The sequence below is a fragment of the Streptomyces sp. MS191 genome, assembly GCF_008042125.1.
Taxonomy (GTDB): domain Bacteria; phylum Actinomycetota; class Actinomycetes; order Streptomycetales; family Streptomycetaceae; genus Streptomyces.
Map to the genome: position 1 here is coordinate 166,523 of NZ_RDBI01000065.1, position 49,106 is coordinate 215,628.

The following is a 49,106-nucleotide window of genomic DNA, read 5'->3' on the forward strand; positions in this document are numbered from 1 at the left end:
CGCCCGCCCCGGGCCACGCCCACCGTCACCAGCCGAAGGAGTCCCGTCCATGCCAGCCCTCGGGGAAGTCGCCAGCTCACGCGAGGCCGCGCTCTACGTGGTCAAGCTGGGCAGCGCCACACTGCTGCACAGCCAGGTCTTCGACGAACTGCTCGAACTCAGCCGGCGCGGCGCGCGGCTGCTCGTGATCGCCGGAGGAGCGGCCGGCATCGCCGAGCACTACCGGCGCATCGGCCGCGACATCCGCACCCTGGTCTCCCGCAACGGCGACGAGATCCGCTACTGCCCCCCGGAGGAGATGCGGCACATCGTCGCCGCGTACGAGGAGGTCACCCTGCCCCTGGTGGAGGAGGAGCTCACCCGCCGCGGACTGTCCGTGTTCGCCGCGGTCGCCCGCACCGGCGCCCTCGTCAAGGCGACCGTCAACGGCCCGATGCGGGTCCAGGAGGACGGCCGCACCCGGCTGGTCCGGGACCACCGCGCCGGCACCGTCAGCTCCGTGGACGTCCCCCGGCTCACCGGCCTGCTGGCCACCTTCGACGTCGTCTGCCTCTCCCCGCCGGTCGCCGACGCCGAGGGCGGCACCGCGCTCAACGTGGACGCCGACGTGCTCGCCGCCGAGGCCGCCCTCGCCCTGGACGCCGACCACCTGCGCCTCGTCACCGGCACCGCCGGACTGCTCACCGACCCGGCCGACCCCGCCAGCAGCCTGCGCCACCTCACCGAGGGGGAGGGCCGGCGCTACGCCAAGGGCCGCATGCGCCAGAAGGTCCGCGCGGCCGAGATCGCCCTCAAGGGCACCTCCGACACGGCGATCACCGGCCCCCACACACTGTCCGCCGCGGGTGCCACCTGGTTCTGGCGGGCCCCGGCGCCCGCCGCCGACCTCGACCTGCTCGCCCGCACGGTGGAGCTGTCCTCCGTCTCCCGCGACGAGCGGGAGATCGCCGAGTTCCTCGCCGAGTGGTGCGCCGAGCACGGGATCAAGGCCGAGATCGACGCCGCGAACAACCTGGTCGCCACCAAGGGCGCGGGCCCCCGCCGACTGCTGATGCTCGGCCACCTGGACACCGTCCCGCACCGCTGGCCGGTCCGCTGGGACGGCGAGGTCCTCTCCGGGCGCGGCTCCGTCGACGCCAAGGGCAGCCTGGTGACCTACCTCCAGACGCTCGCCGAGTTCGACCCGCCCGAGGGCGTGGAACTGCGCGTGGTCGGCGCGGTGGAGGAGGAGATCACCGGCGCCGGAGCCTTCCACGTCCGGGACGCCTACCCCGCCGACGCGGTGATCGTGGGCGAGCCCAGCGGCGCGGAGGCGCTCACCCTCGGCTACTACGGCCTGGTCAAGGTCCGCTTCAGCGTGCGGGAACCCACCGGTCACACGGCCGGCGAGGGCGTCCGTACCGCGGGCGACCGCATGGTCGAGGTGCTCGCCGGGGTCCCCGCGGCCGTCGCCGCCCTCCACCCCGACGCGCTGACCGCCGTCCTCGGCGTACGGGCCCTCAACCAGGGCGACGCGCAGGCCGGCGAGGCCGTCGTCGACGTCCGCGTCCCGCCGGGCCTGGACGTGGACGAGACGGTGGCCGCCCTGCGGGCGCTGGCCGTCGAACCCGTCCGCTTCGACGTCCTGCGGGCCACCCCCGGAGTGACCACGCGGCGCACCAGCCCGCTCGTCAAGGCGTTCCAACGCGCTTTCGCCGCGGCCGAGGTGACGCCCCGTTACCTCATGAAGAAGGGCAGCAGCGACATGAACACGCTGGCCACCACCTGGCGCGGCGTCCCCATGGTCGCCTACGGCCCCGGTGACGCCAAGCTCGACCACACCCCCGACGAACACCTCCACGCGGACGAGTTCCGGCGCGCCCAGCGCCTGCTGACCGCCGCGGTCCGAGAATGGAGCTTGATGTGACCGTCCTGACGGCCGCCCCCGGGCACGACCTCGCGGCCCCCGCCGTCCACTGCACCTGCTACCCCGGATCGACGCTCTGGCTCACCGGCCTGCCCAGCGCCGGCAAGACCACGATCGCGAACGCCGCGGCCGACCTGCTGCGCGCCCGCGGCCGCCGCGTCGAGGTCCTCGACGGCGACGAGCTGCGCCAGACCTTCTCGGCCGGCCTCGGCTACACCCGCGCCGACCGGCACAGCAACGTCGAACGCATCGGCCGCGTCGCCCAGGTCCTCGCCCGCAACGGCATCACGGTCCTCGTACCGGTCATCGCCCCGTACGCCGAATCCCGCGACCTGGTGCGCTCCTGGCACCGCGACAGCGGCACCGACTTCCTGGAGGTGCACGTCGCCACCCCGCTGTCGGTGTGCTCCCGGCGCGACGTGAAGGGCCTGTACGCCCGCCAGGCGGCCGGCGAGATCAGCGGCCTGACCGGCGTCGACGACCCGTACGAGGAGCCCGCCGCACCCGACCTGAGGATCCACTCCCAGACCCAGTCCGTCACCGATTCCGCGCAGGAGCTGCTCGCCCTGCTGTCCGCCCGGGGGCTGCTGTGAGCGAGACAGCCCCGGCCACCGCAAACGAAAGGAGCGCGGCATGACCGCCACGACGGTCACCCCGTTCGCAGCCCCGTCGCTGCCCGCCGTCCACACCGGGGAGGCCTACGGGCTCTCCCACCTCGACGCCGTCGAGTCCGAGGCGGTGCACATCTTCCGTGAGGTCGCGGGCGAGTTCGAGCGGCCGGTGATCCTCTTCTCCGGCGGCAAGGACTCCATCGTCATGCTGCACCTGGCGCTGAAGGCCTTCGCCCCCGCCCCGCTGCCCTTCTCCCTGCTGCACGTGGACACCGGGCACAACTTCCCCGAGGTCCTCGCCTACCGCGACCGCGTGGTCGCCGCACACGGCCTGCGCCTGCACGTCGCCTCCGTACAGGACTTCATCGACGACGGCCGGCTGCGCGAACGCCCCGACGGCACCCGCAACCCGCTCCAGACCGTCCCCCTCCTCGACGCGATCACCACCGGCCGTTACGACGCCGTCTTCGGCGGCGGCCGGCGCGACGAGGAGAAGGCCCGCGCCAAGGAACGCGTCTTCTCGCTGCGCGACGAGTTCGGCGCCTGGGACCCCCGCCGCCAGCGCCCCGAACTGTGGTCCCTCTACAACGGCCGGCACGCCCCCGGCGAGCACGTCCGCGTCTTCCCCCTGTCCAACTGGACCGAACTCGACGTCTGGCAGTACATCCAGCGCGAGGACATCGCCCTGCCCGAGATCTACTACGCCCACGACCGCGAGGTCTTCTCCCGCCACGGCATGTGGCTCGCCCCCGGCGACTGGGGCGGCCCGCGCGAGGGCGAACGACTGGAGACCCGCCGGGTCCGCTACCGCACCGTCGGCGACATGTCCTGCACCGGCGCCGTCGAGTCCACCGCCGCCACCGTCGAGTCCGTGATCGACGAGATCGCCGCCTCCCGGCTCACCGAGCGGGGCGCCACCCGCGCCGACGACAAGATGTCCGAGGCGGCCATGGAAGACCGCAAACGCGAAGGGTACTTCTAGCCGTGAACATCACCGAAGCGCCGAACGGCGCTGCCCGCGCCGCTGGTCCGCGCACCGCCGTGGACACCCTCCGGTTCGCCACCGCCGGCTCCGTCGACGACGGCAAGTCCACCCTGGTGGGCCGGCTGCTGCACGACTCCAAGTCCGTCCTCGCCGACCAGCTGGAGGCCGTCGAGCACGCCTCCCGCTCCCGCGGCCAGGAGGCACCCGACCTGGCCCTGCTCACCGACGGCCTGCGCGCCGAACGCGAACAGGGCATCACCATCGACGTCGCCTACCGCTACTTCGCCACCACCCACCGCCGGTTCATCCTCGCCGACACCCCCGGCCACGTGCAGTACACCCGGAACATGGTCACCGGCGCCTCCACCGCCGACCTCGCCCTCGTCCTGGTCGACGCCCGCAACGGCGTCGTCGAGCAGACCCGCCGCCACCTGGCCGTCGCCGCCCTGCTGCGCATCCGCCACGTCACCCTCGTGGTGAACAAGATGGACCTGGTGGACTGCTCGGAGGAGGTGTTCGCCCGCACCGCCGCGGCCTTCTCCGCGTGCGCCGCCGCGCTCGGCGTCGAGCGGGTGACCGCCATCCCGATCTCGGCCCTCGCCGGCGACAACGTCGTACGCCCCTCCGAGCGCATGGACTGGTACGCCGGACCCACCGTCCTGGAGCACCTGGAGTCGGTGCCCGTCGGCGCCGACCCCCGCACCGAGACCGCCCGCCTGCCGGTCCAGTACGTCATCCGCCCCGGCACCGCGGCCCACCCCGACTACCGGGGCTACGCCGGCCAGATCACCTCCGGCGTGCTGCGGGTCGGCGACCGGATCACCGCCCTGCCGTCCGGCGGCGTCAGCACCGTCGCCGCCATCGACACCCTGGACGGCACCACCACCGACACCGCCTGGGCCCCGCAGTCCGTGACCGTACGGCTCACCGACGACCTCGACATCTCCCGCGGCGACCTGATCGCCCCCGCCGCCTCCGCGCCCCACGCCGTCCGGCGCCTCACCGCGACCGTCTGCCACCTCGGCGAACAGCCGCTGTACGCCGGCCGGCAGGTGCTGCTCCGGCACACCACCCGCACCGTGCGGGCCGTCGTCGTCGAGATCTCCTCACGGCTCGACCTGGAGGACCTGTCCGAGCGCCCCGGCACCGACACGCTCGGCGTCAACGACATCGGCCGGATCGTCCTGCGCACCGCCGAACCGATCGCCCTGGACGGCTACGCCGACTTCCGGCGCACGGGATCGTTCCTGCTCGTCGACCCCGTCGACGGCGCCACCCTGACCGCCGGAATGGCGGACGTCCCGACCGCCGCGGAAGGGGTGTGACGCCCTCGCGAGATGACCATGAGAACTTCACGTCGGCCCGGTGACACAGGCACTGTCGGCCCTTCCGGCGGACCAGCAGACTCTTCCCCGTCAGCAGGACACACCACCGGAAGGGCCGACATGAACCTCAACATCACCACCGCCGCCACCGCCGCCCCCGTCGTCGAGGACCTGGTCATCGAGGACTTCGGCGGAGCGGTCGTCGAGCAGTACCAGCCCGGCACCTGCATCTGCTGGACGGGCGACCTGCTCGCCGAGTAACCCGCTCCACCCCGCACGACACGGCAACCGCGACACCGACCGTCCACAGGCCGCACACCAGACAGGGGGAAACACGGTGGCACATCGCCAGGGCACCACGAACGGACTCGGGTTCAAGCCTCATCTGAAGGCCGAAGTCGTCCCCGGAGAGGGCGTGTTCCTCATCTCCGAGCGCGGAGTCACCGCGCTGCGTGGATCCTGCGTCACCACTCTCGCCCCGCTCCTGGACGGCACCCGCACCCTCGACCGGCTGATCGCCGACGCCGCCGGCACCCTCCCCGCGGACCAGGTACGCCAGGTCGTCACCCGGCTCCTCGGAACCGGCCTCCTCACCCACCGGGCACCGGACACCACCACCGCCGGCTCGGGCGAGGCCTTCTGGGAACTGGCCGGAGTGGACGGCGACGAGGCCGCACGCCGCACCGGCAGCGCCACCGTCGTGGGCATCGGCACCGGCTCCGAAGCCGGCACCGGAACCGAGGAACTCCGCGCCGCCCTCGCCGCCGCCGGCCTGCGCATCCACCGCACCGGCACCGACACCGAGGCACCCGGCCTGTCCGTCGTCCTGTGCGACAGCTACCTCGACCCCGCGCTGGCCGACCTGGACACCGCGTACCGCGCCGCCGGCACCCCCTGGCTCCCCGTCCGCCTCACCGGCGAACAGCCCTGGATCGGGCCCGTGTTCCAGCCCGACGAAGGTCCCTGCTGGCAGTGCCTCGCCGAGCCGCTGCGCCGCAACCGCCCCGCGGAGACCTACCTCGGCCGGGCACTCGGCCGCCCCGTCAGCGTGCCCCCCTCCGGCCTGGCCGCCGGCCGCGCCGTCGGACTGCACCTCGCCTGCCTCGAAGCCGTCAAGTGGATGGCCGGACACCGCCACTCCGGCCAGAGCTCCCTGTGGACCATGGACACCCTCACCCTCGCGGGCCGCCACCACCCCGTGCGAAGACGCCCGCAGTGCCCCACCTGCGGAGACCCCGAGGTGACCGCACGCCGCATCTGGGCCCCCGTCCGCCCGGTCAGCCGCCCCAAGTCCGGCACCGGCACCGGGGAGCGCTCCCTCACCCCCGAGGAGATGCTCGAACGGTACGGACACCTCGTCGACGAACTGACCGGCGTGGTGAAGGAGGTCCGCCGCGACCGGCGCGACCCCGGCTTCCTCAACTGCTTCCACTCCGGACACAACCCGGCCACCTCGCCCACCGGCCTCGCGGCCGTGCGCGCCGGCCTGCGCAGCCACAGCTCCGGCAAGGGCACCACCCCGCTGCAGGCCCAGGTCAGCGCCCTGTGCGAGGCCGTCGAGCGCCACAGCGGCTACCGCCAGGGCGACGAACCCACCCTGCGGGCCTCCTACCGCGAGGTCGCCGAGCGGGCCGTCCACCCCGACTCCGTCCAGCTCTTCGACCCCCGTCAGTACCCCGACCGGGCCACCTGGAACGCCGAACACGCCCCGGCCCACCGGGTCTGCGCCCCCTTCGACGAGGACACCCCCGTCGACTGGACGCCGGTCTGGTCCCTGACCGCGGACCGCCACCGGCTGCTGCCCACCTCGATGCTCTACTACGACACCCCCTGCCCCTCCGGCTTCTTCTCCGCGCACTCCAACGGCACCGCCGCGGGCAGCTCCCGCGAGGACGCCATCGTGCAGGGGTTCCTGGAACTCGTCGAACGCGACGCCGTCGCCCTGTGGTGGTACAACCGCACCCGGCAGCCCGGCGTCGACCTCGCCTCCTTCGGGGACTCCTGGATCGAGGCGACCCGGGCCGCGCACACCGAACTGGACCGCGAACTCTGGGTCCTCGACCTCACCAGCGACCTCGGCGTCCCGGTCTTCGCCGCGCTCTCCCGCCGCACCGACAAGCCCGCCGAGGACATCACCCTGGGATTCGGCGCCCACTTCGACCCCCGGATCGCCCTGCGGCGCGCCGTCGCCGAGGTCAACCAGATGCTGCCGCCCGTCGTGAACGTCACCGCCGACGGCGCCGGCTACACCTGCGACGACCCGGTGCCGCTGCACTGGTGGCGCACCGCCACGACCGCGAACCAGCCCTACCTGCTCTCCGCCGGCCCCGACCGCACCCCCGCCGACTTCCCGTACACCCCGCGCACCGACCTGGCCGACGACGTGGCCGCCGCCGAGGCGCTCGCCCGGGGACTCGGCAGCGAGCTGCTGGTCCTGGACCAGACCCGGGCCGACATCGGGCTCCCCGTCGTCAAGGTGATCGTGCCGGGACTGCGCACCTTCTGGACCCGTTTCGCCCCCGGCCGGCTCTTCGACGTACCGGTCCGGCTGGGCCGCCTCGCCACCCCGACCCGCTACGAGGACCTCAACCCGGTCCCGCTCTTCCTGTGACACCGTCGCGCCACCCGTGAGGTCCCGGTCATGAAGTCTTCCGCTCCGCCCGCACCGCGGGACACCCGGCTCATCGAACTCTGGTCGCTCCGTGAGGACACCACGGTGGAGACGGTGGCGGACGATCCCGGGACGGGCCTGGTCAGCACCCGCTGGGACGAGATCCGGCTCCCCATGGCCGACCCGGTGGTCTCCCGGGCCCTCGAACGCATGACGTACGGCCCGGTGTCGCTCGACAACGTGCTGCCCGGGTTCAGCGACACCCGCTCGCTGCCGGGAGACCCGCGCCGCGCCGCACTGCGCTCCACCCTGGAGGCGGTGCGGCACGCCGTGATCCGTACGCTCGCGCTGGCCGACGGCACCGAGCAGATGTCCGTCGTGCCGATCGTGCGCGAGGCCCGCTTCGCCCCGCGGTCGCCCGCCCCGGACGGCGTCCACCGGCTCTCCCGGTTCGCCACCCTGCGCGTCGGATCCCACGACATGGTGCTCGAGTCGCCGCTCAGCTCGCACCGGGTGCTGCTGCACACCGCGCAGGCCATGTGGCTGGTCAGCTGTTACGTCCGCCCCGCCTCGGTCCGCGAGACGGCCCGGCTGCTCGACGTGCCGCTCGACGTGGTGCGTACGGCGGTCGGCTATCTGGAGGCGGCGGGCATGCTCGTGCCGGCCGTCCGCCTCACCCGTACGGACCCCGCCGGCGCCGAGGGCCCCGACTCCGCGCGCGCGGCGGCCCCCGGCGCGGGCCGGGACACCGTCACGGGGCCGGGGGCCGGCACCGCGGGCGGTCCGTGGGACCCGGAGTCCCACCCCCACCCCCTCGCCTTCGCCGAGGACCGGGACCCCGCGCTGGAGCACTGGTCGCCGCGCGAGCTGATGCTGCACAACCGCAGCAGGCCCGGCCTGCACGACGAGCCGCTCGGACTGGCCGGCGGGACGGCCGAGGCGCCGAAGGACGCCCGGGAGCACCCGGACTCCGACGCGGTGCCCCTGGTCCTCCCGGTGCCCGACCTCGACCTGGTCCTCGCCCGCGACCCACGGCTCACCACCGTCCTCGAGTCCCGCCGGTCGGTCCGCGCGGACGGCGGACTCCCGCTGTCCCTGGCCCAGTTGGGCGAGCTGCTGTACCGCACGGCCCGCGCCCGGCCCGCGGCCGGCCGCCCCTACCCGAGCGCCGGCTCCGTCTACCCGCTGGAGCTGTACGTCACCGTCGCCGGATCCGGCGAACTCCCGCGCGGCGCCTACCACTACGATCCGGCCGCCCACACCCTCTTCCCGCTGCGCACGGATCCGGCCTTGGTCGACGCGCTGCTGGAGGAGGCGGGCGCGAACGCCGGACTGAGCGCGGAACCGCCCGTTCTGATCAGCATGACCGCCCGCTTCCGGCGGTTGAACGTCGCCTTCCCCGGCATCGCCTACAGCGTCCTGCTCAAGGAGGTCGGAGCGCTCCAGCAGACGCTCTACCTGGTCTCCACCGCCATGGGCATCGGCCCGTGCGCCCTGGCGTTCGGCGACACCGCGACCTCCGCCCGCGCCTTCGGACTCGACTGGCGAGCCGAGTCCGGCGTCGGCGAGTTCGTCCTGGCCGCCGTGCCGACCGGAGCGGCTTCGGCCGAGTCCGGCGGAGCCCCCACGAGACGCCCTTGACCGGAGATACCGTCCCTGTACGTCACCTACTCCGCCTATGCTGCACTTCCCGTGCGAAAACGCAGTCGAGTAGGGAGCCCCTGTGCGATGGTCACGCCCCGCCGATTCAGACGCATTTCTCACTCATCGGGTCACCGAGGGGGGTGAGTTGGCGCCGCGCGTCGCCGGGACCATCACCGTCGTCGTCATCCTCTGCTTCTTCGCCGTCGCCCTGACCTACGCGGTGGGCGGCGGATTCGGGGCCGGCGAACTCGTCCTCTGCGGTGTCCTGATGCTGATGCTGCTCTCCGTCCAGCTCAGCCACTCGTTCCCCGACTGGATACCGCGGGCGGCCCGTTACCGGCCGGCCACCCTGGCCGTCCAGGCCGTCCTCACCTTCGCCCCGTTCGCCCTGTTCGGCGCCGCCTGGCTGGGCATGCCGGGATTCCTGGCCGCGTCCTCCCTGCTCGTGCTCAGATCGGCCGTCGGCTGGGCGGCCTTCGCCGCGGTCATCGTCGCCACCGGAGTCGTGCAGTTCGCCGTCGGGTACGGGGTCGGCCAGCTCGCCTACAACACGGTCGCCACCATGCTCACCGGCCTGGTGGTCTACGGCCTCAGCCGGCTGTCCGGCCTGATCCGCGAAGTGCAGGCGGCACGTGAGGAACTGGTCCGGCTGGCCGTCACGCAGGAACGTCTCCGCTTCGCACGCGACCTGCACGACCTGCTCGGATTCAGCCTCTCCACCATCACGCTCAAGTGCGAACTCGCGCACCGTCTCGTACGGGTGGCGCCCGAGCGCGCCGAGATGGAGATCACCGAGATCGTCCAGACCGCCCGGCAGGCCCTCACCGACGTCCGCTCGGTGGCCAGCAGCTACGTCCAGATGAACCTCAACCGCGAGGTGGAGTCGGCCGGTTCGCTGCTCCGCGCGGTGGGCATCCGCACCGACATCCGCGTCACCCAGGAACCGCTGAACGCCTCCGTCGACACGGTCCTCGCGACCGTGCTGCGCGAGGGCGTGACGAACCTGCTGCGGCACAGCAAGGCGCAGCACTGCGTCATCGAGGCGCGGGCCGAGGGCGGGATCGTCCGGCTGTGCATCTCCAACGACGGCCTGCGCGACCGCGACGCGTCCCACTGCCCCGAGGGCGAGGGCGTCACCGGCGGCGTGGGACTGCGCAGCCTCGCCATCCGCGCCGAGGCGCTGGGCGGGCAACTCTCCTGCCGCGTCCGCCCGGACGGCTGGTTCGAACTCGCGGTGGACCTCCCGGCCCAGGCCGCCACCGGAGCGGCCCCGGCGGAGGACGCCCCGGCCCCCGCCGCCCCCGCCGAGGACGCCGGACCGGACCTCGCGCCGGCGGAGGGCTAGGGCGTGTCCTGCCGATCCTGCCGATCCTGCCGATCCTCCCGGGCCCCCGACGCCCTGAGCTTCGTCAGAGCCAGCCGGCGTCCCGGGCGATGCGGACCGCGTCCATGCGGTTGCGGGCGTTGAGCTTCGTCACCACCGTGGTCAGGTAGTTGCGCACGGTCCCCGCGGACAGGAAGAGCTTCCGGGCGATCTCCGGCGCGTCCAGGCCCTGGGCCGCGAGCCGCAGCACCTCGCTCTCCCGCGCGCTCAGCGGACTGCCACCGGTCTGCAGCGTGGCCAGCGCGAGCTGCGGGTCCACCACCTGCTCCCCGGCGACCACCTGGTGGATCGCGGCGGCGAGCCGGGTCGGGTCGGCGTCCTTGAGCAGGAAACCGGACACCTTGGCCTCCAGCGCCCGACGCAGGTTCCCCGGCCTGCCGAGGCTGGTCAGGATGATCGTCCTGCAGGCCGGCAGCTCCCGGCTGAGCAGCTCCGCGGCCCGGATGCCGTCGATGCCGGGCATGTCGATGTCCAGGACCGCCACATCGGGCCGGGTCTCCAACGCGACCGGGAGCACCCGGTCCCCGTTGTCCGCCTCACCGACCACCTCGATGCCGTCCTCCAGCTCCAGCAGCGATACCAGGGCCCGCCGCAGCATCAGCATGTCGTCCGCGAGCAGCACTCGGATCACAGTAAGTCCCCCCTCACGGACCCCCCGTGAGGCCCGTTCGCGAGGTGAATGCTACTGGGGGAAGGGCGAATTGGCGGATAATCGACCTTTGTTGGCGGTGTTCTCCCAGGTCAGCGCGTCGGTACGGACACGGCCGTCGCCGCGGAACCTCTCGCTCCTGACCACATCGCTCACCGCGGGGCCGGTCCGGCCGTACTCGACGGCGACACGAACGGGGGCGGCGACGGGGACAGCGACGGCGACGGCGACGGGGGAGGGGCCGCGGAATGCGGCGGGAGGACGGGCCGCCGTGTCCGGCGGGCGTGCGGCCGGCCGCACCCGTGGGGTCAGCCCGGCTTCCGGGGCCCGTGCGGCGGGTCGCCCGCCGCGAGCCGTTCGACGTACCCGGCGATCCGCCGCGCCCGGGTCTCCGGCCGTACGGCCTTCTCCACCTGGAGCAGGATCCGGTAGCGGTTGCTCCGGCTCAGCGCCTCGAAGGCGGCCGCCGCACCCGGCGCCGCGTCCAGCGCGGCCCGCAGGTCCGACGGGACCTCCGCAGTGCTCTGGGGCGCGTACGCGGCGGCCCAGCGTCCGTCTGCCTTCGCCAGCTCGACCTGGGCCAGGCCCGCCGGCCGCATCCGGCCGGCGGACTCCAGCTTCCCCACCTTGGCGCAGTTGATCCGCGACCAGGGACTGCGGCGCTTGCGCGGCGAGAAGCGCTGCGCCCACCAGCCGTCCGGCACGTTCCCCGAGAAGGCCTTGCCGTCGATCCAGCCGTAGCAGAGCGCTACGTCCAGGGCCTCGGACCGGGTGACCGAGGGCACCGGCGTGCCCTTCTTCGGCAGTGCGAGCCACACCTCCTGCGCCGTCGCGTGGTGCGCCTCCATCCAGGCGGTGAACTCCTCGACCGAGGCGCAGCGCAGGTTGTCGTCCGTCGTCATGCGGCCGTGTCCACCTCCACGCTCCGCTCCGCGGGCGTCGTGGCCGACGTGGACCGCTCCGCGTCCGGCACGGCGTTGAGCGGCCGGCCCTGCGCCTCCGCCTCGGCCTTGACGCGCTCCAGCGTCCTGCGCATGCCCTCGCGCAGCTCCTCGGTGTGGTTCTCGTAGCCGCCCAGCATCATCTCGGCGAAGGACGCCGTGCGCTTGCGCTGGCCCGCGTTCTGCCCGGAGACGTCCCACACCTCGGTGAGCAGCGTGCCGCCCCGCCCGTCCCGCTCCAGCCGGTAGCCCCAGCGCACCCCGTTGGTGGTCGTGTGGAACGCGAAGGACTTGCCGCGCTCCGACCGCTCGACCGTGTTGGAGGTGATCCAGAAGACCCGGCCACGGCGGTTGATCCCGATGAAGCGCGCGCCGACCCCGCGCTTCGAGCCGCGCCAGTAGCAGCGACGGCACTCCGGGCTCCACTGCCCCATCCGCGTCACGTCGCTGATCAGGTCCCACACCACCTCGGGAGCGGCGTCGATCCGGATCGACACCTCCTCGGGGCGGTAGTCGACGAGCGACGGCTCCACGGCCGCGCCGCGGCCCTTCTTCGCCAGCCGGGCACCGCGGCGGCGCACCCCGCGCAGCTCGGCCAGGTACGGGTAGTGGTCCACCTGCATGGTGTGGCGCTTGGAGGTGATGTAGCGCTTGGCGAGCTTCTCCTTGTACCGGGTGATCTCGCGGCGCATCTTCTCCACCGACGGCAGGGCCGCCCGGCCCTGGAGCAGGTCCGCCACCCACTGCGACTGGGCCTCGGCGAGCACCGTGGTCGCGCCCAGCGGCTGGAAGAGACCGACGAAGTACAGACCGGAGTGCTGCGGGTCTACCACCCGGTGGAAGAGGGAGACGTCGTTGTCCGTCGGGGCCATGACGGACTCGTCCAGGAACGGGAAGCTGACCTTGTAGCCGGTGCTGTAGATGACCGCGTCGATCACCTCGCTGGTGCCGTCGGTGAAGTGCACGGTGTCGCCGTCGAAGTGGGAGACGTTCGGCTTGACGGACAGGCCGCCGTGGCCGAGGCGGGGGAGCAGCGACTCCGAGACGGTCGGGTGCGAGTTGAAGAGCTTGTGGCCCGGCTCGGGCAGGCCGAAGTCGGTGACCTTGCCGATCGTCATGCGCAGCAGCGCGGCCATCACCCAGCGCTGCGTCTCGCGGGGCATCACCCGGGTGATGAAGGGGCTGATCATGTCGTCGCCCGGCTTGCCGAACATGAACTTCGGGAAGACGTAGCCGCCGGTCCGGATGGACAGGAACGTGCGCTCCGAGACGGTGGAGGTCTCCACCGCGATGTCCGAGGCCGAGTTGCCGAAGCCGAGGACGAGCACCCGCTTGCCGGCGTACTCGTCCGGGACCTTGTAGTAGTGCGAGTGGATCTGCGTGCCGGTGAAGCCGTCCGCGCCGGGGAACGCGGGCTCGGGGTCGCGCGGGTCCCAGTGGTGGCCGTTGGCCACGATCACCGAGCCGTAGTGGCGCACGGTCTCCTCGCCGGTGTCGCGGTGGCGCGCGGTGACGGTCCAGCCGCCGCCCTCGGCGGGCTCCACGTGGGTGACCAGGGTGCGGAAGGCGATCGCCTCGCGGAAGCCGAAGTGGTCGACGTAGTCGTCCAGGTAGCGGGCGATCTGGACGTGGTCCGGGTAGTGCGGGTAGTCCTTCGGCATCGGGTAACTGCGGTACTCCGACAGCTTCTTCGACGTGTTGATGTGCAGGGAGCGGTAGCCCGAGGACATCCCGTTGTCGTTGAGGTAGCGCCAGTTGCCGCCGACCTGGGAGCCGGCTTCGTACGCGTCGAAGGGGATCCCGCGTTCGTGCAGGACCTGGCAGGCGGCGAGTCCCGACCAGCCCGCTCCGATGATGCAGACGTTCTCCATGGTGTGTGCTTCTCCTTGTGGGCCGAGACCGGTCGGTGCTGCCGACCGGAGTGGTCAGGACTGCCGGAGGTGCTCGGTGGGGTCGCCGAGGTAGTAGTGGCCGTCGGTGACCCGCACGGGACCGCCGGCGACGGCGCTGACGACCTGGTGGGCGCTGCGGACCAGGACGTGCCCGACGGCCGAGTCGATCGCGCCGGCGAGATGGGGCACGCTCGTGCGGTAGCTGATCTCGAAGGCGACCTCGCTGCCGCCGCCGGGGACGTCGGTGCTCGTCCACGAGCCCTTCAGCTCCTGGAAGTCCCCGCTGACCTGCTCGAAGGCGATCCGGTGCGGACCCTCGCCCGCCGGGCCGGTCCGCCGTACGTCCTGGACCCAGCCGGCCGTACCGCCGCGGAAGGCGAGCACCCAGGCCTGCCGCCCGTCCCCGCCCCCGCTTCCGTCCTCCGCACCGGCCGCGTCCCCGTCGGCGGAGACGGACAGGATGTCCTCGGCGTACGAGGGGAACGCCGTCTGGTCGGCGAGGCGCTCGATCACCTCGGCGGCCGTGGCCGGCACCGTGACCTTCAGTACGCGGGTCGTCATGACGCATGCTCCTTGTCGGATGCCGGGCGCAGGATGCTCACGCCCTGCAGCCGTGTGGTGCGCAGCATCGGGTGGCTCGCCTCTCCGAAGGCCCCGCCGGTGAGGCCCGGGCCGCCCTGGTTGGGCAGGAAGGGGACGAAGCCGCTGTGCGAGTCGTTGATCTTCAGGTTTCCGGCGTTGGTGACGCCGTCCAGGAAGCGCCCGACCATCTCCGGGTCGCGGGACCAGACGGAGTTGCGCAGGCCGTACGCGTTCGAGTTGACGAACTCGAGCACCTCCGCCAGGAGCTCCTCGTCCGAGGATCCGGCCTCCGGAACGATGATCGGCAGCAGCGGGAAGAAGGTCTCGTCGCGTACGACGGAGAGGGACCGGGCCCCCCGCATCCCGTCGACCCGGACGACGGTCGGCTCGACGAAGAACCCCGTGCTCGACGGCGTCCCGTCCACCTCGAGCCGGCGTCCGCCGTGCACGAGCTTCGCGCCCTTGGCGAGCGCCTCGCCGAGGCAGCCGTAGAACCAGTCGACGCCGAGCACCGGGGTGAGCACCACGCCGGGCTCGTCGGGGAAGCCGGGCCTGATCTCGGCCGTGGCCTCGACCACCCGGGCGATCAGCTCGTCGGCGATCGCCGGGTGCGCGACGACCTGGTTGGGCACGTTGCAGATCTGGCCGGAGTTCAGGAAGAACTGCGTGATGGACTCCACCGCCGCGTCGAGGTCGGCGTCGTGCCACACCACGCAGCAGTCGTTGCCCGCGAGCTCCAGGATCGGCTTCTTGCCCGCGGCGATGGCGTCGGCCTCGAACTCCAGGCCCTTCTTGCTGCCGCCGAAGTAGAGGACGTCGTCGACGTGTTCGCTGGCCAGCCAGGTCTCCAGCATGGGCGCCCCGCAGAACGCGTTGACCGTACCGGCCGGCGCGCCCATCTCCTCCAGCACGGGTGCCACGACCTCGCGCATCGCGTACATGCAGCTGAGCGCGACGCCGCGCGGCGCCCGCACCACCACGGTGTTGCCGGCGAGCAGGGCGGTGAGGCCGTTCAGCGCGTTCACGGTCGCCGCGTTCTGCGGCGGGTTGATGCACACGACGCCGTCGGGAAGGCGTCGCAGAATCATCTCCCGCTCGCCGTCACGGCGCCGGAACTCCAGTTGCTCCGCACACCATTCGAGCGTCTCCTTGCTCCAGCTGGTGAACGGAATTCCGGTGATCATTCCCTCGGCCGCGTCCCGGGGAGTCCCTTCCGCGACCAGAATCTCGACGAGCGGCGCACGGTGCTCCAGCAGCCGCTCACCGATACGCCGCCCGACCTCGAGCCGCCGCTCCAGCGGCACCAGCCGCCACTCGGCCGCCGCACGTGCGGCCGACTCCAGCGCCTGCCGCGCCATGCTGTCGTCGGCCACCACACAGGCTCCGACGACCTGTTCCCCGGCCGTATCCGGACTGACGATCCCCAGATCGAGATCGCGCTTGAGACGCAGACTGGGGAAGGTGTCCTCGATCAGGGCCCGGGCCGTCACGGTGTGCACGAACTGCGGATTGTCGCCGGTGATGTCCTGGCCACCGATGTAGGCCGGATATACCCCGAACTTCATTTCGCCTCCTTCGGTCAGTCCGAATACGGCTGACGTTTCCGTTCACGCTAGGGCGGTGGGGAGGGGGCAACAATGCGCTCCGGATCAGGCCTCCTTATCGAACCGATGGAGCCACCGCCGACGGCGCGCCGGGTGTCGCGACGCCGCGAACTGCTCCCTGCTACACGACAGTTGACTAAGATCGGCGATCGATGCGATCGATGCGATCGATGCGATCAGGCGCCCCACGCGTGCGGTCGGACCTCGGGGGAGGGAACGGCATGGAGACGGCACGGGTCTTCTTCGGCCTCGCGGCGCCGCTGGTGGTCTCGTGGGAACGCGACTGGTTCAGGGACCGCCCCTGGCCGGCGATCCTGCTCACGCTCGCGTACGGCGGCTACGCCATCGCCCCGTACCGGCACGAGACGAAACCCTGGGTCGCCCTCGCGGCGGCCGGACTCCTGGCCCTGGGCTCGGCGATCCTGCTCCACCGCCCGGGCAGCCTGTCCCTCGGCTTCTCCGTCACCACCCCGGTGACCCTCGGACCGTTGAGCAACGCGAGGAAGAGCGGCGCGTTCGTCATCGGGCTCGCGGCGCTCACCGGACTGTGGGCGGCCGCCCCGACGACCGTGGACCTCGGCAACCGGCTGCTCCTGAGCGACCGGGCGACCGTGATGGTCTCCGCCATGCTGCTGGCGGTGTTCGGCGGAGGATCACTCGTGAAGGCCGCCACGGACCCGGTGGAACGCGAGATCCACGCCCTGGACGCCGGGCCCGCGAAGACGATGGCCCTCCAACTCATCGACAGCGGCGGCCGGAACATCGGCCTCTTCGAACGCGGGATCCTGTTCGTCTTCCTCGCGGCCGGCCAGCCGGAGGCGGCGGCACTCGTCCTGGCGGCCAAGGCACTCGCGCGCGCCCCGGTCGACCACGTCAATCACGCGTCGAAGTACTTCCTCGTCGGTACGCTGGTCAGCGTCCTCGCTGCGGCGGCCATGAGCATGGCCGCACGCACAGCGGTCGGGCTGTCCGCCCTGTAGGAGGTTCCGTGGTTCCGTTGGAGCTCAGGCGGCACCCACTCGTCCACCGGCTGCTCTCGCTCGACCTGCCCCCCACCGACTACGTGGTGGCGGGAAGCGGGCCGCTGCTCGCCCACGGCCTCCGGGACGAGGTCAGCGACCTCGACGTCGTGGCGCGGGGCGACGCCTGGAAGATCGCCCTGACCCTCGCCGCGGCGACCCCGGCCGCCTCCGGCCACGGCCTCGTGGTGCCGCTCTTCGACGGCACCGTCGAGGTCTTCGACCACTGGCTCCCCGGCGGCCCCGACACCGACGCGCTGATCGACGGCGCCGAGATGATCCAGGGCATCCCCTTCTGCCCCCTGCCGGAGGTCCTCGCCTGGAAACTCCGCTCGGGCCGGACGAAGGACCTGGCGGACATCAGAGCGATGAGGAAGCACCTGGGGCTCTGAGCCCCCGGCCCCGGACGGCACGCCGGACACCGACTGCCGCTCGGCCGACGGGAACGTGAACCGACCGAAAGGGCACGGAGATGCCGCTCGAATTCGGACTGTGGCGGGTGGACGACACCCCCGTACGCGTCGCCACCCGGGCCATGCCCCTGGAATCCCGCCTGGAGCAGCTCATAGAAGCCGACCCGGGCATCCTCGGGTCCCCGCTCCTGCTGATCGGCCGGCAGGTGACCACCCGGTACGGCAAGGTCGTCGACCTGCTCGGGATGGACGCCGAAGGCGGCCTGCACGTCCTCGAACTCAAGCGGGACCGTACGCCGCGCGAGGTGGTGGCCCAGGTCCTCGACTACGGCTCCTGGGTCCAGGACCTCACCAACGAGCAGATCCGCGACATCTACGCCTCGTACGCCCGCGGGCGGGGTCTCCCCGCCGAGCTGGACGAGGCGTTCGCGCTCCGGTTCGGCGGCAGCCCGCCCGAGGTGCTGAACGCGACCCACGCGCTGACCGTCGTCGCGAGCGAGATCGACCCGGCGACCGAACGCATCGTCACCTACCTGGCGTCCGGCTTCCAGGTGCCGGTCAACGTGCTCTTCTTCCGCTACTTCGAGGACGAGGGCCGCTCGTACCTGGCGCGCACCTGGCTCATCGACGAGACGGAGGCCGCAGCCCCACCGGCCGGCGGCAAGCGGCGCGGCAAGCAGGAGCCCTGGAACGGGACGGACTGGTACGTCTCCTTCGGCGACGACCCCGCGGGGAGGGACTGGGACGACGCCCTGCGCCACGGGTTCGTCTCGGCCGGCGGCGGCGACTGGTTCTCCCGCACACTCCGCTCCCTGCCCCTCGGGGCCCGGGTGTTCACCCACATCCCCAGGACGGGCTACGTGGGCGTCGGCACGGTCTCCGAGGAACCGCAGCCGTTCGCCGACGCCCTCCTCGACGCCGACGGCGAGCCCCGCCGGATGGCGGACCTCCCGCTGAAGGGCACCTACCGGCGGGCCGGCGACGAGGCGGACGGCACGGACGAGGACCGCCGCGAGTGGATCGTCCCCGTCACCTGGGAACGCGCCGTCCCCCGCGACCAGGCACTCTGGCGCCCGGGCTTCTTCGCCAACCAGAACTCGGCCTGCAAGCTCCGGGCCCGCTTCACGATCGACGAGGTCTCCCGCCACTTCGGCCTCACGGAGCAGCCCTGAGGGGGCCGCCGAACCGCCCTCCGCGCCACGGCCTTCGGCAGACCTGTCCCGCCGGGGCACCCGCCGGAGCACGGGCGCCGGCGGTGCGGGCCGGGACTGCCACCGCGAGCCGCCGCGGCCGAACAGGCGTGACTCCGCACCCGTCGCCGGGTGCGGAGTCATGGTCGCCTTCACGCGGGCCCGCATCCCGCCGGATGCCGGTCGCTACGCTCCGGGACGTCTCGCTCCCACCGTGCCACTACGCGTAGTTGAAGACCCACTGCTGCTCGGTGGGGTAGTCGCTCGCGCAGCGCCACAGGGTGAGGTAGGTGCCGTTGGCGTGGCTGCCGCCCTTGTTCGTCAGGCAGCGGTAGTTCGGACCCGAGTAGGCGGTCCAGGTCCAGGCCTGGTCGTAGTCGAACAGCTGCGGGTGGTTCGTGCCCGAGTTGTCACAGGTCCACAGCGCGAGGACCGCACCGTCGGTCTGGTAACCGTTGGCGTACGGGGTGAGGCACTTGCCGCTCGCCCTGTTCACGATCTGGTAGCCCGAGCCGCCCACCCGGATCTCCCAGTGCTGGAGCGGCGAACCGGTGCAGTCCCACAGGGTGATGATGGTTCCGTTGGAGGTGCCGTTGCCCTTCGGCGTGGCGCACTTCCCCGAGTACTTGTTCTTCAGCTCATGCCACGCCAGGGCGCTCGCATCAGGGGCGGCCGAGACGTTCATGGCGAACACGGCCAGCAGAGCCGCGAGCACGGCTATTACAGACTTACGCATGGTCAACTTTCTCCGACGAAGCGCACGAGCGCGCTCCCTGTCCAACTGGCGCGCGATGCCGCCAGCACGACGGCCTGCGGCCGCCTTCCACCAAGACACCGGGCCGGCCCGAAGGCCGACCTCAAGGTGATTCCCCCCGTCACAGCAGACGCCGACCGGGTCCCCCCGCGACCGGGTCGCACATGACGCTCCGGCGCACCCGTACCGCTCATCGGCCTGCTGCTCCCCGTGAATCTAGGCGCTCGGCTGGTGGCTCGATGTGCGGTACGTGCAGCGAATCTCCACATTGCGTGTGGACGACGTGCCACCACCACAGGGACAGGCTCCACACTCGAGCCGACGGCACGCGCCCCAGCCAGTACGGCCCTCCGCACTGGGAGCGCCGGTCCCGCGCGCGCCGCCACGGACCACGGGGGAGCGCCCGGTCCGGGGGGCATGGCCATCGTGCAACCCTGCTGCCCACGGCGAGGTCAATGCCCCGTCCCGGAGACGCGAATCTCCCGCTCCCCGCGACGCCGAGACCGTCTCGACCGGCTGTACCGGAGCAGCGGCCCCCCGGACGCCGGGCGCCCGCGCCGCCGCCTTTGCCTTCCCTGCACTGACCCGCGCCTGAACTCGACGGCCCAAGGGGCGGCCCAGGTATGCGCCTTCACAAGCAACAAGACCCCGCCTGCAGCATTGCCGCAGGCGGGGTCTTCAGGCACTTCCTGCGAAGTGCCCCCGGCAGGATACGAACCTGCCCACGTGGCTCCGGAAGTCCCGCGCGCCTGAAGCGTTCGCGCAGGTCAGGGCCGTCCTAGCGGGCTGACTAGGTCTGTTGGTTCATGAATAGGCTGCAGCCCACAGACGGCCGGCTATGTGTCGACGCCTGAGTCAGGGACTCCAAGGGCGCCCGCTAGTCAAAGCCTCCATGGCCGAAGTCACCTCGCGAGAACGATCAAGAATGAACTCCGGGTAGTCATTCTTCCGGAGGGGCCCCTCTGGGATGGCGTGTGTCTTAAGCCTGAAGACAGTCTCGTCATCACCCAGGCTATTAGCCTCGGCTCGATCCCTCATGTAGACGAGAGGCTCCTTATCCCTGATAGTTCGATTGGTTTTCCAGGTAATTAGTGCGCAGTTGAGAGCCAAGTTGGCTGAAATTTCGGACTGGCAGTTCTTCAAGTATCCATCCGGGAAGATGTGGTGGTACTCCCGCTGGCTGACATTAAGAACGTTGATGGGCCCACCGTCCGCCAGGTCAGTCGCACCGCCCTGCAGACTAACCAGAAGGATGGCGCGAGCGAGCCGATCCTTCTTCTTCGGCCAGCCGGCCTCGCAGAGGTCCTCCTGACTGGGAAGGTCGTAGCCAAAGATCGGCGGCGTCGAGTTCGAGTCTCCGTCCCGAATTGACTTTGTCAGCTCGCGCACATCCTGGATCACCGCAGTGTGCGCACTGCTCTCGTAGCGCTCCGTAAAGAACCCGCGCCACATGAACTTACGCAATAGCGTTCGGGCTTCCCCCAGGCGGTCCGGGCTTAGTCCAGAGCTGTAGGACCACAAGGTGATCAGTGCGGGAACCACGGTGAAGATCGGGAGGCGTGAGCCATCAAGAACCTTCTCTGCTTCCAGGAACTCGACAGCCCTCTCGGCGCCACCGACTAGCTCTGGCCACTTGGCCACTACCTCATCCCAGTCCAGGCTCAAGATGCTGGGGCGATCTGGCGTCTTATCCTGCATCAGAGCCGCAGTTCTGAGCACGATATCTTGCACATCTCCGTAACGCGCGAGACCGGGTACCCGTCCGTTCAGACTCTCCAGTAGATCATGCAAGGACTCGCCGACGGCCTGCTCAATGTCGGCCGTGATGATATCGAAAATAGAGAGGGGTGTGGAGCCCGTATTGATTCTTGTGAACACTTCAAGAACCTGGGCGGGGCTGGTGCTCTTAGGGAGCGAGAGAAATGGGATATTAAACGAGGAGACCTTGCGCGCCATTCTTGAATCTTCATCAAGTACGTTACAACGTCTGCCTGCTGTTCCCCGCATGCGGCCTGGATCCATTCCAGAGCCTTGGTGTTTGCTTCTTCCCCGGGAAGTAGGAGCGTTACTGGAACGAGGCCGCGTTCGAGTAGTTTCACTGGATCGTTTAGCCAGAGCGGGTACCGCCTATCACCCCTGACGCTCACCTTGATTGAATGAACTGCTATACCCTCGTAATCCGTCTTTTCGTTGAAACTTACAAAGAATTCCCTTTCGGGGTATCCTCCCTGAAGGCTCTTCCAGAGTGCCGTTATTCTCTGTTGCCCATCGAGGAGGAGCTCGCTCACCTTTCCGCCGGCCGGGGCGCTATTGATGGGTCGAGGGTGGAATGGCGGATTCCCCTCCACTTCAAGGACGAACATCGCACCAATTGGGAGGTCGTTCAATACGCTTTCGAGAAGGCTTTGGACTTGGGAGTAGCTCCATGCTTCAAACCTTTGAAATCGGGGAAGCTTGGCCTGACCCGACCTGACGGCCGTCAACCAGTCGTTCAGATTTCGATTCCTTGCTTCCATGGCCCCTCCGCGCATTCTTCAGACACGTCTCACAGCGATGATCAAAGTACCTCCTACTTCTGGGGTCTGTCTGGACCTTCGCGGTTCGGCACGATCGAAGCTGGGTTACGCACGGAGACCCCTGGACGTGAACGCGTGCGGCCTACGAGGAGAGAACCCCTAGGGGTGTCCGGAAAGTCACGGAAGTCGGAGCCGGAGGCAGGCAAGGGTGGCCATGGCTTGGTCGTGAGGACGAGCTGATGACCGTCCCGCAGATCCTTGCCGAGCTGGGTGGCGTCTCGCGGCGGACCTTCCACCGCTGGCGCGAGCTGGGGCTGGGGCCGGCCGCCTTCAAGCTGCCCAACGGTGAGCTGCGGGTATGGCGCTCGGACTTCTCCGCCTGGCTGCGGGGTCTCGAAGGGGCGGCCGCGCGAAGTCGACGAGTGATTGTCCCCCGACCACCAGACCTTCACGTCCGTGGGACTGGCCGTGTGAACCCCAATGCGATGCCGAAGTAGCGCCCCTGCATGATCGTGCAGGGGCGTGACTCGTCCCTCGTCCGGAAGTGGTCGGACGGGACATGGAAGGACTGAGAGTGGCCCGACGTAGCTTCCTGCCGCAGCAGTCGAAGAAGAGACGCCGCCGATCGTTCATGATCTGGGAGTCCATGTGCGTGCTGTCCGCGAACGGAGGGGAGTGCGTCTACTGGTGCGGCAGGCCGGCCGAGACCATGGACCACGCCATACCGTTCGCTAGTGGAGGGTCGGACGACCTAGACAACCTTCTTCCCGCTTGCTCCCGGTGCAACAACGGAAAGAACCAGCGAGACCCTGTCCACTGGTACATCGCATCGAACATGCGAGATGACCGGTGGCGGGACGGGACGCTCACCACTGGGGCACCAATTGGGACGGGCAGCCTGCGAGAGCGCTACCTCATGTGGCACGAGGAAGCCCTGGAAGTGCTCGGACACTGCGAAGAAGTTTCTGCCGAAGTCCGGAACCGAGATCGGCAGTTGTGGTTCCTGAATCGGTTTTTCCACCTGGGGTACTACCGCGGTTGGGCCACCTTCGGTGACGCCGCCTTCTGGCTGATTCAGAACAAGGACGAGATCGACAAGGCCCGAGAGGCCGGATTCCCCAAGGCCCCTCGTTAAGGGCTGTCCCGTAGTCCTGGTGGATCAGCGCACGGCGGCAGATGCGGTGCATCGCGAGGCGGAGGAGCGTCGTGGACCCGTATCAGGGCGTTCCGACTACGCGGCGAGGTGCCGTGGCTGCCGCCGCGCGCCCGCCGGGGATCACGGGACAGTCTGTAGCGACGGATCCCCTCGGCTTGGATGTCGACGGCCCGGGCCGACGGTGCCGGAAAACGAGGGCGGAACGCTAGCGGACGTCCGTTCTGCAGGTGTTGTGATCGTCGAAGGTCTCGGAGTGCCGGCCGTGGGCCCACATGCCACTCACACGGGGGTAGTGCGTAGCAACGACAAAGGCCCGGACTCAGTGGGACTGAGTTCGGGCCTTCATGCTTGGCACTTCAGCTGGTCAGCGACGTGATCGCGCTGTCTCGGCTGGAGTGCCCCCGGCAGGATTCGAACCTGCGCACACGGCTCCGGAGGCCGTTGCTCTATCCCCTGAGCTACGGGGGCGTTGCCGCGTTCGGCGGCGACGGGTAGAACCCTACCAGCATCGGAGCGGTGCCCGTGAACAGGTATTTCCGTCGCGTCACCGGGGCTTCGTTCCCCCTCACGGGTCGGAAGTGGGCAAAACGCGGACGCGGCCCCGCGCGGCGACCTACTCTCGTCGTGTGTCAGGCGTGTCCGGGCGGGTCCTCGTTGTCGATGACAACCGGGTGATCCGGCAGTTGATCAGGGTCAATCTCGAGCTCGAGGGCTTCGAGGTGGTGACCGCGGCCGATGGTGCCGAGTGTCTGGATGTCGTTCATCAGGTTTGTCCTGATGTCGTCACCCTGGACGTCGTCATGCCTCGTTTGGACGGCCTGCGCACCGCCGAGCGGCTGCGGTCCGATCCGCGGACCAGCCACGTGCCGGTCGCGATCGTCAGTGCCTGCACCCAGTACGAGACCGAGAGCGGCTTCGCCGTAGGCGTCGACGCCTTCCTCGCCAAGCCCTTCGAACCCTCCGAGCTCGTCCGCGTCGTGCGGCAGCTCATGCACCGGGACCGGCGTGAGCGCCGCGACGGTCAGGAGGGGCCGTCTGGTCTCGACGGCCGACACGGGGTCGGCCGCGCGGAGAGCCGGAACCTTCCCGGGCAGCACATCTAGACGGGTCGAGACCAGGCGTACGGATCCCTGTTCGGAGACCCCGTAGGGCCGGGTGCCCGCATGGCGAAACCGGTTCGCTTTTGGCCCCCCCTTCTCCCCTACGCTGGTCCCGTGACCCCCGCGGACCTCTCCCTCACCGTGCTGCACGCCGTGCGCCGTGCGGTCGACGACGGTGCGCTGCGGGTCGACGCGGGCGATCTGCCCAAGCGCGTCAAGGTCGAGCGGCCCCGGCCCGGAGGGCGCGGCGACTACGCCAGCAACATCGCCCTCACCCTGGCCCGCCCCGCCGGGCGCCGACCCCTGGACGTCGCCGGGATCCTCAAGGAACGCCTCGAACGCGACCCCGAGCTCGCGGCCGTCGACATCACCGGCGCCGGTTTCCTGAACTTCACCCTGCGGCAGGACGCGCAGCAGGCCCTCGTGCGCGAGATCCTGCGGGACGGTCAGCGCTACGGGTGGCGCGCGCCCCACGGCGAGACCGCGCGCCTGGTCCACCGCGCCGACCTGCGGGCCGCCGTCGTCGCCGACGCCGCGAGCCGGATCCTCGTCTCCCAGGGGTACCGGGTGGAGGTCGGTTGCGAGGGTCCCGCCGACCCCGCGTGGGTGCTGCTCGGCGCACGGCCCGAGGACGGCACCCCGGCCGGCGGGCCGGGCGAGGCGCCGGGCGCGGGGGAGCGGCACGCGGTCGCCGACGTGGTCCCGCTGCCCGTCCCGTACACCGCCCGCGAGCTGCTGGACCGGTTCGGTGCGGACGCCGCCCGGTGGGGGATCCTCTCCGCCGCCGCTCACGACACCGCCCGCCTCGGCGACGAACTCCTCCGGCAGCAGGAGGAGAACCCCCTCTTCCGGGTCCGGTACGCGCACGCCCGGGTCCGCGCCCTCCTTCGCAACGCGCGGCAGCTCGGGTTCGCCCGCGACGGGGGAGAAGGGCCGGGCTCCGTCGCGGAAGACGCGCAGGGCGGCCAGGACCCGGTCGTGGAAGACGCGCAGGGTCGGAGCGAGCGTGCCGCCGAGGACGCGCAGGGCGGCCAGGACCCGGTCGTGGAAGACGCGCATGGCCGGAGCGAGCGCGCCGCCGAGGACGCGCACGGCAGCCAAGACCCCGCCGCCGGTGACGTCACCCCCCGTCCCGACCCCGACGCCCCCGCCGTCCTGTCCGGCGGTCAGCGCCGGCTGTGGTTCTTCGACCAACTGCGCCCCGGCAGCCCGGTGTACAACATCGGCTGCGGGGTCTGGCTGCGCGGCCCCTTCGACACGGCGGCCCTGGAGCGGTCGCTCGGTACGATCGTCCGCCGCCACGAGGCGCTGCGCACCGTGTTCCCGCCGGGTCCCGACGGGTCCGTGGAGCAGCTGGTGCTGCCCGCGGCGGACACGCCCATCCCGCTGGTCGCCGTCACCGAGGCCGGCGAGGACGCCGCCGTGGCGCTCGCCGGACGCATCGCGGCCGAGCCCTTCGACCTGACGGAGGGGCCGCTGCTGCGCTGCCGGCTGCTGCGCGGCACCGGCGGAGAGCACCTGCTCGTACTGGCGATGCACCACGCGGTGTCCGACGGCTGGTCGCTCCAGGTCCTCGTAGGGGAACTGGTGGAGCTGTACGGGGCGTACACGACGGGGACGGAGCCGCGCCTGCCGGAACTCCCCGTGCAGTACGCCGACCACGCGGCGTGGCAGTCCCGGTGGCTGGAGTCCCCCGCGGCCGCCGGTCAGCTGGAGCACTGGCGGTCCCGGCTCGACGGGGCGGCCCTCGTGGAGGTCGCCACCGACCGGCCGCGCCCGGCGGCCCCGACGTTCGCCGGCGCCCAGACCCGCTTCCGGATCGGGTCCGCGGCCGGACGCCGGATCTCCGATCTGGCGGAGAGCTGCCGCACCACCCCCTTCGTGGTGGGCATCGCCGCCTTCGCGGCCGTGCTCGGCCGGTTCAGCGGACAGCGGGACGTGGTGGTGGGGACGCCGGTGGCGGGCCGGGGGCGGGCCGAGGTCGCCTCGCTGGTGGGCTTCTTCGTCAACACGCTGCCGGTGCGGATCGACCTGTCCGGAGACCCGAGCCTGCGGGACCTGGTGACCCGGATGCGGGACGAGGTACTGGACGCGCGCGGCAACGCCGACCTGCCCTTCGACCACCTCGTGGAGGAGCTGCGTCCGCAGCGCGACGCGGGCGGCCGMACCCCGCTGGTCCGTCACCTCTTCCAGAGCGACGAGCGCCCGCGCGCGTCCGTCGTCGTCGGCGAGCTGGAGATGGTGCCGGTACGGCTCGACACCGGGACCGCCAAGTTCGACCTGGCCGTCGACCTCACCCCGCGCGTCGACGGCGGCTTCGACGGGCTGATCGAGTACAGCACCGAGCTGTTCGACGCGGAGACCGCCGCCCGGATCGGCACGGCCCTGCGCCTGGTGCTGGAGACCGGTGACCCGGAGACCGCGCTGTCCGCGCTCGCGGTGCTCACCGAGGAGGACCGCACCCGGCTCGTGGCCGACTGGAGCGGCGCCGGGGTGCCGCCGGTCCCCACTTCGCAGCCGACGGTGCACGCACACATCGAGGCGCAGGCGGATCGCACCCCGGACCTGGTCGCGGTGGAGTTCGAGGGCCGGACCCTGACGTACGCCGCGCTCGACCGCCGGGCCAACCGACTGGCGTGGGCGCTGCGGGAGCTGGGGGTGGGGCCGGGGAAGCCGGTCGGCGTGGCGCTGCCGCGCTCCCCCGAGCTGATGGTCGCTCTCCTCGCGGTGCTCAAGGCGGGCGGCGCGTATCTGCCGCTCGAGGCGGACTACCCCCAGGCCCGCATCGAGATGATGCTCGCCGACGCCGGGGCCGAGGTGGTGGTCACCGACACCACGGCCGTGCCGGCCGGGCTGGTCGAGGCGGCGACGGCGGCCGGGGCGCGGGTGCTCTGCCACCGGAAGGACGCCGGCCTGATCGACGGACGGCCGGACCACCGGCCGGACTCCGGGGCGGGCGCGGGCGACCTGGCGTACGTGATCTTCACGTCCGGCTCCACGGGCCGTCCCAAGGGCGCCATGAACGAGCACCGCGCGGTGGTCAACCGGCTGTTGTGGATGCACCGCACCCTGGGCCTGGCCGAGGGCGAGGGGGTCCTGCAGAAGACCCCCGTCGGCTTCGACGTGTCCGTGTGGGAGCTGTTCTGGCCGCTGATGGTCGGGGGCCGGTGCGTGCTGGCCCCGCCCGGCAGCCATCGCGACCCCGAGCACCTGTGCGCGCTGATCGAGTCGGCCGGTGTCACCACCGCCCACTTCGTGCCGTCGATGCTGGCGGCCTTCCTCGGCGCCGACCGGCTGGACCGGGCCCGTACGGCGCTGCGCCGGATCGTGTGCAGCGGCGAGGAACTGCCCGCCACGCTCGCCGACGCCTGCGCGGCGGCGTTGCCGGAGGCCGCGCTGTTCAACCTGTACGGGCCGACCGAGGCCGCCGTCGACGTGACCTGGTACGCGTGCGCGGAGGGCTACGGCGCCTCCGTGCCCATCGGCCGTCCGATCGACGGCGCCCGGGTCCACGTGGTCGACGCGTCGGGCCGCCCCGTGCCCGTCGGCGTGCCCGGCGAGCTGCTGCTCGGCGGGGTGGCCGTCGGCCGCGGCTACTGGCGCCGCCCGGGGCTGACCGCGGAGCGGTTCGTGCCGGACCCGTTCGGCGAGCCGGGCGGCCGGCTGTACCGGACCGGCGACCTGTGCCGGTGGCGGAGCGACGGCACGATCCAGTACCTGGGCCGCATCGACCACCAGATCAAGCTGCGCGGCATGCGGATCGAGCCCGGCGAGATCGAGGCGGCGCTGCGCTCGCGGCCGGAGGTCGACTCGGCGGTCGTCGGGCTGCGGGCCGGCCGCTCCGGCACCCCCGTCCTGGTCGGGCACGTGCGGCCCGCCGGAGCGCCCGGCACCGCCGACGACGGCGCCGGACTCGCGGAGCGCCTGCGGGCGTACCTGCGGGAGACGCTGCCCGCGCACATGGTGCCCGCCGCCCTCGTGCTCGTACCGGAATGGCCGCTCAGCCCGAACGGCAAGCTCGACCGCGCCCGGCTGCCCGATCCCCTGCCGGCCGAACCCGGCGCGGCGCACACCGCCCCGGCCACCGATCTGGAGCGGGAGCTGTGCGCGCTGTGGTCGGAGGTGCTCGGGGTCGAGCGGGTCGGCGTGACCGACAACTTCTTCGACCTGGGCGGGCACTCCCTGCTCGCCACCCGGCTGATCGCCCGGGTACGCGCCCGGCAGGAGGTCGAGCTCCCGCTCGACCGGCTGTTCACGGCCCCGACGGTGCGGGCCATGGCCCAGGCGGTGACCACCGCCCGCCGCCGCCCCGCCTCGGCGCCCGCGCTGCGCCGGATCGACCGGTCGCGCTACCGCGTACCCGCCCCTTCGACTTCGGAGTCCTGAGATGACCGAGGAACTCTTCACCCTGCCCGCCTCCTTCGGGCAGCAGCGGCTCTGGCTCGTGGAGCAGGCCCAACGCGGCTCCGCCCTCTACACGATGCGGGCGGCGCTGCGGCTGCGCGGCCCGGTGGACACCGGCGCGCTGGAGCGGGCGCTGACCGAGGTCGTCGCGCGGCACGAGGTGCTGCGCACGGTGCTGCGGCCGGAGGGCAACGAGATCGCCCAGGTGGTCCTGGCCCCCGCGCCGGTCGAACTGCCCGTCGTGGACGTGCCGGACGGCGTCGACGGGGCCGTCGCGCTCGCCGCGACGCTCAGCCGCGAGCCGTTCGACCTGGCCGCGGGGCCGCTGCTGCGCTGCTCCCTGCTGCGGGTCGGCGAGGACGACCACGTCCTGCTCGCCCTGGTGCACCACAGCGTCTGCGACGGGCTCTCCCTGGGCGTCCTGCTGCGCGAGCTGACGACCCTGTACGAGCCGTGCCTGCGCGGCACGGACCACACCCTGGAGGAACTGCCGCTGCAGTACGCCGACTACGCGGTCTGGCAGCGGGAGCAGGTGGAGACCGGCGCGCTGGAGGAGCAGCTGGACCACTGGGGGAAGCGGCTCGCCGGGGTGCGGGAGCTGCGGCTGCCGGCCGATCTGCCGCAGCCGCCGGAGCGGGCGTACGCGGCGGTGACCGCCCCGGTGAAGGTGTCGGCCCCCGTGGTGCGGCAGGTGCGGGCGACGGCTCCGGGGGGCGGGGTCACCGCGTCGATGGTGGCGCTCGCGGGCTACGCCGTGGTCCTGTCACGGTGGAGCCGCCAGGAGGACGTGGTGGTCGGCATGCCGGTCGCGGGGCGACCCGAGGTCGACCTCGAACCGCTGGTCGGCTTCTTCGTCAACACCCTGCCGGTGCGCGTCGACCTGTCCGGCGACCCGTCGTTCGGTGCCGTCCTCGCCCAGGTCCGGGACCGCTGCGTGGAGGCGTACACCCACGCGGACGTGCCGTTCGAGCTGATGGTGGAGCGGGCGCAGCCGGAGCGGCGGGCCGGCCGGCTCCCGGTCGTGCAGACCCTGCTCAACGTGCAGCGGGCCGTCCCGGTGCACCTCGGATCGATCCCCGGCGTCCGCCTCGATCCGGTGGAACTCCCCGACACGGCACTGCACTTCGACGCGGTCGCCGACATCGTCGAGTCCGACGACGCCCTGCTCGGCCATGTCTCCCTGTCCGCGGACCTGTTCGTCCCGGAGACCGCCGAACTCGTCGCCCGTTCGGTGCTGTCGGTCCTGCGCGCGGCCTCCGCCGCGCCCGGCACGCCCGTGTCGATGCTCCCCTGCCCGGTCGCCGACGCCCGCGAGGCACCGGTGGCGGAGCCGGAGACGCCCCGGGAGCCGGCCGTCGCCCTCGGCGGCGGCCTGCCTCGGACGCCGGGCGAGCACCTGCTCGTCGAGCTGTGGCGGGAGGTCCTGGAGGTCGGCGAGGTCGGGGTGCACGACGAGTTCTACGCGCTCGGCGGCAACTCGATGCGGGCGGTCCGGATCGTCATGGCCGCCCGCGACCGGGGCCTCGAACTCCCGCTGGACCGGATGCTCGGCCGGCACACCGTCCGCGAACTCATGACGCCCGTCGGCTCCGGGGCCGTCCCCGCGGCCGTCCCCGCCCTCTGATCAGGAGAACCACCGTGTCCGCACCGACCACCGACGACTACGCGGTCCCCGTCCTGCCGGGCGAGGGCGCCACGGACTACGCCCGCTACATGCGCACGGACACGCTGCTGTCCCTGCAGCGGCGCCCCGAGGAGATGATCCACCGCGACGAGCTGCTCTTCCAGACCGTCCACCAGTCGACCGAGCTCTGGCTCAAGCTGGCCTGCCACGAGCTCACCGAGGCGACCCGGCGGATCGAGGACGGGGCCTTCGACACGGCCGTCCGGCTCCTCGAACGGGCCACGCTCGGCGCGCGGTTCGCCACCGACCAGCTGGAGATGATGCGCCGGCTCTCCCCCTGGGACTTCCAGATCATCCGTACCGTCCTGGGGCACGGCTCGGGCTTCGAGTCACCCGGCTGGAAGGCCACCCGCCGCACCACGGAACTGCTCGGCCGGGCCTTCACCCGCGTCGTGGCGGAGCAGGGCATCGATCTCGCGGAGGTCTACCGGTCCCAGCCGGACACGGCGGCACACCGGCTCGCGGAGGCGCTGATCGGCTGGGACGAGCGGATCTCGCTCTGGCGGATCGAGCACTGCAAGATGGCGCTGCGGCTCCTCGGCGACGACGTCGTGGGCACCAAGGGCATCCCGATCGGCGTCCTCACCAAGCTGATCAGCCACACGTTCTTCCCGGAGCTGTGGCACACCCGCACCGAGCTGACCCGGACCGGGCCGATGGGCGACGCGGTCGAGACCTCCGCCGTCGCGACGACCGGCACCGACGGGGGGCTGCGCACATGCGCGAGCTGACCGCGTGGCTCGACGCCCCCGAGGCCGCCTCCTTCCCCTACCGGCCGGTGCTCGCGGAGTTCCACCGGGTGGGCAAGCACTTCGTCGCGGACGGCCTGCTCGCGTCCCTCGCCGCGGCACGCGAGCGGCTGGCCGAGCTGCCTCCCGAGGCGTCCGTGGCGCCCGGCCGCCGGCTGCTCGACGGCTTCCTGGACACCGCGCTGGACAAGTGGGACGGGCGCTACGACTACCCGACCTACACGGCGCTCGTCCTGCTGGCGGCGCCGGACGCCGGTCCGGGGACCCGGGTGCGGGACCACCGGGACCGGCTGGTCGCGATGCTGCTGGCGGACCTGCTGCGCTTCGAGCGGGAGGCGGCGGCCGGCGCCACCGGTCTCTTCCCCGAACTGCGCCCCGACGCCTCGCTGGTGGCGAAGCGGTACCGGCTGGGCCTGCGGGTGGCACTGCCCGCGCTGCGCCGCCTCGGGCTCGACCACCCGGACCCCGGTGCGGAGCCGGCCGAGGCCGCCGGGCTCCTGTGGGAGACGGTCTCGGGGGCCCTGGACGAAGGCGAGCGGCAGGTGCTGCGGCTGAGCATGCTCCCGGTGTACGTCTCGCACGACGAGTACCTGTTCGTCCGGGTCCTGCAGGCCTTCGAGGCGACGTTCGCCCTGCTCGTCGTCCAGCTGCGGGCGTCGATCGCGGCGCTGGACGCGGACGACGAGGCCGGCGCGGTGCGCGGTCTCGGGGTGGCCGAGTCCGCGCTCGCGGAGTCGGCGCCGCTCTTCTCGCTGCTGGCGACCATGCAGGCGGCGGCGTTCCAGGAGTTCCGGCAGTTCACGGAGGGCGCCAGCGCGATCCAGTCGCGCGGCTACAAGCTCGTGGAGTCGCTGTGCCGCACCCCGGACGCCGAACGGCTGCACTCGCACGCCTACCGGTCGGTGCCGGAGGTCCGGGCCGGGGTCCTCGACGGGCAGCGGACGCTGGACGACGCCTACCGCGGGTGCCGGGCGCGCCGGGGCGACGAAGGAGACGTCCGGGACGGGCTGACCGGCGCCATGGCCGGCTTCGCGTCGGCGCTGCGGCGCTGGCGGCAGACGCACTACCGGCTGGCCGTGCGGATGCTGGGCGAGCGCAGCGGCACCGGCTACACCGAGGGCACGCCCTATCTCAGCGCCGTGCGCCGGATACCCGTCTTCGACTCGGTGCCGGCGGCCCCCGCCCCGGACTCCGGTACGGAGGACGAGGCGAGGGCCGGGGCGGGGGCGCGGCGGACCGCCGGGGTGACGGTGGGCTGACCACCGGGGCCGGTCAGGCGGCGGCGCGGTCCGGGAGCCGGCCGAGGGTCCGAACGGAACGCCCGCAGATCGGCAGGACGGACAGCAGCAGCACGACGGGCGCGCCCGCCAGGGTGATCCGGGCGCCGACGGTGTCGGTGAGCACACCGGCGGTGGTCGTCCCCAGGGTGAGCATCCCGAAGGTGATCAGCCGGTAGGTGGCCGTCATCCGGGCGTAGACCCCGGGCGGGGTGAGCCGCTGCCGCATCGTCACCGCGATGACGCTCCCGGCCGAGGCGCCGGCCGTGCCCAGGAAGTAGGCGAGCGCGGCCCACAGGAGGTCGCCGGCACCGCCGTCGACGGCGGTGAGCAGGAAGTACGCGGTGGTCGAGAAGGACAGCACCGTGAGGAAGGCCCGGCCGAAGCCGAGCCGGCGGATCAGGGCCGGCGCCGTGAGGGCGCCGAGGATCGCGCCGATGCCGCCGGACACCATGACCACGCCGAAGTCGCCTCCCCCGTGTCCGAGTTCGCGGACGAAGCGCATCAGGAACGCCAGGTTCACCAGGGCGATGCCGGCGTTGTAGATGCCGGCGTGCACGGCCACGGCGCGGATGGGCGCGCTGCCGAGCACCGAGCGGAGCCCTTCGGCGAGTTCACCGCGCAGGTCGCGGTCGGCCGGTCGCGGGACCGTCTTCTCGCGGTGCCGGATCAGCATCAGCGCGCTGGCCGAGGCGAGGTAGGACAGGGCGTCGAAGACGAGCGTGGCGGCCGGTCCGAAGAGGCCGGTCAGCCAGCCGGCGAGCCCCGGTCCGCCCGTTCCGCCGAGTGCCTGGTTGACCGTCACCAGGCTGTTGGCCGCCGGGAGCTGCCGCTCCGGGAGCAGTCGGGGCAGGTAGGACGTGGCGGCGATGTCGTACACGATCGTCAGTGCCCCGCCGACCAGCGCGATGACGTACACGTGCCACAGCGCGAGGATGTCCAGCAGGGCCAGCACGGGCACGCCCAGGACGAGGACGAACCGTGCGAGGTCCGCGGCGATCATCACGGGCCGGCCCGCCCTGCGCTCCAGCCAGACCCCCGCGAAGAGCGGCAGCAGGAAGAACGGCGCCATGTAGAGCGTCTGGAGCAGCCCCACCTGCACCCCGCTCGCCTCCAGGGTCGTCACCACGAGCAGCGGCAGCACGAACTCGGTGATCTTCGACCCGAACTGGGAGACCAGGTCCCCCGCCCACAGGGCCCGGTAGTCCCGGCTGGTGCGCAGCGGATGGCGTTCGGGTGTCCGGACGCCTCCCTCGGCCGCGCCGATCGGTTCGGTCGTCGTCATGGTCACCTTCCACGGGTCTCGTCCGGCAGCGGGAGACCGGGGACCGGGCACCCTGACGGACTCTCGCCGCCCGGCCGCCCCACGGGCAGTCGGGGAAAGTACCGATCTCGCCGTGGGGCCGCGCTGGGCCAGGGTGAGGACCGTAGGCACCGCTGTGATCGAGGTGAGGTCGTTACCCATGAACTGGCGAGACGTACTTTCCGGTGCGGCGCGGACCCGGCCGCACGCGACGGCCTTCCGCTTCCATGCGGAGGAGCCCGGACCGGCCGAGGAGATCGACTACGCCGGTCTCGACCAGCGGGCGCGGACGATCGGGGCGCGGCTGACGGCGCTGGGGCTCTCGGGGCGCACCGCGGTGCTGCTGTTCCCCGCGGGCCTCGACTACGTGAGCACGTTCTTCGGCTGCCTGTACGCGGGCGTCGTCGCCGTCCCCGCCTACCCGCCGAGCCGGCACCCCCGCTCCGTCGAACGGCTGGCGGCGATCGTGCGGGACAGCGGCGCGGACACGGCGCTCACCACCGAGGTGATCCGGGGCCGGCTCGCGCCGCGGCTCGCCGGGGACGACGGGGTACCGGCGCTGCGTCTGGTGGCCACGGACTCGATGACGCCGGACGACGCGCCGGACTGGCGGCCGCCCGCGCTCGACGAGGACGCCGTCGCGTTCCTGCAGTACACCTCCGGCTCCACCTCGACCCCGCGCGGGGTCGTCCTCAGCCACGGCAACCTGCTGGCCAACACGGCGATGATCGGCCGGGTCTTCGAGCTGGACACCGGGATGCGCGGGGTGTCGTGGCTGCCGATGTACCACGACATGGGGCTGATCGGCTCGGTCATGGGCACCGTCCGCGCCGGGGGCACGATGTCCCTGATGGCGCCGAGCACGTTCGCCCGTGATCCGCTGCGCTGGCTGACCGTGGTGAGCGAGGAGCGGGCGACCGTCACCGGCGGGCCCAACTTCGCCTACGACCTGGCGGTCGAGCGGACCACCGAGGAGGAGCGGGCCGCCCTGGACCTGTCGTCCTGGCGCGTGGCGTTCAACGGCGCCGAGCCGGTCCGGCCGGGCTCGCTGCGGCGCTTCGCCGACGCCTTCGCCGTCTCCGGCTTCCGCGCCGACGCCATGCTGCCCTGCTACGGCCTGGCGGAGGCGTCGCTACTGGTCACCGGCGGGCCGGCGCGTACGGGCTTCCGCACCGCCGAGGCGCCGGACGGTTCCGGAGCGGTCGGCGAACTCGCCGCCTCGGGCGTGCTGCCGCCCGAGCAGCGGCTGGAGATCGTCGATCCCGTGACACGCGGGGCGGTCGCCCCGGGCGGGATCGGCGAGATCTGGGTGGCGGGGCCGAGTGTCGCCCGCGGCTACTGGAACCGCACGGACGCCGTCGCCGACACCTTCGGGGCGCGGATCGACGGCGGGGACGGCACCGCCTTCCTGCGCACCGGCGACCTGGGCTTCCTCGACGGCGGCGAGCTGTACGTGACCGGCCGCCGCAAGGACCTGATCATCGTCCGCGGCCGCAACCACTACCCGCAGGACATCGAACTGACGGCCGAGGGGGTCTCCCCCGCGCTGCGTCCGGGCGGCGCCGCGGCCTTCTCCGTCACCGGCCCCGACGCCACCGAACAGCTCGTGGTCGTGCAGGAGCTGATCCACGGGCACGGGGTGGAGGACCCGGACGCGCTGGCCCGCGCGATCCAGGCGCGGATCGCGGAGCGGCACGAGGTCCGCCCGCACTCCGTCGTGCTGATCCGTACGGCGTCCCTGCCCCGCACCTCCAGCGGCAAGGTCGCCCGGCACGCCTGCCGGGCCGCCCACCTCGACGGCTCGCTGCTCGTCGTCGGCAGCCACAGCGACGAGCCGGCGCGACCGTCCGTGGACGCCGCCGACGCGCTCGCGGTGCCGGCGCCGACCGACTCGGCCGGCGTGGTCGCCTACGTACGGGCGTGTGTCGCGGAGCTGCTGCGCATCCCCGCCGAGCAGGTTCCGCTGGACCTGCCGGCCGCCGAGGCCGGTCTGGACTCGCTGGACACGGTCCGTCTCCAGCACCGGCTGCAGCGGGCGTTCCGGGTGGAGCTGACCGCCGAGGACGCCTTCTCGCTCGGGATCGGGGAGCTGGCGGCGGCGCTCGTCGCGGGTGCCGGAAGCGCGGCGGACGCGCCGGCGACGGACACACCGCCCGGCGACGGCGAGCTGTCCCACGGCCAGCGGGCCATGTGGTTCCTGCACCAGGTCCGTCCGGACAGCAGCGCCTACCATCTGTCCACCGCCTGCGCCCTCGCCGGGGACCTGGACGCGGCCGCGCTGCGCCGGGCGCTGGAGGCCGTGGTCCGCAGGCATCCGGCGCTGCGCACCACCTTCCCCTCCGTCGGCGACGGCCCCGTGCAGCGGGTGCACGCCGAGCTGCCCCCGGAGTTCACCGAGACCGACGCGACGGGCTGGTCCGAGGAGCGGCTGCGGGCCGAGCTCGCGGCGCACGCGTACCGTCCCTTCGATCTGGCCTCCGGGCCGCTGCTGCGGGTGGCGCTGCTGGAGTGCGGCCCCCGCGAGCACCGCCTGGTCGTGGCCGCCCACCACATGGTCGCGGACCTCTGGTCGCTGGAGGTCCTGCTGCGGGAACTCGGGCTGCACTACCGGGCGGAGACCGGAGGGACGGAACCGCTGCCCGCGGCGGTGCCGGGCTTCACCGCGGCGGCGGGCCGCCAGTCGGAGCTGCTCGACGGGCCCGAGGGCGAGCGGCTGTGGGAGTTCTGGCGGCGCGAGCTGACGGACGCGCCCACCGTTCTGGAGCTCCCGGCCGACCACGGGCGGCCGCCGGAGCAGCGGGGCAGGGGCGGCGTGCGCCGCTTCCGGCTGTCGGCCGCCACCTCGGCGCGCCTGGCGGAACTCGCGCACGCCGAGGGAACCACGCTCTACACCGTGCTGCTGAGCGCCTACCAGCTGCTCCTGTCGCGGATCAGCGGGCAGCGGACCGTGCTGGTCGGCTCGCCCGTGCACGGCCGCGAGCAGGCGCACTTCGCCGACACCGTCGGCCCCTTCCTCAACACGGCCGTGCTGCGGGCGGACATCGATCCGGCCGAGCCCTTCACCGGGCTGCTGCGCCGGGCGGCCCGCGGGGTGCCCGCGGCGCTGCGCCACGCGGGGCTGCCGCTGTCGCTGCTCGTGGAGCGCAGCCGGGTGCCGCGCGACCCGAGCCGCTCCCCTCTGGTGCAGGCGCTGTTCACCCTGCAGGGCGGGCCGCTGGCCGGCTTCGTGCTCGGGGATCCGGCGGCCCGGTTCGACCTGGGCGGCCCGGAACTGCGGCCCGTGCCGCTGGACCCGCCGGACGCCCAGCTCGACCTCCAGCTGACCTTCGCCGACGTGGACGGCGTCCTGGCCGGCATGCTCCAGTTCGACCGCGACCTCTTCGACGCCGGGACGGCCGACCGGCTGGTGGAACGCCTGACGGTGCTCCTCGACGCGGTGGCGGGCGACCCCGGCCTGCCGTCCGGCCTGCTGCCGCTGCTCGGCACCCGGGAGCGGCACACCCTGCTCCACGCCCTCAACGACACCCGGGTCCCGGACACCACCGGAGTGCCGGTGCACGAGCGGGTGGCCGCCCGGGCCGCCCTGACGCCCGACGCCCCCGCGCTCGCGTACGACGACGTCGAGTACCCGCTCGGCGGCCCGCCGGACGCGGCCCGGGCCGTCACGGTGCCGACCCTGACGTACCGGGAGCTGGACGAGGCCGTCAACCGGCTGGCCCGGCTGCTTCTGGCCCGCGGCCTGCGGCCCGAGGACGTCGTCGCGGTGCACCTCCCGCACGCCCGGGAGATGGTCGTCGCCATGCTCGCGGTGCTGCGGGCCGGCGGCACCTACCTCCCCGTCGATCCGCACCTGCCGGCCGAGCGGATCGCCTACCTGCTCGCCGACAGCGGTGCCCGCACCCTCGTCACCGACTCCGCGCTCGCCGCCGTCACCGCCGACGCCGGGATCGGGCGACGGCTGCTGCTGGACGAGCTCGGCCCGGAACTGGCGGAGGAGCCGGGCACCCCGCCCGCGGTCACGGTGCGCCCGGCGCAGGCGGCGTACGTGCTCTACACCTCGGGCTCGACGGGCCGCCCCAAGGGCGTGCACATCCCGCACGGCGCCCTCGCCAACTTCCTCAGCGGCATGGCCGCCCTGCTCGGCCCCGCCGCGGGAGACCGGCTGCTCGCGGTGACCACCTTCTCCTTCGACATCTCCGGGCTCGAGATCTACCTTCCGCTGACCACCGGCGGCTGCGCGCACCTCGTGCCGAGGACCGTCGCGGGCAGCGGCGAGCAGCTGCGGATGCGGCTCGACAGCGGCGCGTTCGCGCTGATGCAGGCGACCCCGGCCACCTGGCGGATGCTCTGCGACGCGGGCTGGCGCGGGGCACCGGGCACCGCCGTCCTCAGCGGCGGCGAGGCGCTCCCGCCGGGGCTGGCAAGGCAGTTGCTCGACCGCGGCTGCCGCTCGCTGTGGAACCTGTACGGCCCGACGGAGACGACCGTCTGGTCGACCGCGGCCGAGGTGGCCGAGCCGCCCCAGGGCGCCACGCCGATCGGCGGCCCCGTCGCGAACACCCGCGTGTACGTGCTCGACGAGCGCCTGGAGCCGGTCCCGGCCGGTGTCGCGGGCGAGCTGATGATCGGCGGCGACGGTCTGGCCCGCGGCTATCTGGGCCGTCCCGGCCTCACGGCCTCGGTGTTCGTCCCCGACCCGTACGGCGACACCCCGGGCGGCCGGCTCTACCGCACCGGTGACCTGGCGAAGCTCACCGCCGACGGCCGGATCGAGCTGCTGGGCCGGATCGACAACCAGGTGAAGGTCAACGGGCACCGGATCGAGCTGGGCGAGATCGACGCCGCTCTCGGTTCGCTGCCGTCGGTGCGGATGGGTGTGGCGGTGGCGCACCGCCCGGATCCGGACGGGCCCGCGACGCTGGTGGCGTACGTCCGGCGGGACGCGCCGGCGGGCGGAGGCGGCTTCGACGAGCGGGCCGCGGCCGGCGACCTGCGCCGCGCCCTGGCCGAGGTGTTGCCCGGCTATATGGTTCCCACCCGCTTCGTGTGGGTGGACGACTTCCCGCTGAACACCAGCGGCAAGGTCGACCGGGCGGCGCTGCGCGCCCCGGCCCTGCCGACGGGCGGCGCCCCGACGGGGCCGGCCACCGCGACCGAGCGCGCACTCGCCGTGATCCTCGGCGAGCTGCTGGAAGGGGCGGTGATCGGGCGGACGGACAACCTGTTCGACCACGGCGCCCACTCGCTGCTGATGTCGCGCTTCGCGGTACGGGTGCACGAGTCGCTCGGGGCGCAGCTGCCGCTCCGGGTGATGTTCGAGAACCCCACCCTGGAGCACCTCGCGGCGACGGTGGACGCCCTCGGCGACGGACCGTCCGCGAGCCGCATCCGGCCGATCGACCGCACCCGGGCGGTCACCCTCGCCGCGCCGGGCGGCGGGAAGGACACGCTGCGGGCCCTGCGCGCCGCACGCCAGCTGAGCCGGCAGAGCGGCTCATGACGCATCCCGTGGAGACGAAGCAGATGAACCCGACCCTGTCCGCCGTCGCGGAACCCAGCGCACCGCTGGTCTTCCCCGCCACGCCCGCCCAGCAACGCATCATGATCATCGAGCAGCTGTATCCGGGCGGCTCGGCCTATCACGTCCCCTTCGCGGTCCGGCTGCGCGGCACCCTGGACACCCCGGCGCTCACCGCGTCGATCCAGGAGGTGACGCGCCGTCACGAGTCGCTGCGCACGGTCTTCCGCACGGTCGACGGGGTGCTCGGCCAGGTCGTCGAGGACGACCCGCACGTGGAGGTCACCGTCCGCGACCTCACCGGCGATCCGGCCGCCACGGACGAGGACGCGCTGTCCTCGCTGATCGCCGAGGGCGCGGCGCGGCCCTTCGACCTGACGGGCCGCCTGCTCCGGGTCGAGCTGCTCCGGCTCGCCGACGACGACCACGTCCTGGCCGTCACCCTGCACCACCTGATCTCCGACTCCTGGTCCTGCGGGATCTTCGTCGGGGAGCTGGCCCGGCTGTACGCGGCGCACCGCTCCGGCGAGGAGGCCGCGCTGCCGGCTCCCGAGGTCCAGTACGTCGACTACACCGCCTGGCAGCAGGAGCAGCTGGACGAGGTCCGTACCGAGGAGCTGCTCGGCTACTGGCGCGAGCAGCTGCGCGGGGCGCCCCCGGTGCTCGAACTGCCCGTCGACCGGCCGCGTCCGCCGGTCCAGTCGTACCGGGGCGCCACGCTGCCCGTGCGGCTCGGTCCGGAGACCTCGGCGGCCGTCACCCGCGCGGCACGGGCGCTGGGCGTCACCCCGTTCGCCGCGCTGCTCGCCGCCTTCCAGACGGCCCTGGGCCGCTGGACGGGCGGCGAGGACATCACCGTCAGCAGCGGTGTCGCCAACCGCACCCCGCAGGTGGAGGGCCTGATCGGCTGCTTCATCAACGTCCTGCTGTTCCGGACCTCCCTCGCGGACGACCCCACGTTCGCCGAACTGGCGACGCGGGTCGGCCGTACCGTCCTGGACGGAGTCGAGCACCAGGACCTGCCGTTCGACCGGCTGGTGGAGGACCTGGCCCCCAAGCGGGACCTGAGCCATCAGCCGCTCGCCCAGGTGATGTTCCTGGTGCAGAACGCGCCCATGCCCGCGGTCTCCGTCGGCGGCCTGTCCCTGACGTCCGTCCCGGTGCGCCGCAAGGCGACCCATCTCGACCTCAACGTCCAGTTGTGGGAGGCGGACGGCCGCTTCGAGGGCGTCGTCGACTACAGCACGGACCTCTTCGACGCGTCGACGGTCGAGCGGATGTGGACGCAGTACGCGACACTGCTGGCCGCCGCCGTCGACCGCCCCGAGGAGCCCGTCGGGGGTCTTCCGCTGCTGCGTCCCGAGGACGAGCACCGCCTGGTGACGGAGTGGAACGACACCGGCACCGAGGGGCCGGCCGCGCTCGCCCCCGCGCTGATCGAGGCGCGGGCGGCCGCCGCCCCCGACGCTCCGGCGGTCGTCTCCGACGCCGGGACCCTCACCTACGGGCAGCTCAACGCCGAGGCCAACCGGCTGGCCCGGCTGCTGATCGACCGCGGCGCGGGACCCGAGCGGATGGTCGCGCTGATGCTTCCGCGGTCCGCCGGACTCGTGGCCGCCGTACTCGCCGTCCTCAAGACGGGCGCCGCCTACGTCCCGGTGGACCCGGCGCTGCCCGCCCACCGGATCGCCTACCTGCTCGCCGACTCCGACCCCTCCGTCGTGGTCACCACCGGGGACGTGCCGGCGGCGCTCACCGGCGGCACTCCCCGGATCGTCCTCGACGCCGACGACGTCCGGGCGGCGCTCGCCGGGTACCCGGACCACGACCCGACGGACGCCGACCGCGCCGCACCGCTGCGGGCCGGGAACCTGGCGTACGCGATCTACACCTCGGGATCGACCGGCCGTCCGAAGGGCGTCCTCATCGGGCACCGCGCCCTCGCGGACTACCTGGACGCCTGCCGCCACGACTACCCGGGGCTGGCCGGCTCCTCCCTGCTCCACTCCCCCGTCTCGGTCGACCTCTCGGTGACGACCCTGCTCGGCCCGCTCACCGTCGGCGGCCGCATCCTCGTCGGCGAACTGGACGGTCTGCGCGACCGCCTGCCCGGCGGTGAGGGCCGGCTCGACCTGCTCAAGATCACCCCGAGTCACCTGCCGCTGGTCCAGGCTCTGCCGGAGGAGTTCTCGCCGTCCCAGGACCTGGTGATCGGCGGTGAGGCGCTGATCGGCGAGGTCCTCGACCAGTGGCGGACGCGCTTCCCGGGGGCGGCCGTCGTCAACGAGTACGGGCCGACCGAGGCCACCGTCGGCTGTGTCGCCCTCCGGGTGGCGCCCGGCGACCGGATCGGCCCCGGCGCGGTGTCGATCGGGCGGCCGATGTCCCGCGCCCGCGCGTACGTGCTCGACGGACGGCTGCGTCCGGTGCCCGTCGGCGTGGCGGGCGAACTGTACGTGGCGGGCGTCGGGCTCGCCCGCGGCTACCACCGGCGGCCGGGCCTGACCGCCGAGAAGTTCCTCCCCGACCCGTTCGGCGGCCCCGGCGAGCGCATGTACCGCACCGGCGACCTGGCCCGGTGGACCGCCGGCGGACTGCTCGACTACCTGGGCCGCATCGACGACCAGGTCAAGGTGCGGGGCTTCCGCATCGAGCTGGGCGAGATCGAGTCGGCGCTCGCCGCCTGCCCCGGTGTCGCGGAGGCGGTGGTCAACCCCGTGCGGGAGACCGGCGAGACGACGCTGGCCGCGTACTACGTGCCCGCCGACGGCGCGACCGTGACCGTCTCCGAGCTGCGCGCCCGACTGCGCCGCACCCTGCCCGAGCACATGGTCCCCGCCCACTTCGTCGCCCTCGACCGGCTGCCGCTCGCGGTCAGCGGCAAGGCCGACCGGTCGGCGCTGCCGGCCGTGGGCAGCGCCCGCCCCGAACTCCAGGGCTCCTTCGTCGCGCCCCGGAACCCGCTGGAGAGCCTGCTCGCCGAGGTGTGGGGCAGCGTCCTCAACATCGAGCGGATCGGGGTCACGGACGACTTCTTCGAACTCGGCGGCTACTCGCTCGCCGCGACCCGGATCGCCGCGCTGATCGGCGACATCCTCGGCGTCGAGATCCCGCTGCGGGCCGTCTTCGAGGCGACCGACGTGGAGCGGCAGGCGGCCGTCGTGGCGGCGGCCGGTGAGGAACAGGGCGTGGACGTGGCGGCGGTCGCCCTGCTCGCCCAGGAGATCGGCGACCTCAGCGACGAGGACGTGGACGCGCTGCTGGCCGGCTGAGGCGGGCGGAACGTACGGCCCGCCGGCCGAGGGCCGACCGGCGGCGAGGGGACAACCGACCAGAAGTGGAAAGACGATGCCGACGACCGAAGCGACCGACCTGACCGAACCCGCCCCCCTGGCGGACCCGACCGGCCCGGAGCACCTGACCGACCCGGGCGGCCCCGAGGATCTGCACGCGCTGCCCTGCCTGCACGAGCGCGTGGCGCGGTGGGCGGCGCGCACCCCCGACGCGCCGGCCCTCCGCTTCGAGGGCGCCACCTGGACCTACGCCGAACTCGACGGCCGTGCCAACCGGCTCGCCGCCCACCTGCGCCGGCTCGGCGTGGGGCGCGAGTCGGTGGTCGGGGTGCTCATGGAGCGCGGCCCGCACCTGCCGCTCGCGATGCTCGCGGTGCTGAAGGCCGGCGGCGCGTACCTGCCGATGGACCCGGAGCAGCCGGCCGACCGGCTCGGCTACCTCCTGCGGGACGCCGGCTGCGAGCTGGTCGTCACCTCGACGGCGCTGGCCGCGCGGGTGCCCGACGAGGCCGCGGTCGTCTGCCTGGACGACCCGTACACGGCGGACATGCTGGCGGCGCTGCCGGACGTCGACCCGGGGCTGCCGGCCCGTCAGGACCAGCTGGCGTACGTGATCTACACCTCCGGCTCGACGGGACGGCCGAAGGGGACGCTGGTGCCGCACCGCGGGGCGGTGAACCTCACCGCCCACATGGCGCGCCAGTTCACGATCGGTCCCGGCGACCGTTGGCTCCAGTTCACCAACCCCTGCTTCGACGTGCACGTCCTGGAGGTCTTCGGGGCGCTCACCAACGGCGCGACCCTCGTGCAGGGTTCGGCGCTGACGCTGCTCGACCCCCGCGCGCTGACGGCGCTGATGAGCTCCGAGGGCGTGTCGGTGGTCTCGTTCACCACGGCGATCCTGCCGTTGCTCGACCCCGCCGACCTGCCCGCGCTGCGGGTGCTGAACGTGGGCGGTGAGCAGCTGAGCCGCTTCCAGGCGGACCGCTGGTCCTCGCCGGAGCGGATCGTGAACAACCAGTACGGTCCGACCGAGGTCACGGTGGCCTGCACCGAGCAGCGCCACGATCCGGCGGCGGGCGTTCCCAAGCCGCTGATCGGCGAGGCGATGCCGAACCTCCGGGCCCTCGTGGTCTCGCCGGACGGCGAGCCGGTGCCGGCGGGCGAGTACGGCGAGCTGCTCATGGGCGGCGCCGGGGTGGTCCGCGGCTACCTCGACCGGCCGGGGCTGACGGCCCTGAAGTTCGTGCCCGACCCCTTCGGCGCCCACGGCGAGCGGCTGTACCGCACGGGTGACCTGGTGCGGTGGATGCCCGACGGCACGGGCCTGGAGTTCGCCGGCCGTATCGACACCCAGATCAAGCTGCACGGCCACCGGATCGAGCCGGGCGAGGTCGAGGAGGTCCTGCTGTCGCATCCGGGCGTCAAGGACGCGGTGGTGGACCTGCACCGCCCGTCCGAGGAGGGCTCGGAGCCCGTCCTGGTCGCGTACGTGACCGGTCCGGACGTGCCCGGCACCGCCGCGGTCCAGGCGTATCTGGGCGAGGTGCTGCCCCTCTACATGGTGCCGGGCCGCGTCGTCGTCCTCGACGAGATCCCGCTGACCCGCAACGGCAAGGTCGACCGGCGGGCCCTCGCGGCCGTCTGACGGCGGCCGGCGGACCACAGCGCCCGCCCCCGGCCGGGGCGGGCGGCCTGCCGGGGCGGGCGGCGGGTGAGCGGGCCGTCACACGGCCGGCGCGGCCTCCTCGACCCGGGCCGGCTCGCCGACCGGGAGCCGCACCGCGCGCAACAGCTCGTAGAACGGCTGGTGGTGGGCGGCGAACTCGGCGAGCAGCGGGGTGTTCGCGACCGTGTGCCGGTAGCTGGAACGGCTCTTGGAGAAGCCCGTGCTGTTGCTGACCGCCACGTGCCAGCGGTCGGTCCGCTGCCACTCCTCGCGCTTGCTCGCGCTCCAGTTGAGCGCCTCCTCGCGGTAGGGGAGGCCGAGGGCCGCGCAGTACGCCGCCATGGTCTGCGCGGGCCGGTTCACCAGGTCGTCCGAGTCGACGACCACGGGCGGCGGGCCGCCCGCGTCCAGGACCGCCCGGTAGACCTCGTACAGGCCCTCGATGCCGATGTCGGAGACCGTCATGTCGGGCTGGAGGGCGTAGAACGAGGCCGCGATCTCCTCCGGCCTGCGGAGGAGGAAGGTGTGCCGGGTCCCGGCCAGGAAGCGCCGGTCCTCCAGGACCTGCGCGTAGCGGTGGTCGGTGGTGTCCTTGAAGAACACCTCCCGGTCCTTCGCCAGTTCCACGACGGCGTCGATGAGTTCCCGCTCGGAGCGGACCACCCGCCCGGCCACCTCGGTCTCCCCGAAATCGGCCACGTTGCAGAACGGCTCGTGCAGCGCGGTGAGTTCGCCGTACTGCAGCATCGACCGGAAGAACGCGGTCGAACGCGATCGTGGTGCCGCCCAGAGCGCCGTCACCGGCATGTCCGCCTCCGTGTCCGGACGGGCCCTCGCCGTCCTGGTGCGCCCAGGCAACAGGCGACCGCTGTCCATCGGCTCTCGATCCGCTATCCGTTCGCTGTCGGTCCGCCGGGAGCGCGTCGCGGACCGGCCGGCGGCGGGACGGACCACGGCCCTCTGTCAGGAGATTCCCTGGCTTACGGCCGGACGGCACCCCTGCGACCTTCGGTGCGGAGAGTTCCGCCGAGCATGGGAAACGACGAGATGAGCGAAGTGATGGAGCCGCCGACCCTGCCCGGCTCACCGGGCGCGGAACCGGCGGCGGACCCCCCTGACCCGGCAGCCCCGGAGGCCCCGCCGCGCCGCCGCTCCCGCTGGTGGCGCCGGCTGCGGGTGACGGCGTGGTGCCTGGCCGTCCTGCTCGTGGTGACCGTCTGCGCGGCCGGCCTGACGGCGACCCGCACGGTGCGCGCCTCCTTCCCGACCGTGGCCGGCGAGCTCGCGGTGCCGGGACTCCAGGGCCGGGTGACGGTGGCCAGGGACGCCGCGGGCATCCCGCAGATCTACGCCGGCAACGCCCACGACCTGTTCCTGGCGCAGGGCTTCGTGCACGCCCAGGACCGGTTCTGGGAGATGGACGTGCGCCGGCACATCACCTCCGGGCGGCTCGCCGAACTCTTCGGCGAGAGCCAGGTGGAGACGGACTCGCTCATCCGCACCATGGGCTGGCGGCGGGTCGCCGAGCGCGAGCTGGCCCTGCTCGAACCGTCGACCCGGTCCCACCTCGACGCGTACGCGGCGGGGGTGAACGCCTATCTCGCGGACCACCGGGGCGCCGACCTCTCCGTCGAGTACCCGCTGCTCTCGCTGGGCGGCCTGTCCTACACGCCGGAGCCCTGGAGCCCGGCCGACTCGGTGTCGTGGCTGAAGGCGCTCGCCTGGAACCTGAACGCGACCCTCTCCGACCAGGTCAGGCACTCCCTGCTGGCCGTCACCCTCACCGACGCCCAGGTCGACTCCCTCTTCCCGGAGTACGACTTCGCCCGCTGGCGGCCGATCGTCACCGACGGCGCGAGCAGCCAGGGCACCGTCCCGGCCGCCGCGACGCCGGACGGACGGGCCGCCACCGGCACGGCGGTCACCCCCGCCGCGGCGGGCGACGGACTCGCGGCCACGTCGGCGAGCCCGCTCGGCCTCGCCTCGGACGCGCTGGACGGCGTCGACCGCGTGCTCGGACCGCGCGGCTCCGGTATCGGGTCCAACTCCTGGGTGGTGTCCGGCAGTCGTACCGTCTCCGGCAAGCCGCTCCTCGCCAACGACCCGCACCTGTCGCCCTCCATGCCGGGCGTCTGGTACCAGGTCGGACTGCACTGCACCGCGGTCACCGCCTCCTGCCCCTACGACGTCTCGGGCTTCGGCTTCTCCGGCATGCCGGGCGTCATCGTCGGGCACAACGCGGACATCGGCTGGGGTGTCACCAATCTGGCGCCCGCCGACACCGACCTGTTCGTGGAGAAGCTCGACGGCGCCTCCTCGTACCGCCACCGGGACCGCACCCTGCCGCTGGAGACGCGGAAGGAGGTCATCCGGGTCGCCGGCGGCGACAGCCGGACCATCACCGTCCGCTCCACCCGGCACGGCCCGCTGATCTCCGACGCCTTCCCCAAGGCGAAGGCGATCGCCACCGACGGCCGCGCGCCGGGCGTCGACCGGGCCGGCGGCACCGAGTACGCCGTGGCCATGCGGTGGAGCGCGCTCGACCCCGGCCGGACCATGGACGCCGTCTTCCGGCTCGACGCCGCCAAGGACTGGGCGTCGTTCCGCGCGGGCGCGGCCCTGTTCTCCTCCCCCGCCCAGAACCTCGTCTACGCCGACCGCCGCGGCCACATCGGCTACCAGGCACCCGGCCGGATCCCGGTACGGGCCAAGGGCGAGGGCCGCTGGCCCGTCCCCGGCTGGACCGGCGAGTACGACTGGAAGGGCTTCGTCCCCTTCGACCGCCTGCCCCGCTCGTTCGACCCCGCGTCGGGCTACATCGTCACGGCGAACAACGCCGCGGTCGGCCCGTCCTACCCCTACCCGCTCACCCGGAACTGGGGCGACGGCTACCGCAGCGAGCGCATCGCCGAGCTGATCGAGAAGGGCGGGAAGCTGGACGCGGCCGCGATGCAGCGGATCCAGCTCGACACCTACAACGGCAACGCCGCGACCCTCACGCCCCTGCTCCTCGCGGTCACGCCCGGCAAGGACGCGCGGGCCGCGCAGGACCTGCTGCGCGGCTGGGACTTCGGCCAGGGCGCCGACTCGGCGCCCGCCGCGTACTTCAACGCGGTCTGGAGCAACCTGCTCAGGCTGACCTTCCACGACGAGCTCGCGGGCAACCGCGCCCAGCTGCACGTCGACGGCGGCGGCCTCTGGTACGAGATCGTCCGCCGGCTGGCGGCCCGCCCCGACGACCCGTGGTGGAGCAACTCCCGCGATCCGCGGGGTCTGCGTACCCGTGACGACGTGCTGAGGGCCGCCCTGGACGATGCGGCCGCGGAGCTCTCGGGCCGGCTCGGCGACGACCCGCGCGCCTGGCGCTGGGGCGCCCTGCACACGCTGACCCTGCGCAACGAGACGATCGGCACCGGCGGCCCGGCGCCCGTCCAGTGGCTGCTGAACCACGAGCCGCTGGAGGTGGGCGGCGGTTCCGCCACGGTCGACGCGACCGGCTGGGACGCCTCGCAGGGCTACGAGGTGAACTGGGTGCCCTCGATGCGGATGGTCATCGACTTCGCCGACTTCGACGCCTCGCGCTGGATCAATCTCACCGGCGCCTCGGGCCACGCCTTCCACGCCCACTACGACGACCAGACGGACCTCTGGCGCGAGGGCGGAACCCTCGCCTGGCCGTCGGGCCGGGCCGCCGTGGCCACCGCCACGAAGGACCGGCTGACTCTCCACCCCGAAGGAGCGGGAACAGACGGATGACAACCACGACAGTGTTCAGCCCCGCCGGACCCGCGGCACCCCCGGCCCCCGGCCGGTCGGCGCCCCCGGCGGGCGGTCCCGCCCCGGTCTGCACCTGCCGCCCGGGCGCGACGGTCTGGCTCACGGGCCTGCCGAGCGCCGGCAAGACGACGATCGCCGAGGCCCTGGCCCGCCGGCTGCGCGAGGAGGGGCGCCGGGTCGAGATCCTGGACGGCGACCGGTGCCGCACCTTCCTCTCGGCCGGTCTCGGGTTCTCCCGCGAGGACCGCGACACCAACGTCCGGCGGATCGGCATGGTCGCCGAGGTGCTGGCGCGCAACGGCCTCCTCGTCCTCGTCCCGGTGATCGCCCCGTACGCGGCCGCGCGCGACGCGGTCCGCGACAGCCATCGCGCCTCGTCCACCCCGTACCTGGAGGTGCACGTGGCCACTCCGGTGGACGTGTGCTCGGCGCGCGACGTGAAGGGGCTGTACGCCAGGCAGGCCGCGGGCGAGATCAGCGGTCTCACCGGCGTCGACGACCCGTACGAGGTGCCGGCGGACCCCGATCTGCGGATCGAGTCCCAGCGGCAGACCGTGTGGGAGTCGACGGCCCGCCTGCACGACCTCCTGACGGAAAGGGATCTCGCATGACGACCTTCGCGACCGAGCCGGCCGCCGCCCACGACACGACGACCGGGGCGTACGCACTCGGCCATCTGGAGGCGCTGGAGTCCGAGGCGGTGCACATCTTCCGTGAGGTCGCGGGCGAGTTCGAGCGGCCGGTGATCCTCTTCTCCGGCGGCAAGGACTCCATCGTCATGCTGCACCTGGCGCTGAAGGCCTTCGCCCCCGCCCCGCTGCCCTTCTCCCTGCTGCACGTGGACACCGGGCACAACTTCCCCGAGGTCCTCGCCTACCGCGACCGCGTGGTCGCCGCGCACGGCCTGCGCCTGCACGTCGCCTCCGTACAGGACTTCATCGACGACGGCCGGCTGCGCGAACGCCCCGACGGCACCCGCAACCCGCTCCAGACCGTCCCCCTCCTCGACGCGATCACCACCGGCCGTTACGACGCCGTCTTCGGCGGCGGCCGGCGCGACGAGGAGAAGGCCCGCGCCAAGGAACGCGTCTTCTCGCTGCGCGACGAGTTCGGCGCCTGGGACCCCCGCCGCCAGCGCCCCGAACTGTGT

Annotated in this window: 32 protein-coding genes, 1 tRNA gene and 2 pseudogenes; 24 read left to right on the forward strand and 11 right to left on the reverse strand. The window is 72.7% G+C overall.

Annotated features, from left to right (window positions below):
- Nucleotides 1-49 precede the first annotated feature (49 nt).
- The 8 genes from EAO71_RS27670 (at nucleotide 50) to EAO71_RS27700 (ending at nucleotide 10,427) form a co-directional block, all read left to right on the forward strand.
- A complete protein-coding gene (locus EAO71_RS27670) occupies nucleotides 50-1,906 on the forward strand; it encodes a M20/M25/M40 family metallo-hydrolase (protein WP_147980549.1) in 1,857 nt (618 codons plus the stop codon).
- Nucleotides 1,903-2,499, forward strand: coding sequence for an adenylyl-sulfate kinase (gene cysC, locus EAO71_RS27675; protein ID WP_393557899.1), 597 nt, complete (start codon nucleotides 1,903-1,905; stop codon nucleotides 2,497-2,499). Before EAO71_RS27670 ends, cysC (EAO71_RS27675) begins: the two co-directional genes overlap by 4 nt.
- Nucleotides 2,500-2,539: 40 nt before the next feature.
- Nucleotides 2,540-3,499 carry a sulfate adenylyltransferase subunit CysD gene (gene cysD / locus EAO71_RS27680; protein ID WP_147980551.1) on the forward strand — a complete coding sequence of 320 codons (960 nt, stop codon included), beginning with the start codon at nucleotides 2,540-2,542 and terminating at the stop codon, nucleotides 3,497-3,499.
- Between the two features lie 8 nt (nucleotides 3,500-3,507).
- A complete protein-coding gene (locus EAO71_RS27685; RefSeq protein ID WP_261992396.1) occupies nucleotides 3,508-4,827 on the forward strand; it encodes a sulfate adenylyltransferase subunit 1 in 1,320 nt (439 codons plus the stop codon).
- A gap of 120 nt (nucleotides 4,828-4,947) precedes the next feature.
- The gene (locus EAO71_RS37940) at nucleotides 4,948-5,088 is read left to right on the forward strand and encodes a hypothetical protein (protein WP_187282855.1); all 141 of its coding nucleotides are present in this window, start codon (nucleotides 4,948-4,950) and stop codon (nucleotides 5,086-5,088) included.
- A 76-nt stretch (nucleotides 5,089-5,164) separates the two neighbouring features.
- Entirely contained in the window at nucleotides 5,165-7,438 is a 2,274-nt protein-coding gene (locus EAO71_RS27690; protein WP_147980552.1) for a TOMM precursor leader peptide-binding protein, read from the forward strand.
- A gap of 30 nt (nucleotides 7,439-7,468) precedes the next feature.
- Complete coding sequence (locus EAO71_RS27695; protein WP_147980553.1) at nucleotides 7,469-9,079, forward strand: SagB family peptide dehydrogenase; 1,611 nt, start codon at nucleotides 7,469-7,471, stop codon at nucleotides 9,077-9,079.
- Between the two features lie 148 nt (nucleotides 9,080-9,227).
- Nucleotides 9,228-10,427: a sensor histidine kinase gene (locus EAO71_RS27700; protein WP_147980554.1), complete on the forward strand. Its 1,200-nt coding sequence runs from the start codon at nucleotides 9,228-9,230 to the stop codon at nucleotides 10,425-10,427.
- Nucleotides 10,428-10,491: 64 nt separating this feature from the next.
- On the opposite strand, the gene EAO71_RS27705 is transcribed toward EAO71_RS27700, so the two are convergent.
- The 5 genes from EAO71_RS27705 to EAO71_RS27725 form a co-directional block, all read right to left on the reverse strand.
- Complete coding sequence (locus EAO71_RS27705; protein WP_147980555.1) at nucleotides 10,492-11,097, reverse strand: response regulator transcription factor; 606 nt, start codon at nucleotides 11,095-11,097, stop codon at nucleotides 10,492-10,494.
- Nucleotides 11,098-11,423: 326 nt separating this feature from the next.
- Nucleotides 11,424-12,017: a YdeI/OmpD-associated family protein gene (locus EAO71_RS27710; RefSeq protein ID WP_147980556.1), complete on the reverse strand. Its 594-nt coding sequence runs from the start codon at nucleotides 12,015-12,017 to the stop codon at nucleotides 11,424-11,426.
- Nucleotides 12,014-13,927: an NAD(P)-binding domain-containing protein gene (locus EAO71_RS27715; RefSeq protein ID WP_147980557.1), complete on the reverse strand. Its 1,914-nt coding sequence runs from the start codon at nucleotides 13,925-13,927 to the stop codon at nucleotides 12,014-12,016. Before EAO71_RS27715 ends, EAO71_RS27710 begins: the two co-directional genes overlap by 4 nt.
- A 54-nt stretch (nucleotides 13,928-13,981) precedes the next feature.
- Entirely contained in the window at nucleotides 13,982-14,509 is a 528-nt protein-coding gene (locus tag EAO71_RS27720) for a type II toxin-antitoxin system RatA family toxin (protein WP_147980558.1), read from the reverse strand.
- Nucleotides 14,506-16,095: an aldehyde dehydrogenase family protein gene (locus EAO71_RS27725; protein WP_147980559.1), complete on the reverse strand. Its 1,590-nt coding sequence runs from the start codon at nucleotides 16,093-16,095 to the stop codon at nucleotides 14,506-14,508. Before EAO71_RS27725 ends, EAO71_RS27720 begins: the two co-directional genes overlap by 4 nt.
- Nucleotides 16,096-16,355: 260 nt before the next feature.
- Between EAO71_RS27725 and EAO71_RS27730 the strand changes: the two genes are divergently transcribed.
- From EAO71_RS27730 to EAO71_RS27740, 3 genes are all read left to right on the forward strand, one after another.
- Nucleotides 16,356-17,114 (forward strand): hypothetical protein, encoded by a 759-nt coding sequence (locus tag EAO71_RS27730; protein ID WP_147980560.1) that lies wholly within the window; start codon nucleotides 16,356-16,358, stop codon nucleotides 17,112-17,114.
- Between the two features lie 8 nt (nucleotides 17,115-17,122).
- Complete coding sequence (locus EAO71_RS27735; RefSeq protein WP_147980561.1) at nucleotides 17,123-17,545, forward strand: hypothetical protein; 423 nt, start codon at nucleotides 17,123-17,125, stop codon at nucleotides 17,543-17,545.
- Between the two features lie 80 nt (nucleotides 17,546-17,625).
- A complete protein-coding gene (locus EAO71_RS27740) occupies nucleotides 17,626-18,738 on the forward strand; it encodes an endonuclease NucS domain-containing protein (protein WP_147980562.1) in 1,113 nt (370 codons plus the stop codon).
- A 238-nt stretch (nucleotides 18,739-18,976) separates the two neighbouring features.
- On the opposite strand, the gene EAO71_RS27745 is transcribed toward EAO71_RS27740, so the two are convergent.
- The 3 genes and pseudogenes from EAO71_RS27745 to EAO71_RS40150 all read right to left on the reverse strand — a co-directional run.
- A complete protein-coding gene (locus tag EAO71_RS27745) occupies nucleotides 18,977-19,492 on the reverse strand; it encodes an RICIN domain-containing protein (RefSeq protein WP_147980563.1) in 516 nt (171 codons plus the stop codon).
- Between the two features lie 873 nt (nucleotides 19,493-20,365).
- A complete protein-coding gene (locus EAO71_RS27750; RefSeq protein ID WP_261992383.1) occupies nucleotides 20,366-21,466 on the reverse strand; it encodes a hypothetical protein in 1,101 nt (366 codons plus the stop codon).
- A 254-nt stretch (nucleotides 21,467-21,720) separates the two neighbouring features.
- Nucleotides 21,721-22,041, reverse strand: a pseudogene (locus tag EAO71_RS40150) (GmrSD restriction endonuclease domain-containing protein); the annotation flags it as partial.
- A 224-nt stretch (nucleotides 22,042-22,265) separates the two neighbouring features.
- Between EAO71_RS40150 and EAO71_RS27760 the strand changes: the two are divergent.
- Both EAO71_RS27760 and EAO71_RS40155 read left to right on the forward strand, forming a co-directional pair.
- Nucleotides 22,266-22,433, forward strand: a pseudogene (locus EAO71_RS27760) (helix-turn-helix transcriptional regulator); the annotation flags it as partial.
- A 239-nt stretch (nucleotides 22,434-22,672) separates the two neighbouring features.
- Complete coding sequence (locus EAO71_RS40155) at nucleotides 22,673-23,161, forward strand: HNH endonuclease (RefSeq protein ID WP_410094065.1); 489 nt, start codon at nucleotides 22,673-22,675, stop codon at nucleotides 23,159-23,161.
- A 417-nt stretch (nucleotides 23,162-23,578) separates the two neighbouring features.
- On the opposite strand, the gene EAO71_RS27770 is transcribed toward EAO71_RS40155, so the two are convergent.
- Nucleotides 23,579-23,650: transfer RNA gene (locus EAO71_RS27770), tRNA-Arg, on the reverse strand.
- A gap of 158 nt (nucleotides 23,651-23,808) precedes the next feature.
- Between EAO71_RS27770 and EAO71_RS27775 the strand changes: the two genes are divergently transcribed.
- The 5 genes from EAO71_RS27775 to EAO71_RS27795 all read left to right on the forward strand — a co-directional run bounded on the left by EAO71_RS27775 (nucleotide 23,809) and on the right by EAO71_RS27795 (nucleotide 32,378).
- Nucleotides 23,809-24,285 carry a response regulator gene (locus tag EAO71_RS27775; protein ID WP_261992384.1) on the forward strand — a complete coding sequence of 159 codons (477 nt, stop codon included), beginning with the start codon at nucleotides 23,809-23,811 and terminating at the stop codon, nucleotides 24,283-24,285.
- Nucleotides 24,286-24,396: 111 nt separating this feature from the next.
- Complete coding sequence (locus tag EAO71_RS27780; protein ID WP_187282858.1) at nucleotides 24,397-28,668, forward strand: non-ribosomal peptide synthetase; 4,272 nt, start codon at nucleotides 24,397-24,399, stop codon at nucleotides 28,666-28,668.
- A gap of 1 nt (nucleotide 28,669) precedes the next feature.
- Nucleotides 28,670-30,310 (forward strand): condensation domain-containing protein, encoded by a 1,641-nt coding sequence (locus EAO71_RS27785; RefSeq protein ID WP_147980569.1) that lies wholly within the window; start codon nucleotides 28,670-28,672, stop codon nucleotides 30,308-30,310.
- A gap of 14 nt (nucleotides 30,311-30,324) precedes the next feature.
- Nucleotides 30,325-31,101 (forward strand): tryptophan 2,3-dioxygenase family protein, encoded by a 777-nt coding sequence (locus EAO71_RS27790; protein ID WP_261992385.1) that lies wholly within the window; start codon nucleotides 30,325-30,327, stop codon nucleotides 31,099-31,101.
- Nucleotides 31,089-32,378, forward strand: a complete 1,290-nt coding sequence (locus tag EAO71_RS27795) for a tryptophan 2,3-dioxygenase (protein WP_222723594.1) — start codon at nucleotides 31,089-31,091, stop codon at nucleotides 32,376-32,378. Before EAO71_RS27790 ends, EAO71_RS27795 begins: the two co-directional genes overlap by 13 nt.
- A gap of 13 nt (nucleotides 32,379-32,391) precedes the next feature.
- Here the strand turns inward: EAO71_RS27795 and EAO71_RS27800 are convergent, their stop codons facing one another.
- Nucleotides 32,392-33,681 (reverse strand): MFS transporter, encoded by a 1,290-nt coding sequence (locus EAO71_RS27800; RefSeq protein WP_187282859.1) that lies wholly within the window; start codon nucleotides 33,679-33,681, stop codon nucleotides 32,392-32,394.
- A 178-nt stretch (nucleotides 33,682-33,859) separates the two neighbouring features.
- Here EAO71_RS27800 and EAO71_RS27805 point away from each other — a divergent pair, with 178 nt between their 5' ends.
- The 3 genes from EAO71_RS27805 to EAO71_RS27815 all read left to right on the forward strand — a co-directional run bounded on the left by EAO71_RS27805 (nucleotide 33,860) and on the right by EAO71_RS27815 (nucleotide 44,158).
- Nucleotides 33,860-39,199: a non-ribosomal peptide synthetase gene (locus EAO71_RS27805; protein ID WP_187282860.1), complete on the forward strand. Its 5,340-nt coding sequence runs from the start codon at nucleotides 33,860-33,862 to the stop codon at nucleotides 39,197-39,199.
- On the forward strand, nucleotides 39,196-42,489 hold the full coding sequence (locus EAO71_RS27810) for a non-ribosomal peptide synthetase (protein WP_147980572.1): 3,294 nt from the start codon (nucleotides 39,196-39,198) through the stop codon (nucleotides 42,487-42,489). The genes EAO71_RS27805 and EAO71_RS27810 overlap by 4 nt, the downstream gene beginning before the upstream one ends.
- Before the next feature lie 76 nt (nucleotides 42,490-42,565).
- The gene (locus EAO71_RS27815) at nucleotides 42,566-44,158 is read left to right on the forward strand and encodes an amino acid adenylation domain-containing protein (protein ID WP_147980573.1); all 1,593 of its coding nucleotides are present in this window, start codon (nucleotides 42,566-42,568) and stop codon (nucleotides 44,156-44,158) included.
- Nucleotides 44,159-44,236: 78 nt separating this feature from the next.
- Here the strand turns inward: EAO71_RS27815 and EAO71_RS27820 are convergent, their stop codons facing one another.
- Nucleotides 44,237-44,986, reverse strand: a complete 750-nt coding sequence (locus EAO71_RS27820; RefSeq protein WP_147980574.1) for a sulfotransferase-like domain-containing protein — start codon at nucleotides 44,984-44,986, stop codon at nucleotides 44,237-44,239.
- Nucleotides 44,987-45,211: 225 nt separating this feature from the next.
- Between EAO71_RS27820 and EAO71_RS27825 the strand changes: the two genes are divergently transcribed.
- The 3 genes from EAO71_RS27825 to cysD (EAO71_RS27835) form a co-directional block, all read left to right on the forward strand.
- Nucleotides 45,212-47,935 carry a penicillin acylase family protein gene (locus EAO71_RS27825; protein ID WP_261992386.1) on the forward strand — a complete coding sequence of 908 codons (2,724 nt, stop codon included), beginning with the start codon at nucleotides 45,212-45,214 and terminating at the stop codon, nucleotides 47,933-47,935.
- Nucleotides 47,932-48,567 carry an adenylyl-sulfate kinase gene (gene cysC / locus EAO71_RS27830; protein WP_147980575.1) on the forward strand — a complete coding sequence of 212 codons (636 nt, stop codon included), beginning with the start codon at nucleotides 47,932-47,934 and terminating at the stop codon, nucleotides 48,565-48,567. Before EAO71_RS27825 ends, cysC (EAO71_RS27830) begins: the two co-directional genes overlap by 4 nt.
- Nucleotides 48,564-49,106, forward strand: a 543-nt coding sequence (cysD, locus tag EAO71_RS27835) for a sulfate adenylyltransferase subunit CysD (protein ID WP_147980689.1), incomplete at its 3' end; no start/stop codon positions are given. The genes cysC (EAO71_RS27830) and cysD (EAO71_RS27835), both read left to right, overlap by 4 nt.

What these genes read in the sequence shown, in the direction of transcription:
- EAO71_RS27800 (WP_187282859.1), bottom strand. Translation starts at nt 33,681, where the DNA reads ATGACGACGACCGAACCGATCGGCGCGGCCGAGGGAGGCGTCCGGACA.
- EAO71_RS27815 (WP_147980573.1), top strand. Translation starts at nt 42,566, where the DNA reads ATGCCGACGACCGAAGCGACCGACCTGACCGAACCCGCCCCCCTGGCG.
- EAO71_RS27745 (WP_147980563.1), bottom strand. Translation starts at nt 19,492, where the DNA reads ATGCGTAAGTCTGTAATAGCCGTGCTCGCGGCTCTGCTGGCCGTGTTC.
- EAO71_RS27785 (WP_147980569.1), top strand. Translation starts at nt 28,670, where the DNA reads ATGACCGAGGAACTCTTCACCCTGCCCGCCTCCTTCGGGCAGCAGCGG.
- EAO71_RS27720 (WP_147980558.1), bottom strand. Translation starts at nt 14,509, where the DNA reads ATGACGACCCGCGTACTGAAGGTCACGGTGCCGGCCACGGCCGCCGAG.
- EAO71_RS37940 (WP_187282855.1), top strand. Translation starts at nt 4,948, where the DNA reads ATGAACCTCAACATCACCACCGCCGCCACCGCCGCCCCCGTCGTCGAG.
- EAO71_RS27750 (WP_261992383.1), bottom strand. Translation starts at nt 21,466, where the DNA reads ATGGCGCGCAAGGTCTCCTCGTTTAATATCCCATTTCTCTCGCTCCCT.
- EAO71_RS40155 (WP_410094065.1), top strand. Translation starts at nt 22,673, where the DNA reads ATGTGCGTGCTGTCCGCGAACGGAGGGGAGTGCGTCTACTGGTGCGGC.
- EAO71_RS27730 (WP_147980560.1), top strand. Translation starts at nt 16,356, where the DNA reads ATGGAGACGGCACGGGTCTTCTTCGGCCTCGCGGCGCCGCTGGTGGTC.
- cysC (WP_147980575.1), top strand. Translation starts at nt 47,932, where the DNA reads ATGACAACCACGACAGTGTTCAGCCCCGCCGGACCCGCGGCACCCCCG.
- EAO71_RS27825 (WP_261992386.1), top strand. Translation starts at nt 45,212, where the DNA reads ATGGGAAACGACGAGATGAGCGAAGTGATGGAGCCGCCGACCCTGCCC.
- EAO71_RS27695 (WP_147980553.1), top strand. Translation starts at nt 7,469, where the DNA reads ATGAAGTCTTCCGCTCCGCCCGCACCGCGGGACACCCGGCTCATCGAA.
- EAO71_RS27805 (WP_187282860.1), top strand. Translation starts at nt 33,860, where the DNA reads ATGAACTGGCGAGACGTACTTTCCGGTGCGGCGCGGACCCGGCCGCAC.
- EAO71_RS27670 (WP_147980549.1), top strand. Translation starts at nt 50, where the DNA reads ATGCCAGCCCTCGGGGAAGTCGCCAGCTCACGCGAGGCCGCGCTCTAC.
- EAO71_RS27795 (WP_222723594.1), top strand. Translation starts at nt 31,089, where the DNA reads ATGCGCGAGCTGACCGCGTGGCTCGACGCCCCCGAGGCCGCCTCCTTC.
- EAO71_RS27740 (WP_147980562.1), top strand. Translation starts at nt 17,626, where the DNA reads ATGCCGCTCGAATTCGGACTGTGGCGGGTGGACGACACCCCCGTACGC.
- EAO71_RS27710 (WP_147980556.1), bottom strand. Translation starts at nt 12,017, where the DNA reads ATGACGACGGACGACAACCTGCGCTGCGCCTCGGTCGAGGAGTTCACC.
- cysD (WP_147980551.1), top strand. Translation starts at nt 2,540, where the DNA reads ATGACCGCCACGACGGTCACCCCGTTCGCAGCCCCGTCGCTGCCCGCC.
- EAO71_RS27820 (WP_147980574.1), bottom strand. Translation starts at nt 44,986, where the DNA reads ATGCCGGTGACGGCGCTCTGGGCGGCACCACGATCGCGTTCGACCGCG.
- EAO71_RS27810 (WP_147980572.1), top strand. Translation starts at nt 39,196, where the DNA reads ATGACGCATCCCGTGGAGACGAAGCAGATGAACCCGACCCTGTCCGCC.
- EAO71_RS27725 (WP_147980559.1), bottom strand. Translation starts at nt 16,095, where the DNA reads ATGAAGTTCGGGGTATATCCGGCCTACATCGGTGGCCAGGACATCACC.
- EAO71_RS27715 (WP_147980557.1), bottom strand. Translation starts at nt 13,927, where the DNA reads ATGGAGAACGTCTGCATCATCGGAGCGGGCTGGTCGGGACTCGCCGCC.